The sequence below is a fragment of the Oscillatoria nigro-viridis PCC 7112 genome (assembly GCF_000317475.1).
Lineage (GTDB): Bacteria > Cyanobacteriota > Cyanobacteriia > Cyanobacteriales > Microcoleaceae > Microcoleus > Microcoleus nigroviridis.
Genome location: NC_019730.1, coordinates 115,344 through 173,014, shown reverse-complemented (window position 1 = coordinate 173,014; position 57,671 = coordinate 115,344). Strand labels below are relative to the sequence as shown.

At 45.1% G+C, this 57,671-nt stretch carries 54 protein-coding genes and 7 pseudogenes (2 of these 61 cut by a window edge); 21 read left to right on the top strand and 40 right to left on the bottom strand.

Annotation, left to right across the window (positions count from 1 at the left end; genetic code table 11):
* Positions 1-410, bottom strand: partial view of an IS1634 family transposase gene (locus OSC7112_RS32835; protein ID WP_150111640.1) — the beginning only. It extends 1,282 nt beyond the left edge of the window; the window shows 410 of its 1,692 coding nt (coding positions 1-410); its start codon is at positions 408-410; the stop codon falls past the left edge of the window.
* Between the two features lie 242 nt (positions 411-652).
* Between OSC7112_RS32835 and OSC7112_RS38980 the strand changes: the two genes are divergently transcribed.
* Both OSC7112_RS38980 and OSC7112_RS37535 read left to right on the top strand, forming a co-directional pair.
* Positions 653-880, top strand: coding sequence for a hypothetical protein (locus OSC7112_RS38980; RefSeq protein ID WP_150111748.1), 228 nt, complete (start codon positions 653-655; stop codon positions 878-880).
* 7 nt (positions 881-887) lie between these two features.
* Positions 888-1,295, top strand: a complete 408-nt coding sequence (locus OSC7112_RS37535; RefSeq protein WP_083888263.1) for a transposase — start codon at positions 888-890, stop codon at positions 1,293-1,295.
* Positions 1,296-1,346: 51 nt separating this feature from the next.
* Here the strand turns inward: OSC7112_RS37535 and OSC7112_RS36670 are convergent.
* The 33 genes and pseudogenes from OSC7112_RS36670 to OSC7112_RS32680 form a co-directional block, all read right to left on the bottom strand.
* A pseudogene (locus OSC7112_RS36670) lies at positions 1,347-1,511 on the bottom strand (TMEM175 family protein); the annotation flags it as partial.
* A 169-nt stretch (positions 1,512-1,680) separates the two neighbouring features.
* On the bottom strand, positions 1,681-1,806 hold the full coding sequence (locus OSC7112_RS41450) for a DUF5996 family protein (RefSeq protein ID WP_397319751.1): 126 nt from the start codon (positions 1,804-1,806) through the stop codon (positions 1,681-1,683).
* 101 nt (positions 1,807-1,907) lie between these two features.
* Positions 1,908-2,309 carry a RidA family protein gene (locus OSC7112_RS32825; protein WP_015179732.1) on the bottom strand — a complete coding sequence of 134 codons (402 nt, stop codon included), beginning with the start codon at positions 2,307-2,309 and terminating at the stop codon, positions 1,908-1,910.
* A gap of 255 nt (positions 2,310-2,564) precedes the next feature.
* Complete coding sequence (locus OSC7112_RS32820; protein ID WP_015179731.1) at positions 2,565-3,290, bottom strand: alpha/beta fold hydrolase; 726 nt, start codon at positions 3,288-3,290, stop codon at positions 2,565-2,567.
* A gap of 334 nt (positions 3,291-3,624) precedes the next feature.
* Positions 3,625-4,005 carry an SgcJ/EcaC family oxidoreductase gene (locus OSC7112_RS41445; protein ID WP_223300938.1) on the bottom strand — a complete coding sequence of 127 codons (381 nt, stop codon included), beginning with the start codon at positions 4,003-4,005 and terminating at the stop codon, positions 3,625-3,627.
* Positions 4,006-4,022: 17 nt separating this feature from the next.
* A complete protein-coding gene (locus OSC7112_RS32810; protein ID WP_015179730.1) occupies positions 4,023-4,412 on the bottom strand; it encodes a cupin domain-containing protein in 390 nt (129 codons plus the stop codon).
* Between the two features lie 58 nt (positions 4,413-4,470).
* Positions 4,471-4,884 carry a hypothetical protein gene (locus tag OSC7112_RS32805; RefSeq protein ID WP_015179729.1) on the bottom strand — a complete coding sequence of 138 codons (414 nt, stop codon included), beginning with the start codon at positions 4,882-4,884 and terminating at the stop codon, positions 4,471-4,473.
* Positions 4,877-5,770, bottom strand: coding sequence for a pirin family protein (locus OSC7112_RS32800; RefSeq protein WP_015179728.1), 894 nt, complete (start codon positions 5,768-5,770; stop codon positions 4,877-4,879). The genes OSC7112_RS32805 and OSC7112_RS32800 overlap by 8 nt, the downstream gene beginning before the upstream one ends.
* Before the next feature lie 106 nt (positions 5,771-5,876).
* Positions 5,877-6,713: an alpha/beta fold hydrolase gene (locus OSC7112_RS32795; RefSeq protein ID WP_015179727.1), complete on the bottom strand. Its 837-nt coding sequence runs from the start codon at positions 6,711-6,713 to the stop codon at positions 5,877-5,879.
* Between the two features lie 255 nt (positions 6,714-6,968).
* Entirely contained in the window at positions 6,969-7,886 is a 918-nt protein-coding gene (locus OSC7112_RS32790) for a dioxygenase family protein (protein ID WP_015179726.1), read from the bottom strand.
* 50 nt (positions 7,887-7,936) lie between these two features.
* Entirely contained in the window at positions 7,937-8,506 is a 570-nt protein-coding gene (locus OSC7112_RS32785; protein ID WP_015179725.1) for a DUF981 family protein, read from the bottom strand.
* A gap of 592 nt (positions 8,507-9,098) precedes the next feature.
* Positions 9,099-9,563, bottom strand: coding sequence for a lipocalin-like domain-containing protein (locus OSC7112_RS32775; RefSeq protein WP_015179723.1), 465 nt, complete (start codon positions 9,561-9,563; stop codon positions 9,099-9,101).
* Positions 9,564-9,593: 30 nt separating this feature from the next.
* Positions 9,594-10,457: a dioxygenase family protein gene (locus OSC7112_RS32770; RefSeq protein ID WP_015179722.1), complete on the bottom strand. Its 864-nt coding sequence runs from the start codon at positions 10,455-10,457 to the stop codon at positions 9,594-9,596.
* A gap of 74 nt (positions 10,458-10,531) precedes the next feature.
* Entirely contained in the window at positions 10,532-10,726 is a 195-nt protein-coding gene (locus OSC7112_RS37530) for a thioredoxin domain-containing protein (protein WP_015179721.1), read from the bottom strand.
* Positions 10,727-10,783: 57 nt separating this feature from the next.
* Positions 10,784-11,680 (bottom strand): alpha/beta fold hydrolase, encoded by an 897-nt coding sequence (locus OSC7112_RS32760; RefSeq protein WP_015179720.1) that lies wholly within the window; start codon positions 11,678-11,680, stop codon positions 10,784-10,786.
* 169 nt (positions 11,681-11,849) lie between these two features.
* On the bottom strand, positions 11,850-12,677 hold the full coding sequence (locus OSC7112_RS32755) for an SDR family oxidoreductase (RefSeq protein WP_015179719.1): 828 nt from the start codon (positions 12,675-12,677) through the stop codon (positions 11,850-11,852).
* 129 nt (positions 12,678-12,806) lie between these two features.
* A complete protein-coding gene (locus OSC7112_RS32750; RefSeq protein ID WP_015179718.1) occupies positions 12,807-13,160 on the bottom strand; it encodes a nuclear transport factor 2 family protein in 354 nt (117 codons plus the stop codon).
* Positions 13,161-13,405: 245 nt separating this feature from the next.
* Positions 13,406-14,374, bottom strand: a complete 969-nt coding sequence (locus OSC7112_RS32745) for a zinc-dependent alcohol dehydrogenase family protein (RefSeq protein WP_041623873.1) — start codon at positions 14,372-14,374, stop codon at positions 13,406-13,408.
* Between the two features lie 336 nt (positions 14,375-14,710).
* On the bottom strand, positions 14,711-15,709 hold the full coding sequence (locus OSC7112_RS32740; RefSeq protein ID WP_015179716.1) for an alpha/beta fold hydrolase: 999 nt from the start codon (positions 15,707-15,709) through the stop codon (positions 14,711-14,713).
* Between the two features lie 230 nt (positions 15,710-15,939).
* Positions 15,940-16,119: pseudogene (locus OSC7112_RS36660) on the bottom strand (SDR family oxidoreductase); the annotation flags it as partial.
* 192 nt (positions 16,120-16,311) lie between these two features.
* On the bottom strand, positions 16,312-17,259 hold the full coding sequence (locus OSC7112_RS32735) for an NAD(P)/FAD-dependent oxidoreductase (protein ID WP_015179715.1): 948 nt from the start codon (positions 17,257-17,259) through the stop codon (positions 16,312-16,314).
* Between the two features lie 173 nt (positions 17,260-17,432).
* On the bottom strand, positions 17,433-18,188 hold the full coding sequence (locus tag OSC7112_RS32730) for an SDR family oxidoreductase (RefSeq protein WP_015179714.1): 756 nt from the start codon (positions 18,186-18,188) through the stop codon (positions 17,433-17,435).
* Between the two features lie 162 nt (positions 18,189-18,350).
* Entirely contained in the window at positions 18,351-18,947 is a 597-nt protein-coding gene (locus tag OSC7112_RS32725) for an ester cyclase (protein ID WP_015179713.1), read from the bottom strand.
* A gap of 100 nt (positions 18,948-19,047) precedes the next feature.
* Positions 19,048-19,578, bottom strand: coding sequence for an SgcJ/EcaC family oxidoreductase (locus OSC7112_RS32720; RefSeq protein WP_015179712.1), 531 nt, complete (start codon positions 19,576-19,578; stop codon positions 19,048-19,050).
* A gap of 109 nt (positions 19,579-19,687) precedes the next feature.
* Complete coding sequence (locus OSC7112_RS32715; protein WP_339374353.1) at positions 19,688-20,494, bottom strand: LLM class flavin-dependent oxidoreductase; 807 nt, start codon at positions 20,492-20,494, stop codon at positions 19,688-19,690.
* Positions 20,454-20,759: an LLM class flavin-dependent oxidoreductase gene (locus OSC7112_RS42530; RefSeq protein WP_339374347.1), complete on the bottom strand. Its 306-nt coding sequence runs from the start codon at positions 20,757-20,759 to the stop codon at positions 20,454-20,456. Before OSC7112_RS42530 ends, OSC7112_RS32715 begins: the two co-directional genes overlap by 41 nt.
* A gap of 113 nt (positions 20,760-20,872) precedes the next feature.
* Entirely contained in the window at positions 20,873-21,772 is a 900-nt protein-coding gene (locus OSC7112_RS32710; protein WP_015179711.1) for a pirin family protein, read from the bottom strand.
* 135 nt (positions 21,773-21,907) lie between these two features.
* The gene (locus tag OSC7112_RS32705; RefSeq protein WP_083888261.1) at positions 21,908-22,264 is read right to left on the bottom strand and encodes an AraC family transcriptional regulator; all 357 of its coding nucleotides are present in this window, start codon (positions 22,262-22,264) and stop codon (positions 21,908-21,910) included.
* An 89-nt stretch (positions 22,265-22,353) separates the two neighbouring features.
* Positions 22,354-23,100 carry an SDR family oxidoreductase gene (locus OSC7112_RS32700; RefSeq protein WP_015179710.1) on the bottom strand — a complete coding sequence of 249 codons (747 nt, stop codon included), beginning with the start codon at positions 23,098-23,100 and terminating at the stop codon, positions 22,354-22,356.
* On the bottom strand, positions 23,097-23,279 hold the full coding sequence (locus tag OSC7112_RS32695; RefSeq protein WP_015179709.1) for a hypothetical protein: 183 nt from the start codon (positions 23,277-23,279) through the stop codon (positions 23,097-23,099). The genes OSC7112_RS32700 and OSC7112_RS32695 overlap by 4 nt, the downstream gene beginning before the upstream one ends.
* Before the next feature lie 186 nt (positions 23,280-23,465).
* A complete protein-coding gene (locus OSC7112_RS32690; RefSeq protein ID WP_015179708.1) occupies positions 23,466-24,023 on the bottom strand; it encodes a DsbA family protein in 558 nt (185 codons plus the stop codon).
* A 218-nt stretch (positions 24,024-24,241) separates the two neighbouring features.
* Positions 24,242-24,871 carry a response regulator gene (locus OSC7112_RS32685; RefSeq protein ID WP_015179707.1) on the bottom strand — a complete coding sequence of 210 codons (630 nt, stop codon included), beginning with the start codon at positions 24,869-24,871 and terminating at the stop codon, positions 24,242-24,244.
* 12 nt (positions 24,872-24,883) lie between these two features.
* Positions 24,884-31,921, bottom strand: a complete 7,038-nt coding sequence (locus OSC7112_RS32680) for a PAS domain S-box protein (protein ID WP_015179706.1) — start codon at positions 31,919-31,921, stop codon at positions 24,884-24,886.
* A 150-nt stretch (positions 31,922-32,071) separates the two neighbouring features.
* Between OSC7112_RS32680 and OSC7112_RS32675 the strand changes: the two genes are divergently transcribed.
* From OSC7112_RS32675 to OSC7112_RS32650, 7 genes are all read left to right on the top strand, one after another.
* Positions 32,072-32,575, top strand: coding sequence for a WD40 repeat domain-containing protein (locus OSC7112_RS32675; protein WP_015179705.1), 504 nt, complete (start codon positions 32,072-32,074; stop codon positions 32,573-32,575).
* A gap of 483 nt (positions 32,576-33,058) precedes the next feature.
* Positions 33,059-33,757 carry a hydrolase gene (locus tag OSC7112_RS32670; RefSeq protein ID WP_015179704.1) on the top strand — a complete coding sequence of 233 codons (699 nt, stop codon included), beginning with the start codon at positions 33,059-33,061 and terminating at the stop codon, positions 33,755-33,757.
* A gap of 162 nt (positions 33,758-33,919) precedes the next feature.
* Positions 33,920-34,582, top strand: coding sequence for an isochorismate family cysteine hydrolase YcaC (ycaC, locus tag OSC7112_RS32665; RefSeq protein ID WP_015179703.1), 663 nt, complete (start codon positions 33,920-33,922; stop codon positions 34,580-34,582).
* Positions 34,583-34,749: 167 nt separating this feature from the next.
* On the top strand, positions 34,750-36,306 hold the full coding sequence (locus OSC7112_RS32660; protein WP_015179702.1) for an iron uptake porin: 1,557 nt from the start codon (positions 34,750-34,752) through the stop codon (positions 36,304-36,306).
* A 69-nt stretch (positions 36,307-36,375) separates the two neighbouring features.
* A complete protein-coding gene (locus tag OSC7112_RS32655) occupies positions 36,376-36,954 on the top strand; it encodes a putative antibiotic biosynthesis monooxygenase (protein ID WP_015179701.1) in 579 nt (192 codons plus the stop codon).
* A 36-nt stretch (positions 36,955-36,990) separates the two neighbouring features.
* Positions 36,991-37,266, top strand: coding sequence for a UBP-type zinc finger domain-containing protein (locus OSC7112_RS36655; RefSeq protein WP_015179700.1), 276 nt, complete (start codon positions 36,991-36,993; stop codon positions 37,264-37,266).
* Between the two features lie 32 nt (positions 37,267-37,298).
* On the top strand, positions 37,299-38,246 hold the full coding sequence (locus OSC7112_RS32650) for a DUF5996 family protein (protein ID WP_150111746.1): 948 nt from the start codon (positions 37,299-37,301) through the stop codon (positions 38,244-38,246).
* A 132-nt stretch (positions 38,247-38,378) separates the two neighbouring features.
* Here the strand turns inward: OSC7112_RS32650 and OSC7112_RS32645 are convergent.
* Positions 38,379-38,953, bottom strand: a pseudogene (locus OSC7112_RS32645) (IS1 family transposase); the annotation flags it as partial.
* Between the two features lie 277 nt (positions 38,954-39,230).
* On the opposite strand from OSC7112_RS32645, the pseudogene OSC7112_RS36650 reads away from it, so the two are divergent.
* Positions 39,231-40,725 (top strand): annotated as a pseudogene (locus tag OSC7112_RS36650) (IS5 family transposase).
* 76 nt (positions 40,726-40,801) lie between these two features.
* Here OSC7112_RS36650 and OSC7112_RS38965 read toward each other — a convergent pair.
* The 3 genes and pseudogenes from OSC7112_RS38965 to OSC7112_RS37525 all read right to left on the bottom strand — a co-directional run.
* Positions 40,802-40,912 (bottom strand): annotated as a pseudogene (locus tag OSC7112_RS38965) (IS1/IS1595 family N-terminal zinc-binding domain-containing protein); the annotation flags it as partial.
* A gap of 386 nt (positions 40,913-41,298) precedes the next feature.
* Entirely contained in the window at positions 41,299-43,155 is a 1,857-nt protein-coding gene (locus OSC7112_RS32635; protein WP_015179698.1) for a bifunctional 3'-5' exonuclease/DNA polymerase, read from the bottom strand.
* 255 nt (positions 43,156-43,410) lie between these two features.
* Positions 43,411-44,406 (bottom strand): annotated as a pseudogene (locus OSC7112_RS37525) (IS630 family transposase).
* A 699-nt stretch (positions 44,407-45,105) separates the two neighbouring features.
* Between OSC7112_RS37525 and OSC7112_RS32625 the strand changes: the two are divergent.
* The 5 genes from OSC7112_RS32625 to OSC7112_RS42060 all read left to right on the top strand — a co-directional run bounded on the left by OSC7112_RS32625 (position 45,106) and on the right by OSC7112_RS42060 (position 48,146).
* The gene (locus OSC7112_RS32625; protein ID WP_015179697.1) at positions 45,106-45,291 is read left to right on the top strand and encodes a hypothetical protein; all 186 of its coding nucleotides are present in this window, start codon (positions 45,106-45,108) and stop codon (positions 45,289-45,291) included.
* 323 nt (positions 45,292-45,614) lie between these two features.
* Positions 45,615-46,844 (top strand): RNA-guided endonuclease InsQ/TnpB family protein, encoded by a 1,230-nt coding sequence (locus OSC7112_RS32620; RefSeq protein ID WP_015179696.1) that lies wholly within the window; start codon positions 45,615-45,617, stop codon positions 46,842-46,844.
* A gap of 4 nt (positions 46,845-46,848) precedes the next feature.
* On the top strand, positions 46,849-47,316 hold the full coding sequence (locus tag OSC7112_RS32615; RefSeq protein ID WP_015179695.1) for a hypothetical protein: 468 nt from the start codon (positions 46,849-46,851) through the stop codon (positions 47,314-47,316).
* Between the two features lie 444 nt (positions 47,317-47,760).
* Positions 47,761-48,015 (top strand): type II toxin-antitoxin system ParD family antitoxin, encoded by a 255-nt coding sequence (locus tag OSC7112_RS32610; protein WP_015179693.1) that lies wholly within the window; start codon positions 47,761-47,763, stop codon positions 48,013-48,015.
* Complete coding sequence (locus OSC7112_RS42060) at positions 48,015-48,146, top strand: hypothetical protein (protein ID WP_015179692.1); 132 nt, start codon at positions 48,015-48,017, stop codon at positions 48,144-48,146. Before OSC7112_RS32610 ends, OSC7112_RS42060 begins: the two co-directional genes overlap by 1 nt.
* Here OSC7112_RS42060 and OSC7112_RS32605 read toward each other — a convergent pair.
* Positions 48,124-49,190, bottom strand: a protein-coding gene (locus OSC7112_RS32605; RefSeq protein WP_150111564.1) for an ISKra4-like element ISOni2 family transposase whose coding sequence is annotated in 2 segments (ribosomal slippage) — positions 48,124-49,022 and positions 49,022-49,190 — 1,068 coding nt in all. Because the reading frame shifts where the segments join, the coding sequence is not laid out codon by codon here. The two genes, OSC7112_RS42060 and OSC7112_RS32605, sit on opposite strands and share 23 nt — an antisense overlap.
* A gap of 98 nt (positions 49,191-49,288) precedes the next feature.
* On the opposite strand from OSC7112_RS32605, the pseudogene OSC7112_RS42525 reads away from it, so the two are divergent.
* From OSC7112_RS42525 to OSC7112_RS32585, 4 genes and pseudogenes are all read left to right on the top strand, one after another.
* Positions 49,289-49,498: pseudogene (locus OSC7112_RS42525) on the top strand (type II toxin-antitoxin system RelE/ParE family toxin); the annotation flags it as partial.
* 400 nt (positions 49,499-49,898) lie between these two features.
* Positions 49,899-50,120, top strand: a complete 222-nt coding sequence (locus tag OSC7112_RS32595; RefSeq protein ID WP_015179691.1) for a hypothetical protein — start codon at positions 49,899-49,901, stop codon at positions 50,118-50,120.
* Between the two features lie 321 nt (positions 50,121-50,441).
* Positions 50,442-52,529 carry a hypothetical protein gene (locus OSC7112_RS32590; protein ID WP_015179690.1) on the top strand — a complete coding sequence of 696 codons (2,088 nt, stop codon included), beginning with the start codon at positions 50,442-50,444 and terminating at the stop codon, positions 52,527-52,529.
* Between the two features lie 670 nt (positions 52,530-53,199).
* Positions 53,200-53,835, top strand: coding sequence for a hypothetical protein (locus OSC7112_RS32585; protein WP_015179689.1), 636 nt, complete (start codon positions 53,200-53,202; stop codon positions 53,833-53,835).
* A gap of 3 nt (positions 53,836-53,838) precedes the next feature.
* On the opposite strand, the gene OSC7112_RS32580 is transcribed toward OSC7112_RS32585, so the two are convergent.
* On the bottom strand, positions 53,839-54,903 hold the full coding sequence (locus OSC7112_RS32580; RefSeq protein WP_015179688.1) for a DUF5895 domain-containing protein: 1,065 nt from the start codon (positions 54,901-54,903) through the stop codon (positions 53,839-53,841).
* Between the two features lie 83 nt (positions 54,904-54,986).
* On the opposite strand from OSC7112_RS32580, the gene OSC7112_RS32575 reads away from it, so the two are divergent.
* Both OSC7112_RS32575 and OSC7112_RS32570 read left to right on the top strand, forming a co-directional pair.
* On the top strand, positions 54,987-56,921 hold the full coding sequence (locus OSC7112_RS32575; protein WP_015179687.1) for a type IV secretory system conjugative DNA transfer family protein: 1,935 nt from the start codon (positions 54,987-54,989) through the stop codon (positions 56,919-56,921).
* A protein-coding gene (locus OSC7112_RS32570; protein WP_015179686.1) for a hybrid sensor histidine kinase/response regulator crosses the window boundary here: on the top strand, positions 56,918-57,671 show its 5' portion. 410 nt of this gene lie beyond the right edge of the window; only the first 754 of its 1,164 coding nucleotides appear in the window; the start codon lies at positions 56,918-56,920; its stop codon lies beyond the right edge, outside the window. Before OSC7112_RS32575 ends, OSC7112_RS32570 begins: the two co-directional genes overlap by 4 nt.

Genomic DNA, 57,671 nt, shown 5'->3' with positions numbered 1-57,671 from the left:
AGGTGAAAGGAAGTTGAATCTAAATGGGATGTCTCTGTATCGAGCTCAAATTTTTGAGCTGCTGAAGCGGCAATAGTTGTAAATATTTGGCTGCTGCCTGCTAAATATAGCTTGTCTAATACTCTACCTAAACGGTATTCATTCAGGTGTGATGCTTGAATACCTTCACCCATTAAATGTTCGAGCGCTTTGCCTTCAAAAAATTTAGGAAATAAGTATAATGGAGCGGAAACAAGCCCTAACCCATTGATAATCATTGCTTTGACTGCTAGACCTGGACTGACAATCTCACCCGGTTGTTCCCCTACTAACTCATTGATTTTTTGGACAATTTCTATTTCATCAACTAGACCTGCTATTAAACCAAGATGGTCGAGGTTAGAGACGGCGAGTTCAGTTGCTTGATGCACGGGTTTCATTCGATCGAGCGAATTGTTTGCTACTTGAGTTTAGACTATTTTTATCCTCCGCGTCGCACGGGGGATAATTGGTTTTTGTTGTTAATTTACACGCTCGTACATTTTCCAACTGAATCGATCGCTTGCTCGATCACCTGACACGGCAGGCGAGAGTATTTCTACTCATCTAGAGCCGACTGATCGACTCGGACGGGGCACCCCAACTGCGTGTGTGCCAGTTGAGGGTGCGGAATGTGGGTTGGAAACGAGCGAGAAAAAGTCACAAACAAAAACAAGACCCGATAGTACAAGAAACGAAGCAATCTGACTTAGATATGTTGCAATTAGAGGCAGAGGCGGGAGGAATTGACTTAAAGTATCTAGATGAATCAGGGTTTTGTATGTGGAGTGAACCAGGTTATACTTATTACCCAATAGGTGAGCAAAAACGGTTAGAACAAACTTTCGCGGCGTGGTCGTAGACTAAGTATTATCGGACTTCTTCAACCTGACATAAGTTTTGTCTACGGTTTAGTAATTGGGGGTGTCGATCGAAAAGCTTATATCAAAATGATGGAACGAGAAGCCCAGGAAGCTGCTGAAATTGGACGACCGAGAGTAATCGTACAAGACAATGGCCCAATACACCGATGCAAAGAAGTCCAAGAGTTATGGCCGCATTGGGAAAAGCAAGGTTTATATATCTTCTTTTTGCCCAAGTATTGTTCGGAAATGAACCCCATTGAATTGGAGTGGCAACACATTAAGAAAGATGAGTTAGCAGGACAAATGTTTGATGATGAATTAGAACTAGCCTATGCCGTAATTCATGGAGTAGAAGTTAGAGGACAAAGGGGAAGTTACACTACGCAACGTCTTAAGTTTAACTCCAATTAGGTAACTTAATATTTTGTTACATAGATTGGTTTTTTCCCGCCTACCTACTTAGATACCAACATGCACGAAACTCAACACATAGCTTAGAAAGGTTGGAATCAGCGGACGTAGTGCAGCTAAATCTGACTCATGAGGTGTTTTTAACTCCAGCACCATAATGGTGATAATAATAGCAATTACCCCATCACTGAATGCTTCTAACCTACCTTTAACCATTTTTGGGTATGCTCCTTGTCTGCTTACCGTGTTGTATAACTGCCGTTTGCAAAAATGGTTGTTTGGTTATCCACTATCCATTTAGTATCTCTAAGTGACAGCAGATCGCTTCAGACTTTGTATCAAGGTCGCTAGTCCATCCGCTTCAGCAGTTTGCAATTTGTTAGCCTTACACGGTTGGGGAACGCTCTAGGGCTACTCGATCCCAATGCCCTAAGTTGGCTGCTGCTTCATAGGTGCTTTGGGAAAAAAGCAAGAGCGTTGCATAGGTATCCTGCCAAGCTGCTAAGGGCAAACTGGGCCAAATGATTGAGGCTGATGTGAAATCTGAAATTAGGGGCGCGTCCTTCTCCTGGGCGTAGTCGCCGAATCACCCCGTTGCCGCTTGTGCAAAATTCACGGAACAATTGCAGTCACGCGGATTTCAACACGCATCGTTGGCAGTCCAAGCGCCGCCACTCCTAGCTCTGTCCAAATTGGGGCGTGGTTGGGCATGTAATGACGAAATAGCCTGACTATCACATCATTAACCTCTGGGGGAAACCCGCCAACATGGTAAGAATTGACGTGAACCACATGCTCCCAACTCGCACCAGCAGTTGCCAAGGTTCGCTCTATGTTCCGAAATGCCTGAGCAATCTCATCTGCGATCGCTTCGGGAATTTGCAGATTGTCATCCCAGCCGCCTTGGCCGGATGTCTCGACGCGATTGTCAATTTTTACCGCTTGCGAGTAATGCAAATTATTCAGCATATATTCCCCATAACCGGGGGTGACAAAAAACTCGGGCTTTTTCATTGTGTTCCTTTGTTCAGTACGTTGTGTTTATTATGTAGAAAAGAGGTTTGTAATCTAATTCACGCGATGAATTCGATGCCATACTTGGGTGCCGCTGCCAAAACTCGCTCGATCGCTTCCGGAGTGACTGAGCGTAATGGAGCCTCTAGGTTGTCTACTGGAACTCGGCATCTCTAAAGTGTGGTGAGTCGAAGTACCTGATTGCTTTCAGATTCTTACGATGATTTCTCAAATACCTGTGATGAACTGTCGCGGCTAGTCGCGCCCTGCGACAATAATCTTTTCGGCTAGACCGACTGGGTTAGAAAACATCACCTCATGACCACCCGGCATTTGCACGAGCCGAAATAGCCCCAAGCGGCTAGACATCCTGGGATGCCAACCCCACTCGCCTTGGGGCAGGCAAGTATCTTCTGTACAGTAGAGGTAACTTTTAGGAATCGATAGCGAGTAAAACTGCTTCAAGTCCAGCTTGTCAATCAATGGTTGATACGGTTCAGGGGATAATTGTGTGTAACTGGATTGAGCCAGTTTGAGGTCAGCATCGTTGAGAAACACTTCTCGCCAAATCTCAAAAGGCATCGTTATCGTATTATCGTCCGATTCTCTCGCTAGATTGTCGAGTAACGCTTGAGTGTCAGGTGGGATGTTGTCTTTGAGGCTCTCACCATCATTCAGGACAAAGGCATTGAAAAAGATTAGCCGTCGAATGCGATCACGGATTGCTTCAGCAACTTTGGCAATAATGCTGCCACCAAAGCTATGTCCAAGTAAGACAATATCGGTTAAGTCTTTCTCAACAATGTAATCGACGATCGACTGGGTACATTGAGCATGGTTGACGTTTTTATTCACGCCTTTACCATGACCCGCGATCGTGGGAGCAAAAGCCTGATGACCTTTCGCTTCTAGATGTTGGATGACCGCGTTCCAAGCAGAACCATCGTGCCACGAGCCGTGAACTAAGACAAAGGTTGACATTGGATGACTCCTTGCAATGCGGGATGAATATTCTGTTCTAATGACATTAAAAGTTTCTCCTTTGCTATCTGCAACGAATTCATTACGTTTGTGTAGCAGCGGAAGGTAAAGTTCCAGGTGGCCCTAAAATTTCGTCGCCAATCTCAGCAGAAATCTGATCAACCAGCGATCATTATTAAAAACTCGAGATTGATCTGCTTGATGACGCTGCTTGAGACCTGCAACGAGGTCGGTTACTTGACGTTGAGCCTCTGCACTCAGCGAGTCAAACTCGTCCAAGAAGAATTGCCGTTCTAGCCTTAACTTCCGGGTATTGAGCAACCCTTCGATCTGTCTAACCTTCGTCGTGTTTCGTTACGACATATAGCGGCAGCGAATCTCGTGACGGTGAAGCTTTGGTTTGTCCGGGCAGTATTACCCTGACAACTCCGTTCATGAGAGCAAGTTGAGGATTCAGGAAGTGGACGAAATTCACCTCACCCTCCAAACGTGTTCCTTTGACAACCGTGTCGAACGCTTGCTGATGAAATGCAGCGATCGCTTTTCGACCCTTGAGATGCGTTCCCTCGAACGCGATGAAATCGGCAGTTTCGCTAAACGGGGCAGCAAAGCCTTCCCCGCTACCTCGATTCCAAGCATCAATCATCTGGTGAAGGAAAGCACGGATTGCCGACTCGTCAGCAGTAGTGGTGGTTTGAGCTGTTTGTGAATTCATAGTTTTGAGCGATTGGATTAGAGTGATCCGGTGGCCTCAATTTCAGGTGCATAAATCGTTTCGTCTTCTTTGCGCCAAGCTGGATCGACTAGACAAACGAAAACAATAGGTTCGTCGCCATAGTTGTGAAGGAACTGGATTGCATTTGGAGGAATGTAAACCGCATCGCCTGGTTCAACGCGACAAACTTCACTGTCGATCGACATTTCTCCAACACCGCTAATGATGTAATAAACCTCAGAAGTCTTTAGAGAATGGGGAATCGAAGTTTTGCCAACAGGCAAGATCGCATGCGCCAAACTGTAACGCAAGTTGATGTCTTGTTTGTCAGGATGAAGCAGTTCGCGCAGAACAGTTCCATCTCCAGCGATAATTTCTTCACAGTCGTTTAGTTTTTGGATCAGCATACGTTTAGGTTTGCAATTACACAATCGGAGCAAGTTCAGAATCTGTGAATTTTGGAGGTTAAATACTGTCAGAGGTCAGCAACATCACGACATCTGCATGAGCTAACACGACATCGGGGTGGCGTTGAAGCGCCGTGTTATACTTCATGGCAAACTCATCGCCCGATTCATCAGGGCTCAGCAGTGTCCGAATGTCACTGTCAATCGCTTCAATTGCCTCTGGTGTAACAGATTCATCGACATGAAGCAACTCATCGATTTGGATAATCAATGCTGAGAGTCGATGCAACCAAGCAAACTGCTCATGACTAATCGCCAGTTGTAGCAATTCACCTCCAGAAACGTGCCCTCGAACTTGCTCATAGGTAAGGCGCTCAGTATCTAGTAAAAGCTTGTGCAGATGCAGTAGTTTGATTCGTAACTCACTCAAGCGGTGATGTTGACTAATCCGTTGTTGAAATGTGTTAGCCATAAATCCGTCCCATCCTTCCTTCTTGGTAGTCGTTGATCGCTTGGGTGATTTCAGTTTCAGTGTTCATGACAAACGGACCATAGCGCACGACTGGTTCGTTAAGGGGTACACCTGCAATCAGCAGAAGATCTAGAGGACGCTGAGCATCAGCAGGGTTGGAGATCACTACATCCTGTCCATCTTGAGAAAAGAGCACCATCTGCCCATCATCACCAGGCGCTGGCTCTGTCCCAAACAACCCAGACCCCTCCAGTACATAGACAAAGGCGTTGTACTCTTTTGGTACAGGCTGGATCATCGTTGCCCCTGCTTGCAGTGTGAAGTGGAGGTAGGTTATCGGCGTGCGCGTCTGAATTACGGCTTTTGCCCCTAACGCTTCTCCCGCAATCACCCGCACCGTCACAGACCCATCTTCGGTTTGAGCTACCGGAATGTGAGCCGCTGGGATTTCCTGATAGCGGGGCGGCATCATTTTGTCTCGTTGTGGCAGATTGACCCATAGTTGAATGCCGTGGAACCGTCCACCCGTTTGGGTAAACATTGACTCCGGCATCTCGGAATGCACAACCCCGGCACCTGCTGTCATCCACTGGACATCACCCGGATTTAGTAGCCCGGCGTGCCCTGCAGAATCTTTGTGTTCTAACCGTCCATCCAAGACATAGCTGACGGTTTCAAAGCCCCGATGCGGATGATCGGGTGCACCTTTTGCCTGACCCGGCTTGAGATTGATCGGACCTAACTCGTCGAGGAGGAGAAACGGGTCAAATTCAGAGAAGCTACTTTTGGGAAAGGGCCGACGTACAAGAAATCCTGCCCCTTCGAGTGTTTCAACGCTGTTGATTACTCCGGCAACGGTTCGAGACGTTTGAGTGGGGACAGTCATAGAATTGCCTCTTCAGAACTAGACAAGTATGTTTATCATTTGAGCCTGACTCAACGGGGTGAATCACAAAGTTTTTTCACAAGCCAGAAATGCAGCAGATCGCTGATTATTTCTGCTGAAGAAAGTCCAGTAACAAGGGATTGACCCGATCGGCGTGAGTCCAGTTGATGGCGTGCGGTCCGCCAGGAATGACAACCAGTTGACTGTTTTTAATCAGCTTTGGAAGTCTTGCTGCGGTGGACTCAAGCGGCAGAATGCGATCGCTATCTCCATGAATAATCAGAGTCGGTACATCAATGCGGGGCAGATCATCGCGGAAATCAGTCACCCAGGAGGGTACACAGTCTAAAGTCCCTTTAGCAGAAGCCCCTACTGCTACATTCCAACTGGCTTGAATTGCTTCATTGCTGATGCGATCGCCAAGCAATACATCAACATTGAAGAACTCTTTGAAAAAGGCAGAAAAATAAGCTGGACGATCGTCAACAATCGCTTTCATAATGCCATCGAAGACACTTTGATCAACACCCTCTGGATTGTCGTCTGTCTTTAACAGAAACGGTGGAACGGGAGCCATCAGCACGGCTTTCTGCACCCGATCTGAGCCGTATTTGCCAAGATAACGTGTGACTTCACCTGTTCCCATTGAGAAACCGACCAGCACGGTATTTTGCAAGTCAAGCTTGGTCATGAGTGTATTCAAATCGGCGGCGAAGGTATCGTAGTCATAGCCAGATGATGGCTGACTGGAGTTGCCAAATCCTCGGCGATCGTAGGTAATTACTCGATATCCTGCATTCAGTAAAACTAAAACCTGCTTCTCCCAGGAATGTCCGTTCAATGGAAATCCATGAATCAGAACAATCGGTTGACCTGTCCCAATATCTTCGTAGTAGAGATCGATGGTTGCAGAGTTTTCTTGACCAACGGTAATGTAAGGCATGAGAAGTTTCTCCGTTGTAAATTGATGATATGTTTTTGTCTGTTGCATCACAATTTTTATGCAGCGATCGAGCACCGTCTTAACAATGCTGTGTTAAGCAGACTTCAAGATGGGGCAAGAATCCATTGCGTATCATCGCTTCATAACGACAAGAATCCTTCATTGTTGTTTGAGCGCGATCGCCGCGTTTGCCGCCTCTAAGATGGCTTTGATTCTGCTGTTGCAGAAATTAACTTCCAAATGCCAATTAGCGGGTTATTTTGAATCAATGGTGTAGGCATGTTGTTCAGATGTTGCTTTATAGTCTTCGGCTGAAGTAACGGGTGTCAACACAAAATCAAATTCAGTTGTGTAAAACGGCTTACTTTGATTGTGTGCCTTGAATTCGTCTGGTGCTTCATGTTTTTGCAATTGAACGATCGCCGATCGCACTGCAAAAGTTGTATCTGAATCCAGGTGAGGATCGCCAGCCATAAAAATTTGTGTTGTCAGCGGAGTGTACTCCGGGGCACTGACTTTGACATGGATGTGAGCCGCCCGCCAGGAATGCCGTCCCAAGAGTCCCAGCAACTCGCCACATGGGCCACTGCTTGGCACTTTGTAACCTAGTGGCACGACGGTTTCAAACATATACTTTCCACTCTTGTTCGTTTTGAAACGTCCGCGAAAATTCCCCAGCGGCTGAGATGGATCTTGGATATCATATAATCCTTTGGAATTGGGTTGCCAAACATCAATCAGAGCATTGGCGATCGGTTGACCGTTCAAATCTAAAACACTGCCTGACAGGAAAAGCGTGTCGCCTTCTGGATCAATACCCAAGCGATCGCCCATCTGCCGTCCTGGTGCATTCGGCACATACAAGGGTCCTTCTAAATTGCTTTCTGTACCGCAATGCGAATCGTGCAGTAATTCTACCAACTCTGAGATTCCGAGTAGATCTGTTAACGCCTGCATTTCTCCAGCGGGAATCTCCTGAGTGTGATGACTGACCCGGTTGAGAAAATTACGTCCCTGCTGCAACTCTGATTCTGTCAGATTCACCTCACGCACAAAGTCATGCAAATGTCTAACCAAGCTCGTGTACATTTCATAGAGTCGCGGGTGAGATTTGCCACGATCGCCATGATTAATGACGGCTTCAGTGATAGTGTCAAGTGTGATGTTCTGCACGATCAAACTCCTTTTTAGTTACGTGATTAATGATGGTTGTTTTACGGCGACTATCTTGGCAGGGGCTTCCATGTCGAAAAGTCCGCAAGATGCGCCCAGTAGGCAGTCAATCCGATATAAGCAAAGATGAGAGCTGCCACACTTAACACAATTGCTCCAATAGTTCGCAAGAGCCGGGTTGATTTGAGAGAGAGGGTTGGTACAGAAAAAATTCCTCCTAAGCCAACGAGAATGAACCCAATTCCTGACAGCAAAGGAAGTTGTGTTATTCCCAGGTTTATGATGCGAAAGCCAATTAGAAGCGATACCAGTCCTGCAAAGAATCCATAAATGCCCAGGGTAAATAATTCCCAACCCATTGCCAGAGTTAGGGAAGTTCCTACAAACAAAATGCCAAACAGAACAGTTGTTTCACCATAGGCAACATTGAAACTACCAATAATGGGCCAGGTAAAAGTCATGTGTAAGCCAGTGACTAAAGCGATCGCGCCGACTACACCAAAACCAGGAATCCAGCGTTTCTGATTTGAAGTACCAAGACCAAAATACACATAGGCAGCTAACAGAGCGAGTCCAGCCGATAGATTAATCAGCATGAGTGTCAGGTAATCGATAAACATTAGACCTCCTGCAAATGTTCGGTTTTGTTAAGACTTAGACAAAAACTGAAGTATGCAATGCCTGTCGCATTGCTGTGTGTACCAGTTTTGGCTTCAGAAATACTCTTTCACCACAGCACTAAAACGATAATGATCGGGAATCTCAAGTTTGTAGCGGGGCAGGCGAGGCTGTATCACCATCAGGTGAACATCGCCAATACGAAAGCGCTTGCCCAGCAATCTTCGCACTTATTAGACAGGGATGGGTTGCAGCCGTGATGCGAGAAATTGCGTGATGTGATTTGCGATCGCATCCCCATCTTCTTCCAGAGCAAAATGTCCGGTATCGAGTAAATGAAACTCAACGTCATTACCGAAGACTTCTACAACGTAGATGTCTGAGAAACAGGTGTTTCGTTGTCCTCATTCTTCAACATTCATTTGATTCAGAACAGTCAAGTTTGCTGAGTTAAGCTACAAGTTAGAGACGGCTGATAGCGCTAAAATCTTGATTCAGATTGCATTCGCTTGCGGTTGAAGCTTGAATGAAATTTGATACTGTGTCGCAAAGTTGTAGAAACTTAAATGCTTTTGCGGTGCAATGACAAAGCAATTAAATGCGCTCCCACACCAACTCGAAAACCGCCTCAACACCATCACTCAAAACTGGCAACGTTTTCAGCGTCACTCGGCTCTCACTCAGAGTAAAAGTGCGAACTAATGTTGTACCGACCCGATTAGGAATTGATGCAATTTTGATCTGGTGAGTTACTGTGTTGTCACTCAAGGTATAAGTTCCAGCGTAAGCATTGAATGTTGTAAATGCTTGAGCAAGCTCTTCCACGGGTAAAGATTCCATCTGGGGAGTCAGCGGTGATCTGACCTCCTGACTCAGCGGTGAGCGATCGCTCCTAGAAAACATCACCATCATGTGACCATCTGATGTGTAAGTGATGTAGCCAACCGGATGAGTTCCATACACGTCTGGAGTCACCGTTCCATCAGCGTAAATGGCGGTTGCAGAAATTAACTTCCAAATGCCAATTAGCGGATTGTTCTGGATTGATGGTGTAGACATAATGTGCAACCATTGCTTGATGATTCTCCGCTAGAGAGTAGCGGGTTTCAACACAAAATCAAACTCAGTCGTGTAAAACGGTTTACTTTGATTGTGTGCCTTGAGTTCGTCTAGTGCTTCGTGCTTTTGCAATTGAACGATCGTCGATCGCACTGCAAAGGTTGTATCTGAATCCAGGTGAGGATCGCCAGCAATAAAAATTTGTGTTGTCAGCGAAGTATACTCCGGAGCACTGAGTTTGAAATGGATGTGAGCCGCCCGCCAGGGATGCCGTCCCAAGAGTCCCAGCAACTCGCCACATGGGCCACTGCTTGGCACTTTGTAACCTAGTGGCACGACGGTTTCAAACATATACTTTCCACTCTTGTTCGTTTTGAAACGTCCGCGAAAATTCCCCAACGGCTGAGATGGCTCTTGGACATCATATAATCCTTTGGAAGTGGGTTGCCAAACATCAATCAGAGCATTGGCGATCGGTTGACCGTTCAAATTTAAAACCCTGCCTGACAGGAAAAGTGAGTCTCCTTCTGCATCAATACCCAAGCGATCGCCCATCTGCCGTTCTGGTGCATTCGGCACATACAAGGGTCCTTCTAAATTGCTTTCTGTACCGCGATGCTTATCGTGCAGCAATTCTACCAACTCTGAGAGCCCTAGTAGATCCGTCAACATATGGATCTCTCCAGTGGGAATCTCTTGAGTGTGATGACTTGCCTGGTTGAGAAAATTACGTCCCTGCTGCAACTCTGATTCTGTCAGATTCACCTCACGCACAAAGTCATGCAAATGTCGAACCAAGCTCGTGTACATTTCATAGAGTCGCGGGTGAGATTTGCCGCGATCGCCATGATTAATGACGGCTTCAGTGATAGTGTCAAGTGTGATGTTCTGCACGATCAAACTCCTTTTTAGTTACGTGATTAATGATGGTTGTTTTACGGCGACTATCTTGACTTATAATCTGTGTCCTAATCTAATTGGCTACAGCTATAGTCTGGTGACTTGATGCTTTCAAGACTCATCCTGACGATTTCGTGCGGCATACCAATCCATTCAAGAACGATGAGATCAGCCAGCGAACAGGCACCGGGCATATGATAGAGTTTCATGGAATGTCCCTTATCGCGAAGAATGTGTTTTTGCTTCCTATCTGCTGTTTTCATAGTCTGAGTGTAATGACTCCTAATGCTCGGTTTCTTTCAGATTCTTAGGGTGTTTTGTCAGATTCTTGTGCAATCACCTTCAAGACGCAGCGTGGAACCGAGCGTTCTGTCGAGGAATGCGCGGATCAACGTTGCCACCTCCTCTGCATGAGTCTCCAGCGCGAAATGTCCGGCGTCGAGCAGGTGAATCTCTACATTCGGGAGATCTCGCTGATAAGCGGCAGCACCAGCGGGCAGAAATGCCGGATCATGACGACCCCAGACGGCGAGAAGCGGCGGACGTTGCTCACGAAAGTAGGACTGGAAATCCGGATAGAGCGCGACGTTGCTGCGGTAATCGAGGATCAGATCGAGCTGGATCTCCTCCGCGCCCGCTCGCCCCATGTAGGCGATGTCGAGTTCGTAGCCGTCAGGCGACAGAAGGGTTGGATCGGCTCCGGTACCATACTGCCAGTTCCGGATTGTGTCCGGTGCGAGCGAGGGTCGGCAGGCTTCCCGGTTCGCTGCGCTCGGTTCGCGCCAATAGGACTCCCACGAACCCCATTCATCACTGAAACCCTCCAGGTAAGCGTTGCCGTTCTGCGAGATGATCGCAGATATCCGTTCAGGATGGCGCATCGCCAGACGCAGACCTACCGGCGCACCGTAGTCGAAGATGTAGAGTACGTATCGATCGAGCGACAAAGCATCGGTGAAGCCCTCGATCACGTCGGTAAGGCGGTCGAACCTGTAGTCGAACGTCCCGCGTGACGGTGCCTTGGTCTGCCCAAAACCAGGTAGATCGGGCGCGATGAGCCGAAAGCGATCAGCAAGGAGAGGGATCAGGTCACGGAACATATGGCTAGCGGTTGGAAAGCCGTGCAACAGCAGTATTACTGGCGCATCGCTTGACCCCGCCTCACGGTAGAACACTTCGACATCGCCGACCTGTCGAAACCCGTAGCGTATTTTCATCGTACAATTCTCTCTGTTTTTGATTTTCTTCCGACTGAGCTTCGACGCTCAGACTTGGAATCTTGGACACCTTTGGCATACCCTACGATCGCCGCTCCTAAACCGCGAGAACCACCTGTTACCAGTGCAACTTTGCCTGCAAGTGTTGTCATCTCGCACTGTCGTTCGACTATTGCGCTACAAACCCACCATCTACCATCAACGTTTCACCTGTTACGAACGATGCCATCTCAGATGATAAAAACAGGACTGCATTTGCAACTTCAAGCGGTGTGCCAACTCGTCCGATCGGGTGAAGTCCTGTCAAGTAAGCTTTGGCTTCATCTGTAACTGCTTCAAACATATCTGTTTGGATTGCCCCTGGTGCAACGACATTGATGCGAATACCCGCTTTGGCATATTGGAGCGCAGCAGCTTCAAACATATCTGTTTGGATTGACCCTGGTGCAACGCCATTAATGCGAATACCCGCTTTGACATATTGGAGTGCAGCAGCTTTTGTTAAGCCTACTACCGCATGTTTACTCGCGGTGTAGACGAGTATGTTAGGAAGTGCAACGACTCCAACCGCAGATGCCATATTAACGATCGCACCACTTCCGTGTTTCAACATCTGAGCAATTTCATATTTCATCGACAACCAAACGCCTTTGACATTGACGTTCATAGTGCGGTCATATTCCGCTTCTGTTTGCTCAATCAATGAGGGATTTTCGCCGCCCATTCCTGCATTATTAAAGGCAATATCCAACCGACCAAAAACGTCAACCGTTTTATCAACCATTGCTTTAACATCGGCTTCTTTCGTAACATCTGCTTGCACAAAAATAGCCTCTCCGCCAGCATCCTGAATCAATCGAACCGTTTCTTCACCTTCATCAATTCGACGACCAACTACCACCACCTTTGCTTGTTGTTGGGCATAAGCGATCGCTGTTGCTCTACCGATTCCCGCTGTGCCTCCAGTGACTAACGCCACTTTATCCTGAAGTATCATTCTATTTCTCCTGTTGCAATCAATATTGACTTTCAAAAATTGAACTCCGATCGCATCTCAGCCCATGCCAGCGATTGCCATCACCGGGATAGTGAGCAGGTTGAAAACGACGTGAACGACGACGGCGGGTCAGACCGAGGTTTTAATGACGAAAGCCCTTAACTCGACCATCTTGTCGTCGCGAAAGCGCCAGACATCGCAGTACGAGTAATGAGCCGCCTTCCCGTCTTCGTCCTTCAGTGTGATGTCGCCGAGTGCCGTGACGAAATCACCCTCAGCGATTAAGTTGGTGACCGTAAACTTTGGCGGCTCTATGTATGTCTCTGCCATATATTGGTGAACGGCTTCTTTTCCGTTAAGGGTCTTGTCGCCTACAAACGTCCATTGCGTGTCGTCGGTGCAGAATGACAAGAATTTTTCATAGTTGCCTGCTGCGTTCGCCGCATTTGCCGCTTCTAAGACAGCTTTATTGTTCTCTGACATCTGAATCTCTCCTCTGTTCAAGTGGATGCTTTAACGGAACGGTCTCTCTACCAGCGCATTCTTCTCCTCAGCGTAGTCAGCGATCGCCCGCCATCATCTGCCGCTAGCAACCTTTCGTACTCAACTAACTATCTTTGTATGGTTGGCGTGCAACGGGATTGTTATGCGAGTTCCAATCAATGTTGACCTTCAGCACACAATCAAACTCCGATCCGTTTAGCAATTACCAATGCTGTAAAGCTGGTCTAATTTTCTGTAAACTTCAGCACAACTTTGCCCCGTGTTCCTCCCTGCTCTATACGCTGATGTGCTAGAACGACCTGATCCCAAGAAAATACTGAATCAATCACTGGGCGAAGCTGATGACGCTCGATCAGTTTTGTCAAAGCCTCTAATTTTGCTCGATACTGGGGTGAAAAAACAAAATGAATCGTCAGATTCTTACCCCATGCTTCAAGAAGCGATTGCGGTACTGCAATGTCTACAATGCTTGTAAGCCTACCAAAGGGACGAATGATTTCTAGACTACGCTGAATTGTTTCTCCGCCGATTGTATCTAGAACTAAATCCACACCCAGTCCATTTGTTTCTTGACGAATGACTTCTACGTAATCTTCATTTTTGTAATCAATCACTCGATCTGCACCCAGTTCTGTCACGAAATCTCGGTTTCTAGAACTACACGTTGCAAAAACGTATGCCCCTATCGCTTTGGCGAGTTGAACTGCGATCGAACCCACTCCACCCGCACCCGCATGGATGAGAACTGTTTCACCAACTTGTAGATTGCCCCTAGTCACTAGACAATCCCAAGCCGTTCCGCCTGCAAGCGGAAAAGAAGCTGCTTCAACGTGTGACAGATTTGCAGGCTTCAATGCAACAATCGCTGCATCAGCCACATGATACTGAGCGTAGCTACCGAATTCTCCAAAAATTTGCGGTGAGTAATATACGTTCTCTCCCACCTTGAAATCAGTCACAGCTTCGCCAATTGCCTCAATCACCCCTGAAACATCGACTCCAAGGATGGCGGGTAATTGAACCAGTTCCTTGTAATCACCACGACGAGTTTGGTAATCGACCGGGTTAATCGAGGTTGCACAAACTCTGACTAACACCTGATTCGCATTAAGTGTTGGTATGGGAACCGTTTGAATCTCAAACTTCTCAGCATCACCAAACGCAGTTAATACGGCTGCTTTCATAGATTCCATCTGTGCCAACTCTCCTTGATTTAGAATAAACAGTGACGGGATTTCAATACTATTCAGCGTAGGTAAGTTCTCCCTAACTTCGTAAGTCAGCACGATTTGGTAAGGTAGTTACCGTTTAGTAGCAAATGCAGATATCACAGCCTCGTAGCACACCAAAAAAGTTTTCTCGCTCCCAGCCAAAGACGATGTGCAACTTAACTAAATAGTCATGTTGTTCCATTGTTTCTCATAGCGATCTCCTTTCTTTTGTAAGCTTAAGGTTCAGGTCATTAGCCAACAACTGGCTGAGATTCAATTCCTCGACACCGAAGCCTAATTGCTGAATGCTTGATTCGTCTATCGATTTTTGATTGTTTTCAGAAAACCAAGATAATTCGATGCTGCTTCCTGAGCGTTTTCGATCAACAGCAAATGTCCTGCTTTGGGTAATTGAATAATTTGACTCCCTGGAAGACAGCGATGTGAGCGATCGACATCCCGAATATCATAGATTTTGTCTTCCTGACCCCAAATTGCCAGGGTCGGAACCCGACTGTGAGGCAACTGACAAAGCACATCATCATAAAGATTCACAATGTCCCAAGTCTGCTGATAATTTCGATTACGATTCACATAATCGTTCACTTTCTCGGTTTTGACCTCATCCGGAATCGTAGGAGGCGTCACGAAAAGCAGACTGATTTCTAGATCGAACTGCTCTTTGGTAATCGGAATAAAGGGATTGATGCCCTCAATAATCGATTTCCTGACGCTAGTTGCCCAATTCGTTACGCCTAGCGGTGAACCGATAAAGGCGAGGCTGCGAACTTGGTTGGGATAAAGCTGGCTGTAAAGGGCTGCGATCGTGCCCCCCATTGAGCTACCTGCAACATCAAGGGATTGAATCTTTAGCTGCTCGACAAACTGGTGCAAGAGGGCTACCTGATTCTCTAGTGCATAGTCTTTCACGGTAAATCCAGTACTCTTGGCATAACCGGGTAGATCGGGTGCGATCGCTTGATAACCTACTCTAGCCAACTCGCACATCATGCCATTCCACTGCTCTTTCTCGGCAAATAATCCATGCAGCAGTAAAATCGGCTGTCCTGTCCCTGCTTGATTATAGGAAAGCGTTCCACTCCCGATTTGGGTAGAGCGAGTTGCGATGTCACAAGTTGAAGCAGGAGTTGCGCGATTCAGCCAACCAGAGCCAACAAGCACACTGACAACCAGAACGATGATAACTAACAGGCAATGTGCAACTTTCAATAAGGAAAATCCCACCGTATGCTTCTGGTAAGCAATTGTGCCCGAACAGAAGGTGAAAAAAATGTTTGATATCGAAGAGTTTATCATTGCTGTTTTCTGCTGTGTGGATGAGCTATGTGACGAGTGCAACTTTTTCTGAGAGTTTTTGCGAAATCATGATGTCCTCTGAATTTCTCTGAATAAGGTTTGTAGCGTTTACGACCTACTTGTGAATAAGGGGAGTGAGGGCTGCGCCTCCAGCCAGGGTTCCATCCTTACGACCCGTCAGACTCCAATTAGGATTGCTTTAGTGGTTGCAGATCTGGATTACCTGTTGTTCAAGCGGTATAGCCGCCATCAATTTTGAGACTTGCGCCCGTAACAAAATCAGCTTCAGAACTGGCGAGATAAGAGACCATGCCAGCTACCTCGTCACCCTGTCCATAGCGACCGAGGGCAGTCATCTTGGTCTGCTCTGCGGCAAAGTCGCTGTCTGCGGGATTCATATCGGTGTCGATCGCTACTTGGTCGCAACGTTTCGTACTGCCTTTCGACTACTGCGCTACCAACCCACCACCACAAAGACTGCATCATTAGATCGCTCTGTAGACTTGATATGTAATTAACACGCATGACTTTCCCTACTCTCTTGATCTATGAAACTAGACCAGCCACAATGCTTGTTCTGATGAAGATTGAATTACCTTAATTTAGACGAAATCTTCCATAATCAGAGAGTGATTTAAGCCGCTAGCAGCAACGCTACCCTGAAAAACAGCAGCGACGATCACTTGCATGGGTGAAGTGATGTCACCTGCCGCATAAACGCCTTTGACGCTAGTTTCGTTAAAAACATTGGTCGTCTTGATTAAATTAAATTCATTCAACTCACAGCCTAACTTTTCAGCTAGGTTTGAACGGAGTGTTTGCTTTGGTCGGATCAGTATTCCGCGACGCGCAATTTTCTCGTTTGTCTCAAAAACGATGTTTTCTAATTGTCCGTTATCGCCTTCGAGTCGGATAATTTTCTCTTCGCGAACAAGGATTTTGTGGTTTTCCAAGAGTGTCCTTTGATCAGCGGTTAGATCGGCTTTGCCGTTGGTGCAGAGGACTAAATCACCACTCCAATTTTTCAGCAATGCCGCCATTTCGATGCCCGTTTCGCCATTTTCAACAATGGCAAGCGGCTCGTCGCGCACTTCCCAGGCATGGCAATAGGGACAATGAAACACGCTTTTGCCCCAGAAATCACCAAAGTTTTCGAGAGCTGGAAATTCATCCATTACCCCGAAAGCCAGCAAAATTTTGCGCGTTTTTTTAATCGTGCCATCCTCAAACACAACTTCAAATTGATTGCCGGATGGGTTGATTTCCTTGACCCCAATCGCTTGAAATTCAACGCTTTTATAAGGTTTGAGTTGGTCGCGCCCGATGCTCAAAAGTTCATGTGGACTGATGCCATCGCGGGTGAAAAAACTGTGCGACTCGTGTGCGGGAGCGTTACGCGGATTCCCTTTGTCGCAGACTAACACTCGACGGCGACTTCTGCCTAAAAGCAGTGCCGCACTGAGTCCAGCGGAGCCGCCACCGACAATGACGCACTCGTAAATCTCTTTGTTTCGGTTCATCATCTTTTTCTGTTCTCCAACTTTGCACATAATCATCAACTCCTAATGTCTCTTTGTCTTAGTTCACTTGAGTGTAGTCAGTTCCAACACTCAACTTCTTGCAGATTCTTATGGAGTTTCCTATGGAATTAGCGAACCTATTTCAGTGTTACTTTAGTGAGTCGCTTGAAGTGCTGTATCAAACATTTCGCCCTGCCTTTCGACTATTGCGCTACAAAGCCACCATCTACCATCAACGTTTCACCTGTTACGAACGATGCCAGGTCAGATGATAAAAACAGGACTGCATTTGCAACTTCAAGCGGTGTTCCAATTCGTCCGAGCGGGTGAAGTCCTGTTATGTAAGCTTTGGCTTCATCCTGCCCACCTGTAGCTGCTTCAAACATATCTGTTTCGATTACTGCTGGTGCAACGACATTGATGCGAATACCCGCCTTGGCATATTGGAGCGCAGCAGCTTTTGTTAAGCCTATTACCGCGTGCTTACTCGCGGTGTAGAGGGGTACGCCAGGAAGTGCAACTACTCCATTCGCAGATGCCGTATTGACGATCGAACCACTTCCCTGTTTCAACATCTGAGCAATTTCATGTTTCATCGACAACCAAACACCTTTGACATTGACATTCATAATGCGATCGTATTCCGCTTCTGTTTGCTCAATCAATGAGGGATTTTCGCCGAGAGTTCCTGCATTATTAAAGGCAATATCTAACCGACCAAAAACGCCAACCGCTTTATCAACCATTGCTTTAACATCGGCTTCTTTCGTGACATCTGCTTGCACAAAAATAGCATCTCCGCCAGCATCCTGAATCAATCGAACCGTTTTTTCACCTTCATCAATTCGACGGCCAACAACAACAACCTTTGCTTGTTGTTGGGCATAAGCGATCGCAGTTGCTCTACCAATTCCCGATGTTCCGCCAGTCACCAAAGCAACCTTGTCTTTCAGCATCATGATAGTTACCTCTTGTTGTGAATGGCTGTGTCACTTTGTCAAAAACTCAATGAGCAATACGTGTAGGGGCCAGCAATAAGAAGCACCTCCTACAACCAGGATGAGTACGATCCTGGTTGCAAAATGGCGGGTTTAGGCATTGATATTTGCTGGCTCCTACACTTAGTCGCGATTGCTGGCACGATGATCGAGCAGTGCGTTTGAGGGCAAGCTCGAATTAAGTACCTTGCGTGCACTGTCAACCCCTACAACGGGCAGCGTAACCGGATCAAGCATGCCGAGTTGAACCAATACACTCGCCTGATCCCAGTAGAGGTGTTCATGGGCTAACTTGCCGTCACGGAACCGAATAATCGCGACCACTGGCACTTCAACCTGTTTCCCGGTCGGAGCAATGCCGGGTAGCATCCAGTCCATCTGGATGGTATGAGTGAACTTAACCAGCATTTCATCGACGAGTTGATTGGTTCCGATTGTGCGCGAAACCGGAGCCAGTTCTATATCCGGCGGCATCTGTGGAATGAAGTACTTGGAATAAAACTCACGCAGTGCCGGTTTCCCTACTCCCCCAGTCATTACCGGAATGTGATTCACGTAAGCGTCCTCAACCATTGTAGCGAGAGCATCTTCAGGGCTGTGAGTACCAAACTCGTGCCCGATATGCTCTTCCCAGACCGCTTGTAAAGCTTCCTGAGCAGGTGTCAGATTAGGGTTTGCCTGTACATTTGCTTGTTTGTCTACAGTTTGCTCTTTGACCACGTTAGATTCTCCTAGTTTGTTCTATCTCAACTGTATTGATTCCAATGCTTAATTTCTTTCAGATTCTTATTTCATTCGCGATCGTTGCCAAATTCTTTGTTTACTCACGCGATTGAAGTGAAGCCTGCTTGATATCTATAACGAGATCGGTTAATTGACGTTGAGCCTCTTCACTCAGCGAGTCAAACTCGTCCAGGAAAAATTGCCGTTCTAGCGTCAACTTCCGGGCCTTGAGTAGCCCTTCAATTTGCCAATCTCGATCACGTTTCATCATGACGAATAGCTGCATCGAATTTCGTGACGGTGAAGTTTCGGGTTGTCCGGGCAGCATTACCCTGACAGCTCCGCTCATGAGAGCAAGTTGAGAATTCAGGAAGTGGACGAAATTCACCTCACCCTCCAGGCGTGTTCCGTTGACAACGGTGTCGAAGGCTTGCTGGTTAAATTCAGCTATTTCTTTTCGACCCTTGAGATGCGTTCCCTCGAAGGCGATGAAGTCGGCAGTTTCGCTAAACGGAGCAGCAAAGTCTTCACCGCTGCCTACATTCCAAGCATCAATCATCTGGTGAAGAAAATCACGAATTGCCGACTCGTCAGCAGTGGTGGTGGTTTGAGGTGTTTGTGAATTCATAGTTTTGGGCACCTAAATTACAATGATGCGGTTGCCTCAATTTCACCCAATGTTTCTTTTGAGCTGTATATAGAACGATGGGTAGGTTGTCTACGATCGCGAGCATATTTTAATTGTTCAAGAGTGGCGACATTCGCATTCCAATCAATTCAATGGAGCGCATCAGTTGGGCGTGGTTCATTTGCGCGTTGTCCATTTGAAAAGTTACTCTCGAAATGCCGCCGAGCGATTCGCTGTGACGGCGAATTTTCTCCGCCACTTCTTCGGGACTGCCGACCAGTAATGCGCCGGTTGCGCCGCGCTGCGCGTCAAAATCGGCGCGCGTAACAGGCGGCCAGCCTCTCTCTCTGCCAATTTTAGTAAAGGTTTCGGCGTAGCCCGGAAAAAATTCTTCAACGGCTTGTTCAGTCGTGTCGGCGACATAACCGATTGAATGCAATGAAACTTTCAATGTTTCGGGCGCGTACCCGGCGCGCGCTCCGGCATCGCGGTATAAATCTACGAGCGAGCGAAAGCGATGCGTTTCGCCGCCGATAATGGCAACCACGAGCGGCAGTCCAAGCATTCCGGCGCGGCGGAAAGACTGCGGCGTACCGCCGACCCCGCTCCAGATGGGAAACGGCTTTTGCAGCGGACGCGGATAAATCGCTTGGTTTTCCAGCGCGGGGCGAAATTTGCCCGACCAATCGACCGTTTTATTGTCCCGAATTTTGAGCAAGAGTTCGAGCTTTTCAGCAAAAATCTCGTCGTAATCGCCGAGACTTAATCCGAATAGCGGAAAGGCTTCGGTGAACGAGCCGCGCCCGACCACCATTTCGGCGCGACCTTTTGAAATCAAATCGAGCGTGGCGAATTGTTGAAACACGCGCACCGGGTCAGCCACGCTCAGCACCGTAACCGCGCTGGTTAGACGGATGCGCTCGGTGCGTGCCGCGACAGCGGCGAGAATAACCGCGTTTGCCGATGCGCTCGGTGCGTGCCGCGACAGCGGCGAGAATAACCGCGTTTGCCGAATCTAAAAATTCATGGCGATGATGCTCGCCGATACCGAAGATATCCAAGCCGGAACGATCCGCCTGCTCTATTCTCTCCAGCAGTTCGGCGACAGACTGCGCGGCATCCGTCGTTTCACCCTTCTCACTCGTTCCAACCGAGGCAAAACTGTCAATTCCAACTTCCATATCATTTCCCAAGCGTTTTGCAAATGAAATAGACTTGATTCAAAACAGTAGAAAACCTTGCTGCACGAGTTAAGCGGCTGTTCTCTCGCTCAGCAAAAAACGCCTAATCATCGTCAGCTCAGAGGGGTCACGCTACTACCGCGATCTGAATTATCAGGGAGCGGAATGAATTCAGTTTCACCGGGAACCACCGGGAAGCGGCGGTCTTGCCAATCTCGTTTTGCCTGCTCGATACGCGCTGAGCGGCTCGACACAAAGTTCCAGTACTTTGTGCGATCGCCCACTGGTGCCCCGCCGATAATCATTGCTTTTGCCTCAGCCTCCGCCCGGATATCTACTGATTCATCCGGCGCTAGAACGGCTAGACAATATGGCTCTAACGGCTCTCCATTTACGAACAGGCCGGATGTGACGCTATAAACTGCTCTTTCTAAACCTTCGGTTGGTGCTAGCTGAAATTGACTACCCTCTGTGAAAACGAGCGCTAGGTAAAGAGTAGCAGAATAGGTTTGAACGGGTGATTGGTGAGACTGGTAGCTACCGGCGATCAAGGTCGCGCTGGTGCCTGTCTGAATCCACCTCGGTAAATCAGTCGCCGGATAATGTGAAAAGCTGGGTTCAACTTCTTCAGCGGTTTCGGGGAGGGCAATCCAAGTCTGAATGCCGTGAAGAGTAGATTCTTTCTCTCTAAAGCTCTCGGGCGATCGCTCAGAATGAACAATACCTTTGCCCGCTGTCATCCAGTTCACCTCGCCCGGAAAAATCTCTTGTACTGTCCCTAGACTATCTCTATGCAGAAGGCTTCCTTCAAACAAATAGGTAACCGTCGCTAAATTGATGTGGGGATGAGGTCTAACATCGACGCCTTTTCCAGCCGGGAAAATAGATGGGCCTAAGTGATCGAAGAAGATGAAAGGGCCAACCATTTTTAGGGTTTCACTCGGTAAGATGCGCTGTACGCTAAACCCACCTAGGTCGTGCTTTTCAGGCGTGATCAATTGCTGAATGCTCATTTTTGTCCGATCCATTCTTAGTTGACGTTGTGGACGAAGATACAATCTTAGTTCTGTTGCTGCTTCAGATTCTTGCCTAACTTAATGTCAATGTAATGAGTTCCAAGGCTCGATTTCTTTCATATTCTTATGGCGCTAACGAATCTGCTTGGGGGTCTTTCCTGTGAATCGTTTGAAGTGCTGCGTCAAATGGCTTTGGCTGGAGAAGCCGACTTGCAGGGCAATGTCCGCGATCGCCAGATCTGTTTTCGATAGCATCAATTTTGCCTGTTCCACGCGCTGCTGAATCACGTACTGACGGGGAGAAATTCCCATTGTTTGCTTAAACAAACTTGCAAAGTAAGTCGGGCTAATATTGATCACTTCTGCAAGTTCCGTCAGTGATAAATCTCGATCAAGGTGAGCACGAATATAGCCGATTACTTGCTGTAATCGAGTGTGCGTTAAGCCCTTACGCTTGGCTTTAAGGGTTGGCGTTGTAATTATTAGCATGGTTCAAAGATTGGCAATTTGCTCAACAAAACAGACAAAAGCTAGCCATCACGCATTCGATCACTGCAATATTTTGCATTGCCTATCAACTACTGCGCTACATACCCACCATCTACCATCAATGTTTCACCTGTTACGAAGGATGCCATATCACATGATAGAAACAGGACTGCATTTGCAACTTCAAGCAGTATGCCAACTCGTCCGATCGGGTGAAGTCCTACCAAGTAAGCTTTGGCTTCATCTGTAACTGTTTTAAACATATCTGTTTGGATTGACCCTGGTGCAACGCCATTAATGCGAATACCCGCTTTGACATATTGGAGTGCAGCAGCTTTTGTTAAGCCTACTACCGCATGTTTACTCGCGGTGTAGACGAGTATGTTAGGAAGTGCAACGACTCCAACCGCAGATGCCATATTAACGATCGCACCACTTCCGTGTTTCAACATCTGAGCAATTTCATATTTCATCGACAACCAAACGCCTTTGACATTGACGTTCATAGTGCGGTCATATTCCGCTTCTGTTTGCTCAATCAATGAGGGATTTTCGCCAACCACTCCTGCATTATTAAAGGCAATATCCAGCCGACCAAAAACGCCAACCGCTTTATCAATTATTGCTTTAACATCGGCTTCTTTTGTGACATCTGCTTGCACAAAAATCGCCTCTCCGCCAGCTTCCTTAATCAATCGAACCGTTTCTTCACCTTCATCCATTCGACGACCAACTACCACCACCTTTGCTTGTTGTTGGGCATAAGCGATCGCAGTTTTTCTACCAATTCCTGAAGTTCCGCCAGTGACTAACGCCACTTTATCTTGCAGTATCATTCTGTTTCTCCTATTTTAATTTTATCGGTTTTTCTCAAGTAAATTGGTCTCAGTAACTCAGTGACTTCTTGCGCGATCGCAATCAGGGCATGATTAATTGAGGAGTCGCAAAGAGAACCAGTCTGAAGTGTACCTTCATGCCCAGAATTATTCTTGCCTTGTACTAATAAATGCCGCATAGAATTATCCTCAAAGAAATACTGATTTGTAATTGACTAAATCAATACGAAAGAATTCAGTTGTTGGCATGATTCAAAAAGCGACAGTTTTTTTCAGCGAAACAGGCAAAATCTAGCCATCAAAATTAGATGACTTATAGCACTTACAGGCAAGTCAGATATGAATTGGAAGCAAAAATCGGTGAACTAATGATTTGCAGCAATCATGGCTGCCATCAACCCCGTCGTATTCCAGCGCTCGGTATACCGAATTCCATTGATAAACAAGGCTGGGGCAGTCGTCACTCCACTCTGTATTCCGCCTTCAATATCTTCATAGATGCGATCGACATGCACTTGTTTAGACAACTCTTTGAGAAATTGAGGAATGTCAAGCCCTAAATCATTGGCGTACTCGACAAGATAACCGTTCTCCAACCTTTGTTGATGGTCAAATAAGGTATCGCTCATTAACCAAAACTTTCCTTGGGCGGCGGCGGCTTCGGCGGCTTCGGCTGCCCGTTGAGCATGGGGATGAATCTGTGTTTGTGGAAAATGACGGAAGATGAAGCATAAATAATCTTCTCCAAAAGCAGCACTAAGCTCTCGTTCGATCGCTTTAATCAGCTTGTAAACGTCCGCACTTCTAGGGCATTGATAATCTCCGTACATCACCAGCACTACCTTGGCACTCAGAATACCTTGAATCCAATCTTGAGTTGAAGGTGGTACAAGTAAAGACCTGTGGCTACGATCGTCGCTCATCTTTTTACATCTGCATCAAGCATAGAACCATGCAATTTACTTGCTCGATCCATTTGCATGACTGTTTGCATAAATTCAATATAGGAGATCGCCTTCAAGCTGTCGTCTATAGTGAGTTAAAAGTTTGACAGTAGAAATTGATAGAGTAATCGTTCCATCGCAAAGTAGAAGGCCGGCTCTAACTTAAGTTAGAATCGGAATTCGATCGAAAGTACACCCTACAAACTGACAATGCCGCGCTTAACGGCAACAATCACCGCTTGAGTGCGATCGCTCACATCCAACTTATTCAAAATCCGATTGACATGAGATTTAACCGTGCCTTCACCAATACTCAAAGCTGCCGCAATATCCGCATTACTCATTCCCTGTGCCAGCGAGCGGAGTACTTCTAATTCTCTTTCACTCAGTTCTGGATTGCTGAGGCGCTGTACTAACTTTGCTCCCACATCAGGCGGAATATACTTCTGACCCCGATGAACGGTGCGAATCGCATTCAGAAGCTCGTCAGGTTCAGTTTCTTTTAGCAGGTATCCTTTTGCGCCTGCCTGCAATCCCCGATAAATATCTTCGTCACTATCATACGTGGTTAGTACAATAATCCGAGCAGATTTAACGCTCGCACAAATTGCACCAATGGCGGCAACTCCTTCCACTTCAGGCATTCGCAGATCCATTAGCGTTACATCTGGTTGGTGTTCCCGAAAGGCGGCGATCGCCTGTTCCCCATTTTCAGCTTGTGCAATCACCTGCATATCTGGGTCACGGTTAATAATCGTGGCTAATCCTTGCCGAAAAATGGCGTGATCGTCCGCAATCAGAACCCGAATGGTCGTAGCTTGGCTCATTGTAATGCTCACTCAAAGGTTGACGGTGACAATAATTTCTGTTCCTTGTCCAGGTTGACTCCTAATCGTGAGTTGTGCGCCGATGCGCTCAGCCCGTTCGCTCATGCCGAGTAAGCCAAAACCCTCAGAGGCTGAAATACTGCCAACTCCAAAGCCCTGTCCATTGTCTCTCACGCGCAAGCAAAACTGATCGCGATCATAGACTAGCTCCACTCGAATTTCGTCAGCATTGGCGTATCTAATCGCATTAGTTAATGCTTCCTGCCCAATCCGTAGTAAGTTATTCTCGACTTCAGTGGGTAGAGAATACACTGCACCCTCAATCTCATAATATAGAGTGACATCCATTGCGGCAGTTCTGATTTGAGCGATGAGACGATGGAGAGCGCTCTGTAAACTGCCCTCCTCCAAAAGCTGAGGACGGAGTGCCACGACCGATCGCCGCGCTTCAGTCAGTCCAGTTCGCGCCAATTCTTTGATCAGGTCTAGGTGTGCCTGAGCTGCTTCTACATCATCCGTGAGCACCTGGTTTGCAGCTCCGACCTGAGCCAGAATACCTGTAAACGACTGAGCGAGTGTGTCGTGAATTTCGCGTGCCATGCGGTTACGCTCCTCTAAAATTGAGGTTACTTCTGCTTGCTTTTGCAGCGTAATATCTCGCGACAGCCAAATTACCTGATCGTGGCTGATTGGGGCAATGCGAGCTGAAAACCAGGCTTCTCGTCCATTTAAAAATGCACTGTACTCGACTGTAAGGATTTGTTGGGTTCTCAGCACCTGCTGAATATAACCTAGAAATTCATCGGCTTGTTCCTCTCCGAGTTGATGCATGGTTTTACCAATCATCTCCTCAAAGGGCTGCCATAGCAGATTTGGCTCCTGTACGATTATTTCAAGGAATTGCCCTTCAGCAGACAGTACAAACAGTGGATCAGGAATTGCCTCAATTAGAGTCCGTAGCTTTGTCTCTGATGCTTGTAGGGCTGCTTCTGCTTGCTTGCGATCATCGATATCCGTAAAAACTCCCAACGCTCGGATGGGTTCACCGGATTCATTCCAGGTAACAATTTTGCCAACATCAAAAATCCATTTCCACTGACCATCCTGGGTACGACGGCGATACTCTACTTGAAAGTTAGAGACTTCTTCAGTAAGACTAGCATGGTAAGCTGCAACCACTGATTCTCTATCGTCAGGATGCAAACTCTCAATCCACTTAGATGTGGTCACATGATATGTTGCTGGATCGTAGCCCAGCATTAAAGCGTATCCTGGGTTAACCACGATTTCTTCAGTTTTGATATTGAGATCGTAGAGTCCTTGATTTGAAGCGGTTAATGCTAAGCGTAGTCGTTCTTCACTCGTTTGTAGAGCGGCTTCTGCTTGCTTGCGATCGCTAATATCCGCAATCACCCCTTCAATGTAGTCATCGTCTGCATTCAGATAAGCAGAGAAAAGTCCCCAAAACACTGTCCCATCTCGTTTTCGCCCCTGTGCTTCATAGCTTCGCACTTCCCCATCCCGCTTCAGCACCTCAAGGAATTTTTGGCGATCGCTGGGATTTACATAGTAGTCTGTGGCGTGTTCAAGCCCAATCATCTCCTCTGATGAATCAAAGCCAAGCAGATTGGCATAGCATTGATTGGCATCGAGAAGTAATCCATCCGAGAGGCGGGTGCGGAAGATGCCAACCTGCGAGTTTTCAAAGATCGTTCTGAACTTAGCTTCACTGCGTTGTAATGCCTCTTCTGCTTGTTTACGCTGGGTGGTATCGTTGCCAACCGATAAGATTTCAACGACCTCTCCCTGTTCATTGAAGATGGCTTGATTCGACCAGGCAATCCAAACCCGTCTACCGTCTCGACAAAGGTTCTCATTCTCGGTTTGCAAGTAAGCTTGAGGCAAGGAATCTTCAAGATTGTGAAACAGATTGTGAACAAGCTGCTTGAGATTACGTCCAGATGTTTCGGTTTCTGGAACGATTGTTTCTAGTAGGGTACGCCCTAGAATCTGATCTTCCTCATAGCCCAAAAAGCTCAGTCCATAGTCATTCATGTATCGAATTCGTCCTTGCCTATCCGTGCGAAGGATGATTGAATTCGCAGTTTGGATCAGGTTACGGTAATTGGCCTCACTTTGTCGTAACGCAGCAGTTCGTTCTGCGACCTGTTGCTCTAAAGTGAAGTTGTAGTCGGCTAGCAGTTTCTCGGCTTGTTTGCGCTCTGTAATGTCCTCAAAGGTAGCGATCGCATAAGTGATATTGCCCTGTCGATCAAAAACGGGTGTTCCCCGTGCCTCAATTAAAATTGTGACCTGATCTCGACGAATTTCTATATCTTCAGTCCTAACGTGTTCGCCTCTTAATGCCCGCACAATAGGCAAGCTCTCCGCTGGATAGATTTGATCCGTTCCCGCTACATAAAGCTGATAAGCCTCTGATATCTGCTCCGGTGCTATGGAAGTATCTGTTTCTTTGCCCCTGAGTTGATTGCCGCATTGGTTGATATAGTAAGGGCGACCTGCCGCATCCACGATCGCAATTCCCACCGGAATCGCTTCAAGGAACTGGGTAATCTTGCTTTCCTTAGCCTGCAGCTCTGAGTAAAGGTTGGCATTTTCGATGGCGATCGCTGCTTGAGTCGATAATAGCTGCAAGACCTGCGATCGCTCTGGTGTAAAGACTCCAACTGCTAACCGATTTTCTAAATACAATACACCGACCAGCTTGGCTTGATTCAGCAGCGGCAAACAGAAAATAGATTGAGGCTGGTTCTGTTGAATGTATGGCTCATTAATAAAAGCACCTTCACGAGTCGCATCATTTAAGGTGACAGGCTTCAGAGTCCGAATCACATATTGAATGATTGACTCTGGCAATTGATCGGCAATGGGAATAGACTGTAACACCTGAGTCGCACAAGCATTCTCATCGGCATTGAGTTCACAAGCCGCTTCAATCAACCATTCTCCTGAGTTTTCTAAAATCAGATATCCGGTTTGTGCGCCAGCATTCTCAATTAAAATTTTCATCAGCGATCGCAGCAATTGCTTCAGTTCAATTTCACGAGAAATCGCCTGTGAAGCTTTCATCACTGCTGCTAAATCGAAAGCAGTATGGAAGGGATTAGTGATAGTTTCAGCAGTAATAGGAATTGATGTGGAAGCGGCTCTAGACGACTGAGAAAAGAACTGTGGATAGCGAGTTTCTAAGTCTTTGACTTTAGCGGTTGCGCCCCAGCGATCGTAGCAATAGTGAGCCTCTTTCATGTAGGTTTGAGCAATTTTTTCTCGACCTCGCGCCAGATAATGCTTAGCCGCTAATTCATAAGCTAATGCTTCTTCTTGGATATACTCATTTTCAGCGGCACCTGCGATCGCCCGTTCATAAAACTCCTCAGCATCAGGAAATTGCCCTAAGACTCGCGCTTTCTCTGCCTCGACTAGATAAAATTTATGTAGATAATTCATTGGGGCATGTTCTGCCCATTTCTGCATCTTTTCTTGGTTGGTGTTAACAGAGTTTAGCCAAGCTAATTTTTCAGAGTTTGAAGCATCGAGCGATAGGCTCAAAAGCGCCAGAGAATGATAGAAGCAGAATACAGGTAAAACCGTTATTGCTGTCACCTCTTCAAAATGTTGCCTTGCTAAAATACCAGTCTGTATAGCTTGATGATAGTCTTCAAATAAATAATGCAATATAACTTTGTACAGGTATAGCATTTTAATTGCACTTCCATCTTTAACTGCAAGGGCGTGTGGTAATGCCTCCTCTTCATTACACACCCGACCAACTAAGCGGCTGGGATTCTCAGACCTATCTAGCAAATTAAGAATGGTCTGCCACAGTATTGCAAGCCAATTCGAGGGGCTTTCCCGTCTGATTTGGTTGATCGCTTTGCTGTAAGTTGCTGTTTTTTGTTCTAGTTGGGTAAGTTTCTCTCCAGCAAAAAATGAGTTATGGCACACGAAATATGCAGTATAACCAGCAGATTCAAAGTCTCCGGTTTCCACCGCATTTTGATAAGCATCAACCAGAAATGTTATTGTTCTCCTAAGATGCACCTTCCAGTGCAGGATATGGAAACTCGAAAACATTAATGTTTTCGAGTTTCCTTTTTTGCTATGCAATCGTTCTGCCAGGCTGAGAGCCAGTTGTCCAAATTTATAACCAAGTTCAATATCTTGAACAACTCCACATAGAACAGATGCGTAAGCAACATAACTATGTGGTGACCAGGTAGTACTACCGTAGTTAACTGACAGATTTACCCTCTTACATACAATCAGTATCCACAGTGTTGGTAATGTTATAAATACAGCAGACCCCATATTCGCTAGGATTGACATAGCTGCCAGTGGTTCTGGTGCAGTCATCTCTGGTAAATTGATCAAGTCTTCGATTTCTCGTTCAGCAAGTAGTGCAGCCGTTGACTCCAATTCCCTTTGAATATCTGCCTGACTTGGATTTTCTATTAAATCTATTCCCAAGAACTTTAACGCTTCTAATCCAGTTTTTAGTACTTCTTTCAGGTTGCCCTGTGACAAATATCCTTGAATTCTGCTATCGTAAGCCTGCACTTTGTCAACCACTGTTTTGCCACGATCAAGTACCACTTCTACCAACTGTTCCATCTCATCAAAGTGACCCTGGAGATACGCCGCTTCTGCTGCTTCTGAGTACAGCGCTAAGGTAAGGTCATACTCACTCTGCCAACTCTCTGAATTGAGGAGGTGAAACCCTGTAGTGAAATACTTAAAAGCTGCTTCATAAGCCGTTGCTACCTTTGCTTTCTGACCTGCCATTAAATTCAATCTGGCAATTTCAGTTCGTTCTGATTGAGCAGTGACTAGCTCAAGTCCTTGATTGAGATGATCGATGATTTCAAACAACCGATCGGATCGTTGCTCTGGTGAAGTTTTTTCGAGCAAATTGCGACCGATTTGGAGATGAACAACCTGTTTCTGCGATTCATCAATCAAAGCATAAGCCGCTTGCTGAACGCGATCGTGCAGAAACTTATACTCTTGAACTAACAAATCTTCGTCCAAGTCAGACAGAGGTTGAATTAATCCCGCTTGTATTGCTTCTAATAAATCCTGGAAAATTGCTTTCGGTGATTTTTCGCAAACGATCGCTAACGTCTCTAAATCAAATTCAGCCCCGATACAAGCGGCTATGCAGAGAATTTGCTGTGTTGCTTCCGGCAATTTCTGCAACTGACGCAGCAGCAACTCCACCACATTAGCAGTGATATCTTGAGCTTCAATCTCAGTTAAGTTGCACTGCCAACTCAACTGTTGGGCATCAAAGGTCAACAGGTTTTCGCCATACAGCAGCTTCAAAAATTCACCAACAAAGAAAGGGTTGCCCTCGGTTTTACGCAACACGACTTGGGCTAAGGAACGAACGGCATCAGGATTGCGATGTAACGTCTCAGCCACCAGTTGAGTCAACGGTTCCAGCGTTAAAGGAGTCAGGGTAATTTCTTGAATCGCTGCACCCTGATTTCGCAAACTCTCCAACATCAAAATTAATGAATGCGTTGGAGATACTTCATGATCTCGATAGGCTCCGATCAAAAACAGGGATTGAGTTTGCTCGTCAAGCAATATGAGTTCAATTAACTTCAGCGTTGCAGAATCGATCCACTGTAGATCGTCTAAAAAGATGACCAGGGGATGCTCTTTTGCACAAAACACCCGCACAAACCTTTGAAACGTGAGATTGAAGCGATTCTGTGCTTCTGTTGCTCCAACTTCGGGCACAGGTGGCTGCTTGCCAATAATGAATTCAACTTCGGGGATGACATCTACGATAATTTGTCCGTTGCTTCCTAAAGCACTGAGTAGACGCGATCGCCACAATTCCACCTGTTCATTGGGTTCGCCCAATAGTTGCTGCACCAATTTTTGCAGGGCATCGACGATCGCGCTGTAGGGAATATTGCGTCGGAATTGGTCAAACTTACCCCAGATAAAATAGCCGTGCTTTGCGGTGATTGGTCTAAAGAGTTCCTGTACCAATGCTGTTTTGCCAATGCCAGAGTAACCAGAGACCAGCATCATTTCACGGACTGCCTTACTCCCTACTACTCTGTCAAACGCTACCCATAATGCTGCAATCTCCGCTTCTCGCCCATACAGTTTTTGAGGAATGCGGAACTGCTCGGAAACATCTTGCCGTCCCAACGATATGGCGTTAATCTGACCCATTTCTGCCAGTTGTTGGGCACAGCGCTCTAGATCTGCTTTGATGCCCCAGGCACTTTGATAACGATCCTCCGCATTCTTTGCCATCAGTTTCAAAATCAGGTTTGAAACAGGTTGGGGGATCGTGGCATTCAATTCATGCGGGGGAATCGGCGGTGTAGCAATGTGGCAGTGGACTAGTTCCAGGAGATATTGAGTGGGAAACGGCAATTGTCCCGTCAACAGTTTGTAGAAGGTTGCACCCAGTGAATAAAAATCGGTGCGATAGTCGAGCATCCGGTTCATTCGCCCGGTTTGCTCTGGCGACAAATAGGCGGGGGTTCCTTCTAGAAGATAGAGACTTTTGAATGTGGGATTGGTGCGACTGAAGCGAGTGGCAATGCCAAAATCAATGATTTTGACAACGCCAGTCCTCGGATTAAAGACAATGTTGCCAGGATTAATGTCTTTATGGATGACATGAGCCGCATGGATTTTGCCTAGAGTATCAGTAATGGCGATCGCCATATTCAAAAAAACCGACAGCGGCATAGGAGAGAAATCTAATTGTTGCCGCATCCAGCATTCTAAAGACTCTCCACCAAAGTCTTCCAAAAGAATAACCAGCGTGCGCTGGTAGTCTTGTTGGCTGTATGCCTTGACTACGCCTTCAATGTTGAGAAAACGAGTAATTTCATACTCCTGCCGATAGCGAGTTAATTCATGAGGAGAGGGATAATCCTGCTTGAGAACTTTGACAATCACTGCACAATCATTTTGCTCTCTGATGCCCCGATACACCAAAGAAGCTAGGCTCTCATAGATTTTGCTGTGGATAGTAATTCCAGGCAGGGTAATCATTGAATGCTCCCTCGATAAAGGACTGTCATCCGTTTCCCAAAGTATATCGCTTGCCAAGCTCCAGACTATAAAGCTCCTTGTGTAGCTCTTTATATCTTGACTTGTAATTGCTCAACTCAGTAGCCAATCAGACTGGTGTGAGGCAAGGGCATGGGAAATAGCCTGGAAGGCAGAGATACTCTGACGGCGAGCCGTATTACTGGGGTGTGTCGGTATGTATTGCAGGGGCATACAGGAGGGGTTTTCACTTTAGCATTTGCAGCCCACGATCGGCAGCTAATCAGCGGTAATTTTGATCGAACCATCCGAGTCTGGAATCTACAAACTGGTGAAAGTGTAAAAGTCTTGCGGGGACATACGGGTGGGATCTGGTCGGTTGCTGTATGCCTTGATAATCAACTATTAGCGAGTGGCAGTGGCGATCGGACTATTCGGCTCTGGAATCTGCAAACTGGATCTTGTTTGAACGTCTTGCACGAACACACCAGTTGGGTCACGTCAGTCAGCTTTAGCCCAGATGGTCAGTTTTTAATCAGTAGCAGTAACGATCGCACCCTTAAAGTGTGGGACATCGCTACCGGATTTTGCATTCAGACATTGATGGTCGATCAATTGTATGAATGTACTTTCGATCGAATTCGGATTCTAACTTAAGTTAGAGCCAGCCTTCTACTCTGCGATGGAACAGTTAATCTATCAATTTGCACTGTAAAAAATTTAACTTGCTATAGGCGACAGCTTGAAGGTGACCCCCTATATTGAATTTGTGCAAACAGTCATGCAAATGGATCGAGCAAGTAAATTGCACGGTTCCATGCTTGAAGGCATGAATATTCAAGGTGCAACTGGATTAACGTACGCTCAAGCAGCGACGTTGAAAGCATTAGGAGCAATTTCATAGTGAAGCGATCGCCCTTTGGGCACGCGACGCGAACACCTTAACTCTATGCTTAACTCACGGATCTTAAGTGGTGAAATTTGGGGTTGTCTTGCAGACTCAGTTCATGGCGCGATCGCTTACGTCATCAACCCTTGAGGGTAAACAGACGTTTCATTTAAAAGCACAAGCAGAGATGTTTAGCTTTTGATTTCATTCTGCAATTCCTCATTCACCAATCGCTCAAATAGGAGAGTTCAATGTCTAAAAATCAAAAAATCGGTCTAGAAGGACTGCTTCGTCCAGAAGATAGCATCCTGGTACTGATTGACCATCAGCCCTATCAGTTCACCAACTTGAACAGCCATGAACCTACGATGATCATTAACAATGTTATTGGTCTTGCCAAATCAGCAAAGGTGTTCAACGTACCCACAATCCTGACCACAGTCATTGAAGAAAGAGGGGGTTATATCATTAAGGGACTACAGGATGTTTTTCCCGATCAAAAACCGATTAACCGCACTTTCATCAATACCTGGGAAGATCCAAATGTGACAGATATAGTGAAGAAAAGTGGCCGCAAGCAACTTATACTTGCTGCGCTTTGGACCGAGATTTGTCTCGCAATGCCAGCAATCCAGGCGCTGGGTGAAGGTTATGACGTATTCATCGTTACCGATGCTTCGGGCGGTGTTACTACGGAAGCTCATGACATGGCGGTTCGCCGGATGGTTCAGGCTGGTGCAGTTCCAATCAACTGGATGGCTGTACTTGCTGAATGGCAACGTGACTGGGCACGCACAGAAACATCTGCGGGTGTATCAGAGATTCTTCTTGAGCATGGCGGTGCTAGTGCGGTTGCCCTTGCATGGGAACTTCAGCTCCTTGCAACAACCCCTCCAGCGGACGGCAAACCTGTCCAGGTCAGCAATTCCTCCATCTTCATGGGTCGATAGTAAAATCCCATTGCCACCAGAAGATTAGCGAGGGAAATACTCTCTAAACACAGTCTTCGTCCCTGCTATGACAAACAGCAGGTTAGGGACAGAAACTCTCTTATCCCTGATTCCATCCTGCAATTCCTCATTCACCAATCACTCAAATAGGAGAATTACCTAATGTCTACATTCAAGTACAATCGTCTAGACAAGAATAATGCTGCGGTTTTACTGGTGGATCACCAAACTGGACTATTCTCGCTTGTGCGGGATATTGGTGCTGCTGACTTCAAAAATAATGTCCTAGCGCTAGCAAGTATAGCCAAGTTTTTCAACCTGCCTACTGTTTTGACTACTAGCTTTGAGGACGGTCCCAATGGAGTCATCCTGTCGGAACTGAAGGAGAAGTTTCCTGATGCTCCCTTCATTCCGCGCCCCGGACAGATCAACGCTTGGGACAATGAGGAATTTGTTAAAGCCGTAGAAGCAACGGGTAAGAAGCAATTGATTATTGCCGGAATTGTCACGGATGTCTGTGTCACTTTTTGCGCGCTTTCAGCATTGGAGGCAGGGTATGACGTTTTTGTTGTCACTGATGCCTCTGGCACCTTCGATGAAGCCTGCCGCGATGCAGCTTGGGATCGGATGTCTCGTGCTGGCGCTCAGTTGGTCAATTGGTTTAGCGTTGTTTGTGAATTGCACCGTGATTGGCGTAACGATATTGAAGGGCTAGGTAATCTCCTTGCAGAGTTTATTCCTGACTACAAAAACCTAATGACGAGCTATGCAGCAACATCAAATGCTGGCTCTGCCAATCGTGAACGCCTCATGACTCGTGTGTAACTGAGTAGATGTTGTCATTGCTCAGAGATCCAGTTCATTTGCAGCATTGAAGCAGCACTGGATGATTTCGTGGAGGCTAGGAACGATCTCTGGCGATCGCTCCTAGCCAAGGTGACTGCTGCCGAAAATTGCCAAGAAATGCCGTGTTTTGAGGGGATTGATTCTCAATGAAACTTCTCTTTCAGTCGATTCTCTCATCGTGTCTGCTCTTTGGAGGCTCTCTGATTCACCCATCCCTGGTTGAGTCTGCCATTGCCCAGGATACCTTGCAAGGTCAAGTCACCTCTGTGAATCAACTGGCTGATGTGCAACCTACCGATTGGGCATTTGCAGCATTACAAGCCTTAGTCGATCGCTACGACTGTATGGTTGGTTCTCCAAATCAACTATTTCAGGGCAATCGAGCCATTACTCGTTATGAGTTTGCTGCTGGGCTAAATGCTTGTCTAGATCGGCTAAATCAGCTACTAGCCAGTGCAACAGTAGATCTGGCGGAAAGAGAAAATCTACAAACACTACAAAGACTTCAAGCGGAATTTGCATCAGAACTCTCAATATTGCGTGGACAGGTAGATTCCTTAGAAACCCGCACAACTCGATTAGAGTCTCAGCTATTCTCCCCTACAACAAAATTGACTGGAGAGGTCGTTTTTGCTGTGAGCGGTGCATTTGGTAGTGATATAGCTGTACCAGCAGGAGACACACCTGGTTCTAGGGGTGAGATCGGTGACACTATCATTTTTAGCGGTCGTGCGCGGTTGATCTCGGACACCAGTTTTACGGGGCAAGATTTACTGAGAATTCGATTTCAGGCTGGTAATATTCCAAACTTTAGAGCAGCCACAGGAACCAATATGGCTCGCCTAAGTTTTGATGGTAATACAGACAATCAGTTCATTCTCAATCAACTTTATTATCAATTTCCCATCGGGTCAGATACTAGGGTGACTGCGATCGCCCAGGGCACTTTGTTTGATGTGGTTGATACGATTAACCCTCTATTGGGAAGTGATGGCAGAGGTTCGATTTCCGCATTTGGGGTGCGTAGCCCTATCTATCGTGAAGAAACAGGTGGGACAGGTGTTGGTATCAACCATAACTTTAACTCAGCCATCAATTTGACACTGGTTTATCTTGCTAGTAACGCCAACAACCCGACTGCGGGAGCTGGATTATTTGATGGTTCTTACTCTGCCTTAGCACAACTGACACTCAAACCCACAGAATCCTTAAGTTTGGGCTTAACCTATGCTCGTTCTTTGAATTCGATTGATATTGGTACAAGTAGTGCCATTACCAATGATCCGTTTAATGGAAACAGTACCAGCATTGTTGGGGATAGCTATAGTCTTACGGCTTCCTGGCTCGTTAACCCTGCTTTCAGATTGGGAGGATGGATAGGATATCTCCGGGCATCGGCGCAAGACCTCTCCAATGCTCCTACTGCTGAGATTTTTTACTACGCAGTTAATTTTGGATTTCCAGATTTGGGTAAGGAAGGAAACTTATTAGGTTTTGTTTTTGGACAACCGCCTAGAGTGATCAGCAATCAGTTTGGAGTAATCGATCTTAGCACCTCATTGCACTTTGAAATCTTCTACCGGTTTCAAATGAACTACCATCTCTCAATCACTCCTGGTGTAATCGTCATTACCAACCCTGAACACAACAGCAATAATGACACGATTTTTGTTGGCATTATTCGGATGACGTTTCAGTTTTAGAGTCTATACAGGCACGGTAAGAGCTGTTTTTCTGTTTTAACCATCCAATTTCCCCGACTGTTAAATTCTATGTTGGAAGAACCATTGGCGAGCAATACCAGTCAAGAAAACTATCTAGTCACCGCCGTGATTTCTCATATCGTGAGACCAGGACGTGAACAAGGTTATGAAGCATGGTTTCATGGCATCGCCGCAGATGCACGAAAATTCAAGGGACATTTAGGTGTCAGCACGATTCGACCTCGTGATCATGATCATCCTGAATACGTGGTCATTCTCAAGTTCGATTGCTACAACAATCTCAAAACCTGGATTGAATCAGATATTCGGCAAGAATGGATTGAGCGACTACAACCCTTAATTGAAAAGCCAGAAGCAATTCAAACCCTGACTGGGCTGGAAACCTGGTTTACGCTTCCTGACAAGCCGATGAAGGCTCCACCCCCGCGCTACAAAATGGCGATCGTCACATGGCTGGCAGTGTTTTTTACGATATCTATTCTCAATCGTTTGCTAGTACCACTCCTAGCGGGGCTTCCGGTATTGCTCAGAACGTTGTTGGTTACAGGTCTAACGGTTGCCCTGCTGACCTACGTGATTATGCCGCGCCTCACCCAACTTTTTCGCAAATGGCTGTATCCCATTTGATCGAGTACATATCTTGCACATTCACAGGAATCTTCCATGTCTTGTCAACACCTGAACGAACTGACGCTAGAGACTATGATTTCAAAAGCCAATTACCCGGTATTCCGCTGTGAGGAATGCCTGCGAGTTGGCGCTCGCTGGGTTCACTTGAGAATTTGTCAAACCTGCGGCAAAATGCTGTGCTGCGACTCGTCTAAAAATCAACACGCTCGCCGCCATTACGAAGAAAGTGGACATGCGGTGATTAGTTCAGCCGAATTGGGAGAACAATGGCTGTGGTGTTTTACCGACGAACAACAGAAGAACTATTGAGCGCGCGCCCCTTTTCTACTCGCGAGGAAACCATGATGTCAAATCAGCCTGCCCTAACAGATATTTGGCCGAGTTTACCCCTGGACGCATGGCAAGAGACCTATGCCACCTTGCACATGTGGACTCAAATCATCGGCAAAATCCGATTAGCCCAAACTCCGTGGATTAATCATTCCTGGCATATTCCCCTCTATCTAACCGTTCGGGGACTGACCACTTCCACGATTCCCTATGGCAGCCGGATCTTTCAAATCGACTTTGATTTCATTGATCATGAGTTGCTGATTCAAACCAGTGAAGGGGCAAGACGGGCGATCGCCCTCTACCCTCGCTCTGTTGCTGATTTTTATCAGACTGTGATGGAAACTCTGAGAGAATTAGATCTTCACATCACCATCAACACCAAACCGAATGAAGTTCCAGATCCCATTCGATTTGAGCAGGATGAAACCCATGCTGCTTATGATGCAGACTATGCCAATCGATGCTGGCGAGTGCTGCTACAGTCTGATCGCGTCTTTCGAGAATTTCGCTCACATTTTTCCGGCAAGGTTAGTCCGGTTCATTTTTTCTGGGGGAGTTTTGATTTAGCAGTGACTCGCTTTTCTGGGCGATCGGCTCCTGAGCATCCGGGAGGGGTGCCAAATCTACCGGATGCAGTGGCGCAGGAAGCCTATTCCCAGGAAGTCAGTAGTGCCGGATTTTGGCCCGGAGCCGGATTATCATACCCAGCGTTTTATTCCTATGCGTACCCAGAACCCGATGGGTTTAAGCAGGCTACGATTCGTCCCGATGCTGCATTTTACAGTCAAGAATTGGGCGAGTTTATTTTGCCCTATGATGCTGTCCGTGAGGCAGAATCACCGGATCAGATGTTGTTAGAGTTCTTGCAAAGCACCTACGAAGCTGCCGCCAAGTTCGGCAACTGGAATCAAGAAGAACTCAAGCAGTTGACATTTAAGTCGCAACTGCATCCTTAAATTGACGTTTAACTGGCAGATATTAAGTGGTGAAATGTAGGACTGTTTCGCAGACTGGTTTATTGGACGCGAGAGTGGAAAAAAGTTGGGGATTGCAACGACAAGGTAGGCGTTGCTGAATGATGCCATGAATCATTGAGGAATTGGCACATCCCAGAACTTGAGGTAGTGTAGCAACAATCTGATCGAGTGTCTCAGCATTTCCTCTGACGAGTGAATAACAAAGTGTCTTGCGATGCAGTCGGGCTTGCGTAATGCCGTAACCGTGTGTTTTCACCTTCTACCCTGGTCATGTAAGTCTTGCGGTGGGCTCTGATCTCCATCTGGAATAAATCCTGGATAGACTGGCCAGCCGTCCGTGACATAAAAAGAACAATTCCATGTTGCTACAAGCTCCCACAAGGGGGCAAAGGTCTTCGCACGCTCGGTCGCCCAAAACCCACCCTAAAATTCCTGGCTTAAAGTGGTCTACTGCTGTCCACAACCAGATTTTTTTTTGCCCTACAAAAGTTTCTAGTTCATCCAACTCCCCCACTTCTGGAGTGGTCTCGCTCGTCATAGGCGGACGGTAGGCGTTCTCCTACTTGTCTGACCCAATTAATGACGGTGGTGTGATGGACTCCTGTGACGCGCTCAATACCTCGAAATTTCATGCCGTTGACATACATTTTCAAACATTGCGCTTTAATTTCATCTGAGTATCCTTGGAAGATTGTGTGGCTCTACCGAACTTGCTATGCTTGGTCTACAGTCGAAACAGCCAAAAGCCCGAGTTGGCAAAGGTTTGATTTTCTGATAGTTCTATTTTGATCAACTTTTCGGCAAACTATTACTGCATAACCTTTTTGGCGATTTCTTACATAGGGCTTGCTGAATCAGTGAGAAAAGTAAACAGTGTATGGGTTTTCCGAACAAAAAAGTAGTAAGGGTCGCCGTGAAAAACAGGTATAATCAGTCAAAACCCGTGCATCACCACCTGCGATCGTGTATAGAAAAGCTGAGCTTGCCCCAAGCTCCCCATCCGACTTTGAACTCCCCTTTGAAGGAAGATTGTCAGAAGATAACCGTTGGGTAAAAATGACCCAACTAATTCCTTGGTTAGAATTTGAATCAGAATATGCTGCAAATTTTCCGACCGAAATGGGAGCACCCGCTTGCATCATTTAGGATGGCATTAGGGGCATTAATTATCAAAGAAAAGCTGGGAATCAGCGACATAGAAACAGTAGAACAGATCCGAGAAAACCCATACCTGCAATACTTTATAGGTCAATCAACATACAGTAATGAACCCCCATTTGATCCATCATTATTAGTCCACTTTCGGCAGCGAATCAGTGCAAACTTAATCAAGAAAGTGAACGAACGGATGGTGGAAAAAATGCGCGAAACCACCCCAAAACCGCCCGAAAAAAAAAGGATTCGGACGCAAAAAATGAATTAACCAATCAAGAAAAATTAGTCATAGATGCGACCTGTGCTCCAGCAGATATTAGCTATCCCACCGACTTAGGGCTATTAAACCGAGCCAGAGTTCATACCGAAAAAATCATCGATATTCTCTATAAATCCCTCAAAGTAAAAATCAATAAAAAACCCAGAACCTACCGGAAAATAGCCAGGAAAGACTACTTAGCAGTAGCAAAACAACGACGACCTAAACGAAACAAAAAATCCAAGCCCTTAAAAAACAACTGCAATATATCAAAAGAAACCTCGCTAATATTGAACAGCTAATCGAATCAGGTGCCACCCTACAAAGTTTGACCAAAAAGCAATATAAAACCTTGCTAGTTCTCACAGAAGTCTATCGCCAACAACTCTGGTTATTGGAAAATAAAAAACAGAGTATATCGGACAGTTGGGGTAAGTTTAAGCCAACCGCACATCCGTCCCATTGTTAGAGGAAAAGCAGGAAAACCCGTAGAGTTTGGAGCTAAACTGTCAGCGAGTTGCAGTGAAGGATATGTATTTTTAGACCGGATAAGTTGGGATAACTTTAACGAATCAGGAGACTTAAAAGCACTCATTTGAAGCATTTAAAATTTACACAGGATGCTATCCAGAATCAGTCCATGCCGATCGCATTTATCGAACCAGGGAAAATCGAGCCTGGTGTAAAGAAAGAGGAATTAGAATTAGTGGCCCCCCTTTAGGAAGGCCACCAGCAATTGTTAGTAAGGAAACCAAGAAACAAGCCTGGGAAGATGAAAGAATTCGTAACTCTATTGAGGGCAAATTTGGACAAGGTAAAAGAAGATTTAGCTTGAATCGAGTGATGGCAAAGCTTGATAATACTTCGGAAACAGCTATTGCTATTACTTTTTTAGTGATGAACCTTGCTACCTGGTTAAGACGGGTTTTTTGTGTGTTTTTATGTCAAAAACCAAAAATCACACCTATTTATGGTTCAATGATTATTAAAAGCTATAACTGGGCAAGTTATAGTCAACAAAAAGTTATGTTTTGCCGAGCTTGAATTGCCCATTAATTGCGATCGCGATTTTTCCTAACTTATTCAGTAAGCCCTACATACTAAGTTCGGTAGAACCGATTGTGTAAACATCAATAAACTGACGATGACAATCGACACCAATATGATTTTGCTTCCCTCTCATCTTGCCATTTTTACGGATATGGCTGGAGCCACATTCAGGACATTTCATTAGATTTAACCTCAATTCATATCACTATTATGCAACGCCCATTTTTTTATGATCATAATCAAGTATTGCATATAATTGTATCATAGTCTTGATAATGATTTAGGCTTGTTGTATTCAGCTTGGTGCAGCATGGCAATAGCGCATTTTGATAATTTACCAACCATATTTGCGGCTTGGTTACTAACAGTGAGAATTACATTCATTATGTTTTGAAATCAACTGTTCACTTGCACCTCAACAATCGTTGTTTAGGGGTGGGAGGTTGGGCGCGGAATTATGCGGTGACTGTTAGGGGAATGGGGAGTGGTCAGGAAGTGGAATTTTCACAGCAATGCCTGGGGTGCCGTTTCTCCCCTCCCCACTCCCAATCTTTCCCCGTTAATCTCTTACCCTCCCCAACTTTCCATCACCTTAATTTCTACCTCGCAAGGAATCGGAGATAGAAATTTATTCCCGGCTCTCACCATACATTTTTTAAGCAAGGCTTTAACTGGCCTCACTTCTTCAAGAGGACACTCTATTAAAATTTCATCGTGAACGACACAAATTAGTTTACCACCAGTGCTACTCAGAGGCATAAAAAGTAGAGCAAGAGCGAGTTTAGTAATGTCAGCACTCATCCCTTGAATTGGGTTATTTAGCATTTCATTAAGCAGCGGCTTAGTATCTTTTGACCATAATCTCCTTCTGCCTAAGACTGTGCGACTCTCTCGAATACCTCGGCTCCAGGCGCTCTGAACTTTGCTGTGAAATTGTTTGATACCTGTATAGGATTCAAAGAACTTCTTACGAAAGTGTGAAGCTTGTTGCAGCGTTAAAGTGACTCCATGCTCTGCTTGAGCCATATTCTTAAATTTCTGTGCTCCCATGCCATAAATTAAACCGAAGTTAATAATTTTACCGAGCTGTCTGTCTTCGAGAGTAATTTCCGATAAGGGTTTTGCCAGCACCAAAGAAGCGGTCAGAGAGTGCAAATCTTCCCCTTGAGAGTAGGCTTTCACCATCGTGCGATCGCCCGAAACCTTCGCCATGATCCGCAGTTCAATCTGGCTGTAATCGGCTTTGAGCAGGACGTAACCAGGTGCAGCTTTAAAACACTGTCGGGTTTCCTTGTCTCTGGGGATATTCGTTAAATTTGGCTCTCGACAACTAAACCGTCCCGATCTAGCACCAATCTGAAACCAATTGGGATGAATGCGCGCTGTAATCGGGTGAATGCGTTCAGGTAAACCCAGAGTAAAAGTATCGATACGAGCCGATAAACTGCGGTATTCTAACAGTGCTTGAATAACGGGATACTCGCCTTGCAAAGGAATTAAATGTTGAGAGCTAGTGGAAGTAACAGGAATACCTTTTTCTTGCAAAGCTGCTAAGACTTGTTTGGGAGAGCGAGGATTAATTGTATCCGTAAATTCTGGCAGCAGAGAGATTTGTTGATTAGGGTTAGGTCGATGGAGTTGTGAATTAATTTGTTTTAAAAGAGAGTCGCGTTGATAACAGAGCTTGAGTCCCAAAACTTTCCACTGTTCTCTATCTAAAAGCATTCCGTTGAGTTCCATAGAAGCCACCGCAGGCAGACAAGCAAACTCTAGTAAAGCAGTTTTCCAAAGCTTAGAAGCTTTCAGTTTTTGTTGCAGAGCAGCAGCCAGCGGGAGTAAGATTGCAGCATCGGTAGCAGCATATTGCAGTTGAGCGAGTGTTAAGTTTCCCGACCAATTGCTAACTTGCTGCGTTTTGTCTAGCTTTACTTTCAACAAATTCTCAGTAACAGACTCTAGGGACAGATGCCGTTTTAGTCCAGCCGTCAGCACTCGGTAAGCCAAATAGGTATCGAAAAAGGGTTTGGATGGTTCCAGTCCGGCAAAAGCGAGCATTTGCCATTCAAATTTGAGGTTGTGACCTACCTTCAGTGCAGGACTCGCTAAGAGCAAGCGTAATGGTTCGAGAGAACTCGGTTCAATTGCCCATAAATCTACAATGATTACTGGATGGTCAGGAATGGCAAGTTGTAACAATCTAATTTTGGCTTTGTAGGGGTCAAGCCCTGTTGTTTCGCAGTCTATACCGATGATTTTGGCTTGTTGGAATGGTTGAAGGGCTGTTTCAAGATTGAAAGCAGTATCGATCAGTTGATAAGGAGTTTTAAGTGTAACTTGCAACTGAGCTATTTTAAGTTTGTCTGGACTCAAAACAGTTGGGATAGCGGTTGATTGTTTCTGCTCTTTTAGTGGATTAGGTTTCATAATTAGTTCCGTTTATAAAAAAGTGAAAGAATATCAATCTGTCCCTAATGCACAAAATATTACTATTTGTAAGGAGGTCTTCGACATTAAATAGCTTGAGGATGATGGGTTGTATTTGGGAAGTATACGAGTTTTAAGTCAATACGCTTGGGTTCAGAATAATTTGACTTCCTTTCACAAATCTGGAATTCCCAAAAATCCGTGAAATGAAATTCGTCTGAAAGCGCTAACCCAAGCGTATTGAGTTATAAGTAGTTAAGCAAAATTAATTACATAATTATCTCCAAATTCTTTAAGAATTCTTTCTACAGATGAAACAAGAGATGGCCAGCTAGAGTAGGCATCTATTTCGAGCCAGTGATATTTGATAAACCGCCACAAAATCTCTATTAAATTTAATTCAGGTGAATAAGTAGGCAATTCAAATATAGTTAAACCGCGTTCTTTCCATTCTTCAATTTTCTCGAAAATGGCATTGCTAGTATGAATAGAAGCGTCGATATACTACAATAACTGTTGGCCGCTCCACCACAGCAAAGAAAGTATCTATGCAGGCTATGATTACATCAGAATTAATAGTCTGCTCTGAAACATAAGCATGAAGAGTGTTTTGCCGATTCATGATTCCCAAGACATTTAAACGCTTAGTTCTACGACTATCAATTGACAAATATTCACCAATATCTTGCCATCCATAAGGGACACAAGGAATGCCACAAAATCCGGATTCATCCAAATAGTATAAATCAATTTTTCCCTCAGATTCTAAGTGTTTTAATTCTGACAGTTTTTCTTTTTTTTCCTTGTATTCTATGGGGTCTGGCTTGCCGCCAACACCTCGACGCATCCTATGCCAACTCATCCTTTTTTTTTATTCTCTTAATTGTTTCCGTACTTATATTAATAGACCATTCTTCTTTGATTTTTTGTACTACTTGCTTTAATTGTTTTGGTTGCAATTTTACCCAGTCTCTAATTTGATCTGATTGTGCGGAATTAAATGTTTCTTTTCTGCCTCTACCTGGTTTATTATATAATCCGAGCATTCCCTCATCTTCCCATCGATTCAACCAGTTATACATGGTCTTATAACTAATTTTAAAGATTTTCATTAAATTTTCATTTTTGATATTTTGTGAAGCCAAAATTAAAAACTGTGCTTGCTAGGCGCACTTGATGATGTCTGCTTTCGCGATAAATTCGGTTTAGCAATTTCAAGGAAAGTGGATTAATATCTCGAAGGAAAAACATATAAAACCTCTTTGAACACAACTTGATATTTTTTATTATATCATATTAGTTGTTTGTGTAATTAATTTTGTTTGACTACTTAAGTCAGTTTTTGGTAAATCAATTTAAGTCCTGAACTTTAGGAATAAGGCAAGAGACATAAAGGATGGCGGTTGGTCTAAAAAAAACCAGTGGTTGCCTGGTTTGGATTTAAAATAGTTGCCAACTTTAGAGTCGGCAACAGTTGTTTAGGCTATCCCCAGGGCCGCCTAAAAAGTCGCAGCCTGGTTTGCTATCTGTAATCTTTTTACAAACGGCTGCGTTAGCGTCTGTTGTCATTAAGAGCAAAAAGGCTTGTTAGAGCGATAGCGAGGAGTTTTTTCATAACGGTGAACTCAGATGTATGAACTTCACCGATGCAGCACTGTTAAGTGCGACTTTAATTCGGAAGGATTAGATTTTAAAAAAAATTTAACAGAGAGGTGGATGGGAAAATATTGTTTGAATTTAAATTTAAAAATTATGACTATAATGTAACTGACTTTCCCACTTACCGAGCTTTTTTATGAGTAATTCAATTCCCTCCCAGCCCCAATCCACAATAGATGATACAACCAGTTAAGCTGTTCGACATTCAAACTGCACTATTTGTGGGCCAGACCCCATACTGCAAGGGGTTAAGGCAATAAATTTAAATGACTAACAGCTTATCCGCGCTTGATGGAACTGATAGAAGCAGAAGATGCAGCTAATGAAGAAGTTGGCTGCGGTCGGAATTTGGGTAATAAACCTTCAGTTTATCTAAAAACCTGCGGTATCAATATCTCTGATGAAAAGCTAAGAAATTTGTTAAGGGAGTATTTAGCTAAACAGACGGGAATCCCCACACTAATCGAAGCGATATAGTGTGGGATGAAAGGCGCGGTGAGGCGAGGATTCCACCCGTCAACCAATTCAAAACTATGTTTTGAGCGGTGGGCGGGTGGATGACGAGATAAACAAACTCTTTATTCGAGGGGTCTATTTTGTCCTTCAATACACTTTTTTGATCATTTCATAATTATGTCGCCAGTCGAAGTTTGGTAATAAAAATTAACATTTGAGGATAGAAACCTCTCTGATTCTATGAATAAAATATTCACTCATAAACTTGACAGCAAGTAACGTATGCAAGTACAGTAACACTAATTGATAAGTAGCGACTGCAATTTAATATTGGCCCCGCAGCAATGAGAACTTCTTACCAGTATCGATTACGTCCAACAAAGTTGCAAGCCACTGAGATTGACAGATGGTTGTCAATGTTGTGTGCACAGTACAACTATTTGTTGGCAGATCGATTCAACTGGTACGAACAAAACCGCTCCTCCATCAATGCGTGTCCGCTAGTTTGCTACTTGCCTGAACTGCGAGATAATCCAGATTACTACAGTCAGAAAAAGACGTTACCTCACCTCAAAAAAACTCATCCTTGGTATGCCGGGATTTACTCTCAAGTCCTCCAAGATGTAGTTAAACGAGTTAAAGTAACTTTCGAGCGTTTTTTAAAAGGTGATAGCAGCGGAAAACGTAGCGGTAGACCAAGATTTAAACCACGTAGTCGTTACCGCACGTTTACTTATCCTCAAGTTAAAGACGGCTGTCTACAAAATAACTTAATCAACTTGCCGATGCTCGGAAAAGTTAAAGTTATTTTACACCGTTCAATACCTGCTGGCTTAAAAATCAAAACTGTCTCTATCACCAAAAAAGCTGATGGTTACTATGTGACTCTCAGCTTAGAAGATTCAACAGTCCCTGAAATAAAACCCGATTTCAATCCTCAAAAGATTGTTGGAATTGATGTAGGGCTGAAAGATTTTTTGACAACCTCAGAAAACGAGACTGTGGCAATTCCTCAACATTACCGCAAAGCTCAAAAACGCCTGCGAACCATTCAGAAGCGAGTCTCACGTCGCAAAAAAGGCAGTAACCGCAGGCAAAAAGCAGTTAAGCAACTGGGGAAGTGTCACAAGAAAGTAGCGGACAAACGTAAAGACTTTCATTTCAAAACTGCCAACGATCTTTTGAAGAAATATGATGTTGTTGCAGTTGAAGACTTGAATGTTAAGGGACTTGCTCGTACAAAGCTAGCTAAATCTGTGTTGGATGCTGGGTGGTCAAGGTTTCTGTCGATACTGACAAACAAAGCCGTAAATGCTGGTTTGTTGGTGATTCCAGTAAGTGCCTACAATACTTCACAAGATTGTTCTAGTTGTGGTGAAAAAGTACCAAAAAAGCTGCATGAAAGATGGCACGACTGTCCGAATTGTGGATGCAGTCTTGACCGCGACCATAATGCAGCTATCGTGATTAAAAATAGGGCGGTGGGTCATCCCGTCTTTAAAGCTCAGTTAATGTCCGAAGCAATAGCTGGAGTCGCTGAGAAGCCTGCACCATACTGTACGCAGTGGGTGTAGGAGAATGTCACGTCATTTATTGATGGAGCTAGATTTTGACTCAATCATTAACCAGGTGAGTCGTTTCGTAGAGTCATTAGTCGTGCAGGAACACACTCAATTAGAGCAGACAAGACCGACATTAATGCTCTTAGAATCAGTTTTTGAGCAAATTCCTGCGAAAGAACTCAAACAATGTATTGAGTCAGAATTGGGGGAGTTTTGTTCGGAAACTGCGATCGAGCAAATTGTTCAGTACACTGGTCAAGTGATTCACTATTCAATTCTCCAACCTCGACATAAGTGGCCCAAACCTATTTGGGTACTAAGTGCTCTTGAGAAGGTGTATATTGCTCAGGCATCTAGTTTAGATGCAGCAATTGCCCAAGTTAAAGGACAATATTCCCACGAAACCGGAGAGCTGCAAGTAATAAAAGTCGGAGGTGTTCTCGCACCAAACCAAGTGATTTGCTTGGAGTTATTGAACACTTAAAAAATGCGGAATATTTCCGGTATTCTGAGTAACGCTGGAGGATGTCTTGTGCAGTTAGCAGTTTCATTGCATAATAGCCAAAAGTTTTCAGCGATGTGAGCGCGATCGCGGTTGGAAAAATGAACTTGCTCAAAATGTTGGGTACGATCGCTCTCTCCAGGTCAACTGTAGGTAATCCTTGTAGATTCTGATTAGTTGGAAACCCACTTGGGGCCTGATTATACATCTCCATAAATTACAGATAAGTCTAAGCAGGATAAGGGTTTCAGATTCATTTTTGGAGATGTCTATTGGTTCATTTCGATCGATCGCGAGAGTTACTTGAGAAATTGCTCAACTCGCTTGTACACAAGAGCGAGTTTTTTAGTACAATAATAACAACGATTGCTATTCCCTGTTATTAAGGCGAAAATGGAATAGCCCAAATTACAGGAGGACTCAGGCATGAACGTGTCTTTGACACCAGAGTTAGAGCAGTATGTCCAGGAGAAAGTCTCAAGCGGACTGTATTATTCTGCTAGCGAGGTAATCCGTGAAGGGTTGCGCCTGTTGAAAGAACGGGAACAATTCCAGCAAACTCGCTTGCAGGAATTGCGGCAGGAAATTCAGGTAGGGCTAGACAGCGGTGAGGCAACTCCCTTGGATATGCCAGCAATCAAGGCAAAAGCGCGGCAGCGTCGGCGGAGGAAACCGCAGTAATGGCCACGATCGTTAAACGCCCGCGTGCTGAACTGGATTTGCTAGATATTTGGGACTACATCGCTGATGATAGTTTAGATCGGGGTGCATCTCACTTTGGCAAATACATCAAATTGAAAGTTGACCGTTGAGATAAGCACAGCGAAGAGAAAGGATAGAGGGAACGCTCTCAATCTTCCATTGCGCTCCTGATATTTTTACCCTAAACCCAATTCGTTTAATGATTGATTCAACTGTTCCAGAACCTATCGAACTTATGGATTCTTCTTTATAGTATTGGTAGTTGACTATTCGGCAGCGATGAGTCTCTAAATAATTACAAAATGTTTTAAATGCTTGTTTTTTCATCTCTTTAAATAGATTGATAACTTCATCTATTTTACCTTGCCACAACATATTTTCTGCTAATTTCAAACGTTTTAGCGAACCTCCTACCTTGTAAAGATTTTCTTTCAGATGATACCAATCTAAGATTTCTTGTCTTTGTTCAGTATCTCCTATTTCTTGAAATATTTTCCAAATTCCCGCATGACCGTCTCCTAGGCAATACATAGGATGTCGCAATTTTTGGCTATTAGTCCAATCAATTAAATTTTGATTATTTTGAAAAGATGCTCCCGAATAAACATTATCTAAACAAATGGCTTTATAGTCTTTCCAGTAACAACCCTCGCCTTTGGTGTCGTTGCGTAGCCTGACTTTCCCGCCATCTAATGTAATTTCTTGAACTCCTTGTTTAGATGTAGGTAATTCAAATTCTTGTCGTTTGACTAATCTTTGTAATGTACTATGAGAGACTTTGATTCCGGTGAAAATCTCTAAATCTTTTTCTGCCATTTGATAAGATTCGTTGGCACTAATTAAAAGACAGCATTTTTCCATCATTGGACTGAATTGACTATACGCTTTCAATCCAAAATATTTCGCTTGATTGTCGGTAATTTCGAGCGAACCGACTATTGATTTTATTTTTCTGGGTTTTCCTGTTTGAATTCCTGATACTGCTGAAAAAAAAAGTTACCTAGTTCTGGTCCCACTTCTTCTAGCATTTTCTGACGGAGAGACTTTTCTATGCTATCAAAGCTTTCTAACTCGCTTGGAGCTGTATTTCTGTAAAGAATTTCTGCTGCCGCTTTTAAGTAGACTTTTAGCTGTTCTTGGTCTGAGGGTGTCATTTTCTTTACCTCATATTTTTGGGCAATTTTACTAGCTTTTCCATTTTAACCCTTTGGTGACATATTCGCCAAAGTGAGATGCACCCTTAGATCGGGCTGACGAGTTTTTAGATCGCGTTGAAGGAAAACTGCAAACCTTGGCACGTAATCCAGGATTGGGCAGAAGGCGTGAGGAACTGTTAGCTGGGTTGCACAGCTTTCCGATTGGTAACTATGTGGTGTTCTATCGGGAAATTGAAAATGGAATAGATGTAATTCGTGTTCTGCATGGTTCACGGGACATAGAAGACATTTTCAGTCGCGGCTAACTCGTTGTAATTCAAGTGCGTATTCAAGACGTAGTGCCTGCCAATATAGAGAGTTTGGTTGTGGAAGTGTTGCATAAATTTGAGTCAGAGATTGAATCAGGGGCATTAATTTTATTAGATGAAACGCGCTCTCGGGTTAGAATTCGGTTTCTTACACCGCGATTACTGACAAATCAGAGAATAAGGGTGCGCGATCGCACTTTGTCACTTTCTTAAAAGACATTTTTCTCGACTTCGTAGAAGAGCCCAGTGCTGAGAGCCGTTAGGCAACCTTCATAAAGCTGCCCCCTCCATTTAGAGGGGGTAATTTTTAGTAAACAAAATCGCTCATAGGAATGAAGTTGCAGGAACTCGATGCGATTTAAATTGGAATTGTTCACCACATAAACTCATAAAAACCATGCACACTCCATCAGTTGAACCTAATTCTGGATATAACAACTCCGGTTACGAATCGGAACCCGATCTAACTGTCGGTTACTCGTCATCAAGGGAAGTTCGTCAAGGTAATTTTGACGACGCTTACCAAGAAAATGTGTATGACTTGTCAAACTTAGCAGATACTCCTTGGACAGATTCAACAGTCCGCCCGAATCCACAGCTTGAGCTGGAGATTGATTAAAGAAAAAAGCGAAGATGGAGAAATGCAGTCCAGGACGCATCAACCTAAAAAACCCAGTTTCTCGTTCTCATGTTCAACCTAAAATGACGGAATTACATAGGAAGACCGGGTTTTTGGGTAATTCCTAAAATGGAGAGGGAGAGAGGTAGAGGAAGAGAGGGAGAGAGGGGAGAGGGGGAGAGGGAGATTTAGCTGATGGGTAATTTCTGCAATACTGTTCTATTTTTCGTAATGTTTTAAAAACCGTTTAAAGTTTTTCCAAATTAGAAAGAATAGAGCAGTTTTTTTTGCCTAATTTTAGTTAACATCAATAGGATTCCCATGAACAGTCCAAAGCAGTTAAAAAAAATAAGCCAGGTAGGCTCGGCTTTAATAGCTGCCAGTACACTCTGCCTAATTTTTGCTTTCATCTGCATTACTTTCTTAAGCTTTCCATTAATTGCTAGCGCCAGTCCCTTACCTACTAAAATTTGGGAAAAAAAACAATCTAGAGTTTTGCTGCCAGATTGGAGCCAGATTACCTTTAGTTCCCTACCCGCGGTTGCTAGTTCTGGAAGTTCTGGCGGTCGAAGCTGGCAAGCCGGCACTTCTGTTGACAACATCTTGAAGCTGGGGGACATTAACGACGTAAAACCTGAAATTCTGTCTTTGCAAGCAATTGAACAATTGGCACTAGGGGATATCAATTTAGAGAATATCAGCTTGTCCGCATTTCCCTTAGCTGGTAAGCAAACTGTCGGTCGCTTGGCTGAAATTGTTCCGAATCTGGGTCAATTTCAATTGAGCGATGTTCCTCCAATTGCTTCTTTATCTTCTCAAATAGCCGGAGTGAACCCTAACATCAACCAATTACCAATTGGTCAAGCTGTAAAACAAGTACCGCAACTAGCGCAGGCCAAACTTAACCAAATTGACCTATCTGAGTTTGCGCTCGCCCAAATTCCCAATCTTAATAGCGTAAATTTAGAACAGTTCTCTGGCTGGTCAGAGGAACTCATCAGCAATATTCCGCTGCTGAGTCAAGTCCCCCTTTCTAATTTTCCGGTTCCTATTGCGTCTATTGGCAGCACAATCATGCGAATTGACATGATTTACAGTCGGTACGAAAGCAAACGCTCTAATACAATTTCCGGTTCTGATGTAGAAGGATTTGCGGTAGCCTGCGAAAAAGATTGCGCTTATATCGAACTCGACGACATGGAAAACGTCGGTCGCCGCGCCACAGGGCCGCTAGAAGGCAAGCAGTGGATTAGCGGCAAATATCAGGAAGTACGAGGCGGTTCTGGCTGTTTGAGCGGTTGGGAACCGACGGGCCGGCATCCTTTTGGGGAAGTGTTTAAAGTAGTGGTAATGGAACCGTCAGAAACCAGCGATACTGTTGACACGGCTCTGTACTTCAGGTTTAATTTGCCCTGCGGTAAATCGCCTTACATTATTGGCCCGGTTCCGTTTCTCAGTTACAGCGTTAATTCGCCTATGTTTGTCGGTCGATTGGAGGGTGGTTCTTCTAACAGTATTTCGCGTTCAAAAGGCGTCGCACCTGAAACAAAACCTTCAAAGCCGCTGAGTTCAAATCAAACTAAAGAAAACCCTTTACCAACTCAGCCTCTACCTGAATCCAAGCGAGAGTGCGCGCGCCCCGCAACTTACGTTAACGGTGTGGATGTAGCTTCATTAGGGGAGGCGTTAGCAAAGCTTTCCGAAGGAATCGCCAATTTGGAAAATGCAGCCAGTGGCGACTACGAAGCCATTGGCGAGATCGTTTGTACCGAAGGATCTCGCAACTGCGGGCGGGCGATCGGTCGCTATCAGTTGATGAGTTACCAGGAAGACGTGCAGCGTGCTGTCAGCTCAATTCCAGGGGGGACTAACTTTATCCTGAACGTCAACAAAGGCCAAAAACCTACAAGAGAGGAACTCTTCCAATATTTTCCTCCTGCTGTTCAGGATAAACTCTTGCAAAATTCTCTAGCTGAGAACTTAGTCAGCAGCCAACAGGAAATTGACCCTAAAACTGGGCAGGTGTTCAAGGGCGATCGCTTAATTGAGCGAGTAGCACAGAAACACTTTGGGGGTTCTGGCAGTAAAATTGATGCCAGCTATTCCAACATTTTAGGTGGCTACTCTCTCAAACAGTACGGGGAAAAAGTTCGAGAGCTTTATAACCACAATACCAGCGACAATTGCCAAGCTAATTCTGGTGACAGCAGTGGCATCAGCAACTCGGTCGGCTCGGGCATTACTTTAAATGCTAGTTGGAGTATTAAGGTTGCGCTGTTCATTAGCTCTTTTTTGGGGGGAATGTGGTTTTTAATTCGACTTTTTCACAAGCGAAAGCAGCAAAATTTTCTGATATTAATCGGTTTGGGGATAGCAGTTACTCTTGGCACGGCTGCACTCTCCCATTGAACAAAGGGAAAGGGGAAGTGGAAATGCAAGGTATTAACAACTATAGGACTTACGCAAGACAGCAAAATTTACAGTATTTGTGGCCAAATGCACCGAAAAGCACCTACAAACACCTTACAAATAGTGTCTCTGCGTTCACTCGTGAACTCTAACACAATACGGTTCAAGTAAGAACACTCTAACTTCCTTTCACAAGTCTGTATATCCTAAAAATTCGTGAAATGGAATTCGTCTGAAAGGGCTAACCCAAGCGTAGTGGATTCTAACAACTTTTTCGCTAACAGGACGTTTTTAAGTGCTGAAAACATGAATTTTCTTACGTTTTTGTTCTGATATCTATTCCGAAACATTAATTTTATTGCATTTATGTTCTGACATCTATTCCGGTGGCATCGGAATGATTAAACCACAGAGAACGCAGAGGACGCAGAGAAAGAAAAGAGAGAGATTAATAATTCCGATATCAACGGATTTGATATGACTTGTTCCTAAGTTGTTCTCGCTCTAAATTGCATAGTCGTTTTATATTCCGATAAGGAAGTCATTAAAATTGACTGTAAACTTTAGACCTACAACAGCTTACTTAAGCAAAAAAAACTCTCTTTTCGTGTCTTTTTCTTCCGCTTTATTGTCCTTTTTTTTCTGTTATTTTGTATAATTGGAGTAACAAATGGTTGAACAAAATCGAGTTAAGCAAAAAACAGCAGGCAGCCAAAAGATTGTAAAACCCCCGGTTTGGTTAAATCAACTTGGTTACTGGTTTCGCATTGGTTTGACAGTTTTTACCGCCCTGTCGCTATTATTGGGGACAGTTGCTTGCACGAATTCTAGTTCAGCAACAACCGCACCAGCTTCTTGGCAACAAGCTTTGCGAGTCACTCCAAAAGAAACTTTAACCCTAATCGTAAAGGAACACAGCAGCCTTCCAGAACTCAAAGTAGCGGCTGGGCAAAGTGCAGCGGCGGAAGCAATTAAGAGAATGCGAGTGTGGCAAGTTAATGGCTCGGTAGGACGGCTGAACCTTTATGATTTCAATAATTCCACTCTGTGCGGCACAAAAGGCTGCCTTTATGTTGGCTACTTAATTCCTAATGATTCAAGTCAAATGCCAACAGAAGTATTTGCAGCTTATCTCGACCCCCATAAACCGCAGAAAACTCCTTTGTTTAAGGCTGACAGTTCCTCACACGAGGGTTTGCCTTGTCTAGGAGTGAATCAGCTTTCCAAAGAAGGCCGCCGCCAGCTTCAATTTTGCTACGACGGCCTTACCTATCAACTTGCTGACAGCCAGCTTTTCAGTAGTTAGTGTTTAGTAGTCTGCGGGTTCATCGAAGTCAAAATCTTCTGCTGAATCAACCTCAACTTCAACCTCAGCAGCCTCGGAAAATTCATCTAACTCCTCTAATTCTGAGTCTGTTCCTCCTTCAACTTGTGCAATTTTGCGAGGGGGTGACAATTTACCTCTATTTTTGCGGTTAGTTACGCTTTCTGGCAACGCCTGGACTTCAGGTTCCGCACCAGCAGCTATAGCTGGCAACTGGGCATCGCTAGCTTCAATGAAGCCAGCAATGCTATTGTGCAGTCCCCAAATCAATTTTTTTTGTGTTTTTTGACCGAGAAATAGCTTGTGAAAATTAGCATCTGTTGGCTGAGTAATGCTGTGCGTCTTGCAGCAAAAGGATTTATTTTTGCCTTCCCCTTCTTTAAGAGCTCTAAACTCGACATTCAACACTCCCAAAGAGCGCCACTTGTCATTTTTACCGCTGTAATCTCTCCCAAAGCAATCAGCAAATGCCCGTTCCAAATTGCGGTAAAATTCTTCTCTAGCGCTCTTAAAGCTCCAGAGGGCTACATTCTTGAAGCGGACGACAATCGGTACTTGATGCAGGGGTCGGTTTTTGGGATTTAGAAAGATGAGAGCGTGTTCCGAACACACTTCCTGCGTCTTTTTATCGAGGGAATCGCGATATTCGTCGTAAAGCCCAATAAAAGTACCTGCTAATTCTCCATTTTCTTCAATATCTTTGTAGCGGATGTACTCAGGCACAAAAGCTAATACCAACATTCTCGCTTTTTGGAGCAGTAAGCCCGTCACTTGTTCGGTTAGTTCGACCGTTGTCAATTCCTCTTGATTAGGCATTGCGTGCCACTCGGCTTTGACAAGCTGGTCGTTCGGGAGCAAAATACCTGCTGGGTTATCGTTAATCACGATTCCATAGGGCAAAGAGGGCTTGCGAGTTTGGTTGTAATCACTGTTGAATAGCTCCGGATCTATCTCGTAATAATCAGCACTCTTGTTCTTTTGCGTGTTGGAGTTTCCACTAGAATTCTGTACTGTCTTACTTGGAGATTTCGCGTTATTGCTTCTTACCATTGTTTACCTATTTTTGTCATGGTCTCCCCCTTGAGGCGATAGCCGCTATCTGAATCCTTTAGTTTTTTTAAGAGCTAAAAAAAATGAACAATTTGCAATTTTTGCCTAAAATTAACAAAGCTACCTTGGTACCAATGGCAGTTCAAGCTCCTAAACGTTCGTTAACTAGCATAGATTTTGGCGGGTTGTTGGGTCAGTTTATGAAGCCAGAGGGACTGGCAATGTTAGGGCTAATGGCAGGCTTACTTATTGCTTCCAAATTAGTTGGAAACGGGAAAGGTAAAATTACCTCCGGGCGGCTGTGCGGGACGGCTGAAAAATTGGCAGCCACAGGCTCTGCCCTCAAACAAATGAAAGAAAAAAAACGGCAGCCCGTTACTTTGTGGAGCGGTACGCCGACTTATTGGTTTAAAGGTTGTCAGGGATTGAGTGCTCGATTGCAAACGCTATTAGGTGCAAATCCGACGGTTTGGTTTCCCCACGCAGAACGCGGAACTTTAGTCATTGGTGCTCCGGGTTCTGGCAAAACATTCAGCGTCATTGACCGGATGGTTGAAAGTGCATTTCAGCAAGGTTTTCCTGCCATTATTTACGACAAAAAAGGAGACCAAATGAAACTGCTTGCACCCCTTGCAGTGCGCTACGGCTACGATGTGCAAGTGTTTGCACCGGGGGAAGCTTACAGCGGCACTATCAATCCTCTGGATTTTATGAGAGATGCACAAGATGCAGTAATGGCAGCAGAAATTGGACAAGTTATTGCTCGAAATGCTAGTCCGGGGGAGAGCAAAGGCAATGAGTTTTTCGAGAAAGCAGGCGAGTTGATGGCGAAGGGTTTAGTGCAGTTGGCAAAAAGCAGTCCTTACCCGGATTTAGCTTTTGTGTACGCAATTATTCAACTGCCTGATTTGGTCAAGCGCATCGACCACGCCGTTCATCGACCCGACGGTCATCCCCTCAAAATGGACAGGTGGATTGCGTCTAGTTTTTCGCAGTTATTAAGTTCAAAAGATGCTGAAAAAACTGTGGCGGGCATTAAGGCAACCGCAGAGGCAACCTACTCCAGTTTCATTCAAAAAGATTTGTTGCGGGCATTTATTGGTCGCAGCACCATTCCAATTGCTTTAGAAGGCAAAAAGTGCATTATTTTCAAATTAGATGACCAAAGACGCACTGTAGTGGGGCCACTGTTAGCTGCTGCTATTCACTTATGTGTGGTGTCTAATTTGAGTCGGGTACGTTCTGACCCATTTTTGTACTGCTTAGACGAGTTTCCGTCTCTCAAGTTCGACAGAATGGATCAGTGGGCTAACGAATATCGTTCTGCTGGCGGCGTGCCGATTGTTGGCATTCAATCGCTCAATCAACTCTATAATCTCTATGGGGATAAAAAAGGGGCTGCGATCGCCAGTGCTCTGTCAACTCATGTCCTCTTCAACCCCGGCGATTTTGAGACAGCCGAGAAATATTCTAAGCGTTACGGGGAAGTGGAAGTGCTGGTAAAAAATCGTTCGACCGGCAGCTCGACGGGGCAGCAAACGAGCCGTTCTGTCAACTGGAGCGAACAGTTGCAAAAGAAACCGCTGATTAGTCCTGACGAAATTCTGAGGTTTCCTCAAGGCAAGTGCGTCATCACTTCACCGGCCTACGCAACGGGGACAGAAGCTTTATTTCCCTACCCTCTCAAGATTCCGGTGCGGCCCGGCGACATAAAGCGAGCTAAAGAGTCTGAACAACTGTGGGACAGCAGCATCAGACCGCAGCTTGAAAGGCGGGCGAAAGCTTTGTCAGTAGAGCAGCAGACGGGTAAACTGCTCAATATAGATGAAGAGCTGGATCAGCGGATTCGATTCGCTCGGGCATTGCTGCCACATCCGAACGATCCAGAAGAACCCGTGACTGTGGCTGATGTTGAGTCGCCTGTTAATGCTGGTGGTGCGAACAGCGCGGCTGGGAAAATAGCAGTTGGCAATATTCGGAAAAAACTCAAAACTCTGTCCTTTGGTGGCGATAGATGATGGAGCAAACTAAACAATTTTTGGCTGACATTTTGATTGTTGACGATATTCCCGCTAACATTCAACTACTCTCTCAATTGCTAATTGAAAACGGTTACAAAGTCAGGAAGTTGATTAGTGGACAGCGAGCTTTAAAAGCAGTAGAGTTGCAAGCGCCAGACTTGATTTTGCTAGACATAAAAATGCCCGGTATGGATGGTTATGAAGTCTGCCGTCAACTTAAAGCATCTGAAGCTACTTGTGATATCCCTATAATTTTCATCAGCGCTTTAGATGACGTATTTGACAAAGTAAAAGGGTTTGAGGCGGGCGGTGCTGACTACATTATAAAACCTTTTGAGCCTGTTGAAGTGTTGGCGCGGGTATCTGCCCAACTTAAAATGCAGCGCTTGCAGCAGCAACTTCGCTGCGCTAACGTGCAATTGGCTGCACAAAATGTTCAGCTAAGCCAGGAAATTCAAGAAAGACAGCAAGCAGAAGCCAATTTAAGAATGCTGTTGCACGCTGTTTCGCACGATTTGCGATCGCCTCTATCAGGAATGTCGCTGCTGCTGCGAAGTCGCCTCAATGATGCTGGCAGTAACATTGCTATTGATAGGCGGACTATGGAGGTTATGGTGCAAAGTTGTTCGCGCCAACTCCAGTTGATTGAGTCACTAACAGCAACACAACAGTTTGATGTGAAAAGTGCTTCTTTAGCAATAAAGCCGCTGTCGCTGCCCACTTTAGTCCAAAATATTCTTATTGAAA

Bases quoted from the DNA above. Each gene is read 5' to 3' on its own strand.
- OSC7112_RS32825 (WP_015179732.1), bottom strand. From the start codon at position 2,309: ATGAAAAAGCCCGAGTTTTTTGTCACCCCCGGTTATGGGGAATATATG.
- OSC7112_RS32820 (WP_015179731.1), bottom strand. From the start codon at position 3,290: ATGTCAACCTTTGTCTTAGTTCACGGCTCGTGGCACGATGGTTCTGCT.
- OSC7112_RS41445 (WP_223300938.1), bottom strand. From the start codon at position 4,005: ATGAATTCACAAACAGCTCAAACCACCACTACTGCTGACGAGTCGGCA.
- OSC7112_RS32810 (WP_015179730.1), bottom strand. From the start codon at position 4,412: ATGCTGATCCAAAAACTAAACGACTGTGAAGAAATTATCGCTGGAGAT.
- OSC7112_RS32805 (WP_015179729.1), bottom strand. From the start codon at position 4,884: ATGGCTAACACATTTCAACAACGGATTAGTCAACATCACCGCTTGAGT.
- OSC7112_RS32800 (WP_015179728.1), bottom strand. From the start codon at position 5,770: ATGACTGTCCCCACTCAAACGTCTCGAACCGTTGCCGGAGTAATCAAC.
- OSC7112_RS32795 (WP_015179727.1), bottom strand. From the start codon at position 6,713: ATGCCTTACATTACCGTTGGTCAAGAAAACTCTGCAACCATCGATCTC.
- OSC7112_RS32785 (WP_015179725.1), bottom strand. From the start codon at position 8,506: ATGTTTATCGATTACCTGACACTCATGCTGATTAATCTATCGGCTGGA.
- OSC7112_RS32775 (WP_015179723.1), bottom strand. From the start codon at position 9,563: ATGTCTACACCATCAATCCAGAACAATCCGCTAATTGGCATTTGGAAG.
- OSC7112_RS37530 (WP_015179721.1), bottom strand. From the start codon at position 10,726: ATGAAAACAGCAGATAGGAAGCAAAAACACATTCTTCGCGATAAGGGA.
- OSC7112_RS32760 (WP_015179720.1), bottom strand. From the start codon at position 11,680: ATGAAAATACGCTACGGGTTTCGACAGGTCGGCGATGTCGAAGTGTTC.
- OSC7112_RS32755 (WP_015179719.1), bottom strand. From the start codon at position 12,677: ATGATACTTCAGGATAAAGTGGCGTTAGTCACTGGAGGCACAGCGGGA.
- OSC7112_RS32750 (WP_015179718.1), bottom strand. From the start codon at position 13,160: ATGTCAGAGAACAATAAAGCTGTCTTAGAAGCGGCAAATGCGGCGAAC.
- OSC7112_RS32745 (WP_041623873.1), bottom strand. From the start codon at position 14,374: ATGGAATCTATGAAAGCAGCCGTATTAACTGCGTTTGGTGATGCTGAG.
- OSC7112_RS32740 (WP_015179716.1), bottom strand. From the start codon at position 15,709: ATGATAAACTCTTCGATATCAAACATTTTTTTCACCTTCTGTTCGGGC.
- OSC7112_RS32735 (WP_015179715.1), bottom strand. From the start codon at position 17,259: ATGTGCAAAGTTGGAGAACAGAAAAAGATGATGAACCGAAACAAAGAG.
- OSC7112_RS32730 (WP_015179714.1), bottom strand. From the start codon at position 18,188: ATGATGCTGAAAGACAAGGTTGCTTTGGTGACTGGCGGAACATCGGGA.
- OSC7112_RS32720 (WP_015179712.1), bottom strand. From the start codon at position 19,578: ATGAATTCACAAACACCTCAAACCACCACCACTGCTGACGAGTCGGCA.
- OSC7112_RS42530 (WP_339374347.1), bottom strand. From the start codon at position 20,759: ATGGAAGTTGGAATTGACAGTTTTGCCTCGGTTGGAACGAGTGAGAAG.
- OSC7112_RS32710 (WP_015179711.1), bottom strand. From the start codon at position 21,772: ATGAGCATTCAGCAATTGATCACGCCTGAAAAGCACGACCTAGGTGGG.
- OSC7112_RS32705 (WP_083888261.1), bottom strand. From the start codon at position 22,264: ATGCTAATAATTACAACGCCAACCCTTAAAGCCAAGCGTAAGGGCTTA.
- OSC7112_RS32700 (WP_015179710.1), bottom strand. From the start codon at position 23,100: ATGATACTGCAAGATAAAGTGGCGTTAGTCACTGGCGGAACTTCAGGA.
- OSC7112_RS32695 (WP_015179709.1), bottom strand. From the start codon at position 23,279: ATGCGGCATTTATTAGTACAAGGCAAGAATAATTCTGGGCATGAAGGT.
- OSC7112_RS32690 (WP_015179708.1), bottom strand. From the start codon at position 24,023: ATGAGCGACGATCGTAGCCACAGGTCTTTACTTGTACCACCTTCAACT.
- OSC7112_RS32685 (WP_015179707.1), bottom strand. From the start codon at position 24,871: ATGAGCCAAGCTACGACCATTCGGGTTCTGATTGCGGACGATCACGCC.
- OSC7112_RS32680 (WP_015179706.1), bottom strand. From the start codon at position 31,921: ATGATTACCCTGCCTGGAATTACTATCCACAGCAAAATCTATGAGAGC.
- OSC7112_RS32675 (WP_015179705.1), top strand. From the start codon at position 32,072: ATGGGAAATAGCCTGGAAGGCAGAGATACTCTGACGGCGAGCCGTATT.
- OSC7112_RS32670 (WP_015179704.1), top strand. From the start codon at position 33,059: ATGTCTAAAAATCAAAAAATCGGTCTAGAAGGACTGCTTCGTCCAGAA.
- ycaC (WP_015179703.1), top strand. From the start codon at position 33,920: ATGTCTACATTCAAGTACAATCGTCTAGACAAGAATAATGCTGCGGTT.
- OSC7112_RS32660 (WP_015179702.1), top strand. From the start codon at position 34,750: ATGAAACTTCTCTTTCAGTCGATTCTCTCATCGTGTCTGCTCTTTGGA.
- OSC7112_RS32655 (WP_015179701.1), top strand. From the start codon at position 36,376: ATGTTGGAAGAACCATTGGCGAGCAATACCAGTCAAGAAAACTATCTA.
- OSC7112_RS36655 (WP_015179700.1), top strand. From the start codon at position 36,991: ATGTCTTGTCAACACCTGAACGAACTGACGCTAGAGACTATGATTTCA.
- OSC7112_RS32650 (WP_150111746.1), top strand. From the start codon at position 37,299: ATGATGTCAAATCAGCCTGCCCTAACAGATATTTGGCCGAGTTTACCC.
- OSC7112_RS32635 (WP_015179698.1), bottom strand. From the start codon at position 43,155: ATGAAACCTAATCCACTAAAAGAGCAGAAACAATCAACCGCTATCCCA.
- OSC7112_RS32625 (WP_015179697.1), top strand. From the start codon at position 45,106: ATGGAACTGATAGAAGCAGAAGATGCAGCTAATGAAGAAGTTGGCTGC.
- OSC7112_RS32620 (WP_015179696.1), top strand. From the start codon at position 45,615: ATGAGAACTTCTTACCAGTATCGATTACGTCCAACAAAGTTGCAAGCC.
- OSC7112_RS32615 (WP_015179695.1), top strand. From the start codon at position 46,849: ATGTCACGTCATTTATTGATGGAGCTAGATTTTGACTCAATCATTAAC.
- OSC7112_RS32610 (WP_015179693.1), top strand. From the start codon at position 47,761: ATGAACGTGTCTTTGACACCAGAGTTAGAGCAGTATGTCCAGGAGAAA.
- OSC7112_RS42060 (WP_015179692.1), top strand. From the start codon at position 48,015: ATGGCCACGATCGTTAAACGCCCGCGTGCTGAACTGGATTTGCTAGAT.
- OSC7112_RS32595 (WP_015179691.1), top strand. From the start codon at position 49,899: ATGCACACTCCATCAGTTGAACCTAATTCTGGATATAACAACTCCGGT.
- OSC7112_RS32590 (WP_015179690.1), top strand. From the start codon at position 50,442: ATGAACAGTCCAAAGCAGTTAAAAAAAATAAGCCAGGTAGGCTCGGCT.
- OSC7112_RS32585 (WP_015179689.1), top strand. From the start codon at position 53,200: ATGGTTGAACAAAATCGAGTTAAGCAAAAAACAGCAGGCAGCCAAAAG.
- OSC7112_RS32580 (WP_015179688.1), bottom strand. From the start codon at position 54,903: ATGGTAAGAAGCAATAACGCGAAATCTCCAAGTAAGACAGTACAGAAT.
- OSC7112_RS32575 (WP_015179687.1), top strand. From the start codon at position 54,987: ATGAACAATTTGCAATTTTTGCCTAAAATTAACAAAGCTACCTTGGTA.